Below are 55,885 nucleotides of genomic sequence, written 5' to 3'. Positions count from 1 at the left end.
ACGACCAGCAAAACCCCAACCGCCTGCACCTGAGCCAGAAGCTGCTTCGGAGCCAGAAGCTGCAGCAGAACCAGAGACTGCTCCTGAACAAGACGCGTCTTCAGACGCCAGCGCGAGTGATGCGACTGACACACAAGCGACTGACGACAACCCTGAGACAGGAGCCTGATCGATGGGGCGGCCGAGGGTTCTCTCCGGCGTTCAACCAACAGGGGCTCTTCATTTGGGCAACTGGTTGGGCGCCATTCGCAATTGGGTGGATTTGCAGCACGACAACGACACATTCTTTTGTGTCGTGGATCTGCATGCCGTCACCGTTCCGCACCAACCGGATCGCTTAGCGGAGGACACCCTCAGCACTGCAGCCCTCTACCTGGCCTGCGGTCTCGATCCAGCTCAATCCACCGTCTTTGTCCAAAGCCATGTCAAAGCTCACAGCGAGCTGTGCTGGCTTCTGAACTGCGTCACGCCCCTCAACTGGCTTGAGCGCATGATTCAGTTCAAGGAAAAGGCCGTGAAGCAAGGCGACAACGTGTCGGTAGGCCTTCTTGACTACCCAGTGCTGATGGCCGCCGACATCCTTCTGTATGACGCAGACCTTGTGCCTGTTGGCGAAGATCAGAAACAACATTTGGAATTGGCGCGCGACATCGCCCAACAACGCATCAACGCGCGCTTCGGCTCAGAGGATCAACCGCTACTGCAGGTGCCCAAGCCCTTGATCATGCGCGAAGGGGCGAGGGTGATGAGCCTCACGGATGGCCGCAACAAGATGAGCAAAAGCGATCCAAACGACAACAGTCGGATCACCCTGCTTGATCCACCTGCCCTGATCACCAAAAAAATTAAACGCGCCAAAACGGACCCTCAAATGGGTCTTGAGTTCAGCAACCCTGATCGACCGGAAACCGACAACCTCCTAGGCCTCTACGCGCTGCTGAGTGGCAAAGGCCGGACAGCCGCGGCCGCGGAATGTGCAGAGATGGGCTGGGGCACGTTCAAGCCCCTCCTGGCAGAGGCCGCCGTGAGTGCTCTTGAGCCGATCCAAAGCCGATACAACGAACTGATGGAAGATCGCGCCGAGCTGGAGAACGTGCTGAAACAAGGCCGTGACCGGGCTGAAGGCGTGGCCACAGCCACCGTGGATCGCGTACGCAAAGCCATGGGCTTCCTGGCGACTTAATGATTGAAGGGACCTTCGAAAAGATTATCTAATGTTTAAAGCTTGCTGAGAAGTCTTGACGCCAAACCCGAGAAATACCAGCAATAACCAGCCAAACCAGCGTGTCTCGCGAGTCTCACGCAGGGATTAATTAAGTGTTTCTGCTCATGCACAACCAGCACTCACTCGTCAAGACCGGTCCCAAGCGCCTCGCCAAAGGCTTCCCATCCTGACGAAGGTGGCGGTTCCATTACGGAACATCACCTTTTGCTGAGCTCCTTCAACAAGCTGCCTCTTGCCGTCTTACCTTCTGTCCGCCAAGCGAGCGGTGTTGGTGTTCTCAGCGTGGGGTTGCTATTGGGTCTCGGACACAGCCTTCATGCTGAACGCTCCAGCGAAAGGGTTGAACAAGCAGAAGAAGTGGCATCAGCACTTCAACAGGACGTCAAGACGGATCACAAAGCCACTCCTTATTCGATCACTCCGGAACGACGCGCCCTGCTCAACACCATTCGCTATGCGGAAGGGACCTGGAAGGACGGCAAAGACCTTGGCTATCGCACCCTCTATGGAGGCGGCCAGTTTCAGGATCTCTCCAAACATCCAGAGAAGGTGGTCGTGAAGCGTTACGTCAGCGCCGCTGCAGGGGCCTATCAGTTTTTGCCAACCACCTGGCAAGAGGTTTCAGGTCGTTTGAAATTGCCTAGTTTTTCTCCAGAACACCAAGACCAAGCGGCTCTTCATCTGGTCAAGAGACGCGGAGCCCTCAACGAGGTGGACCAGAAAGGCTTAACGGCTGAAGCCATGAATAGCCTCGCTCCTGAATGGGCTTCCTTTCCCACCCATTCGGGACGCAGTGCCTACGGTCAGCCCGTCAAAACACACGCTGAGCTAGCAAGTTTCTATTCAAAAAATCTGCAGAAGCTTCGTCAAGGCGCCTAGAGCGAGTTCTTCGCTTTCGCCTCCGAAACCCAGGCTGCGAGACCCCAAACCTCGATCACGAGCTGATGCCAAGGAGTCATCGACTCCATCGAGATGGCCATCGCCGCCGGAGTGGCATTCACAAGGGCTCTGGTGGCCGTAATGGCCCGAAGACCTTCATCAATGCGCACCCCCATCGCTTCGCGTTCGTCCGGAGTCATCACGGAATCCGGGCATGACGCTAGAAGCTCCTGGCCACGCTTGAACCAGTGGTTGAAGTCGTTGAGCAAAGAGTCCAACAAGGATTCGAGCAGAGCATCCGCGTCCTGATTCATTGCTTGTTCAACGCACCCCCATAGGATGGCGGGCCCTGAACAGGAAACGGTGAGCAGCGTCGCAGCAACCACTCCAGCCCCTACCGCGCCTGTGGTTCTGCCCAAGACCAGCGACAGCGAGAACCTGCTGAAGATTCGCCACTCGATGAGCCATGTGATGGCCATGGCGGTTCAGAAGATGTTTCCCCAAGCCCAAGTGACCATTGGTCCCTGGACTGAAACAGGCTTTTATTACGACTTCGATAATCCAGAACCCTTCACGGAAGCCGATCTCAAGGCGATCAAGAAGGAGATGGGAAAAATCATCGGCCGCAAGCTCCCGTTAGAGCGCATTGAAGTCAGTCGCGATGAGGCAGAACGTCGCATCAAGGCCCAAAACGAACCCTACAAACTGGAAATTCTCGAGCGCCTGGTCGAGCCAATCACGCTCTACACCCTGGGGGAACAGTGGTGGGATCTCTGTGCTGGCCCGCATGTGGCCAACACGAGCGAACTGAATCCAAAAGCCTTTGAGCTCGAAAGTGTGGCCGGTGCTTACTGGCGTGGTGACGAAACCAAGGCTCAGCTCCAACGTATTTACGGCACTGCATGGGAAACCGCCGAGCAACTGTCTGAGCACAGACGCCGCAAAGAAGAAGCACTCCGTCGGGATCACCGCCGCCTCGGCAAAGATCTCGATCTGTTCTCCATCGAAGACGAAGCGGGAGCCGGACTTGTGTTCTGGCATCCCCGGGGCGCACGCATGCGTCTGCTGATTGAAGACTTCTGGAAGCAAGCGCATTTCGAAGGGGATTACGAACTGCTGTACACGCCCCACGTCGCGGACATCAGTCTCTGGAAGACCTCAGGTCACCTCGACTTCTATGCGGAAAGCATGTTTGGCCCCATGGAGGTGGATGAGAGGCAATACCAGCTCAAACCGATGAACTGTCCGTTCCACGTTTTGACCTACGCCAGCAAACTGCGCAGCTACCGGGAACTTCCGATCCGATGGGCGGAACTCGGAACTGTTTACCGCTATGAGCGACCTGGGGTGATGCATGGGCTCATGCGAGTGCGTGGCTTCACGCAAGACGATGCACACGTTTTCTGCCTACCAGAACAGATCAGTGATGAGATTTTGCGCATCCTCAATCTCACAGAAAGAATTCTGTCGACATTCGATTTCAGCAACTACGAGATCAACCTTTCAACCAAACCAGACAAAGCCATTGGCGATGACGCTGTCTGGGAACTCGCCACCAAAGGCCTGATCGAAGCTCTTGAGCGCAAGGGCTGGGACTACAAAATTGATGAGGGTGGCGGAGCCTTTTACGGACCCAAAATCGACCTGAAAATCGAGGATGCGATTGGGCGGATGTGGCAGTGCTCCACCATCCAGCTCGATTTCAACCTGCCTGAGCGTTTCGCCCTTGACTACATCGCTGCTGATGGCAGCAAACAGCGCCCGATCATGATTCACCGGGCCATCTTCGGGTCACTGGAACGGTTTTTCGGAATCATGACCGAAAACTATGCGGGAGATTTCCCGTTTTGGCTCGCTCCAGAACAGATCCGGCTGCTTCCCGTCACCGATGAAGTTCTGGGTTACGCGGAAGAATTGCAAACCCAGCTCAAAGCAGCTGGAATTCGCGCCAGCATTGATCGCAGTGGAGACCGCCTCGGGAAGCTGATCCGTACGGGTGAGCAGATGAAAATCCCAGTGCTCGCTGTGATTGGAGCCAAAGAAGCTGAACAGGGCGCTGCCAGCCTGCGCAGCCGCCGCGATGGTGACTTGGGTGTGATCACCAAGGAGCGTTTGATCTCAACAGCACAATCGGCAAACCAAGAACGGCAGGCATCGCTCTCTTTCGCCGGCAGTGGGAGCATCGGGGAATGAGCGATCCAGCCATCACGGCTCTGGCCGACCTCAATCGATTGCGCACGGCCCCAGCGCTCAGTGCGCGCGAGCGCAAGGATCTCAAAAGCGAACTCATCGCTGCGATGCAGCCTTTCTCCTGGTTCACGGTTGGCGTCATGGCCTCCTCGTCCACGGAAGCCATGCGCTGTCTTCGCGACCTTGAACTGGCGATGGGATGGCCTGCCATGCGGCTCGAAGACGAGACGGGCATTGACAGCGGCGTTTTTCTCAAAGCCAACCAATCCACCGGTTTCATTCGCATCCGAGAGGAGGCGGGACTGGGAGAAGGCGTCTTGATCAGCGGACATCAAAGCGAGTTAGCACAAGTTGGCTCACAGTCAGGTCCGACCTGGGGGCCGCTGCCTCTGGACCTTTTTCGAGACTGAGCGTTCCAGACACGCATCAAGACTTGTCGATTTCGAGCACAGCCATCAGCCTTGAGCTGAGATGCGCCGACAGATCCAATGCAGGCAACCACCTACCTGGCCGGGGATCTCGGTGGCACCAAAACGCTCTTAGCGATCTACAGCGATCAAAACGGCAAGCTGAAACAAGAGCATGTCCAGCGTTACGTGTCGGCGGAATGGACGTCTCTCGACTCGATGCTCAAGCACTTCCTGCAAACGCGCCCAGACACCAACGGCACGCCTCAAACCAGTTGCTTTGCCGTCGCAGGTCCGGTTAAAAACCGTGCCGCTGAACTCACCAATTTGGGATGGAGCATCAGCCAGGAGTCGTTGCAACAATCGGCGGGTTTGGAGCGCGTTGAGCTCGTCAACGACTTCGCCGTTCTGATCTACGGCCTTCCGCATTTCAGCGACAGTCAGCAGATCACGCTTCAAGCCGGATCAGGATTGGATTCCGAAGACAGCCAAGCCGAGCAAGGTCCCGTCGCCATTCTTGGAGCGGGAACAGGCTTGGGGATGGCTCGGGGACTTCCGAGCAAGACAGGCTTGATTGCGTTACCCAGCGAGGGGGGGCACAGAGAGTTCGCTCCCCGTTGCAACGATGAATGGGCCCTTGTGCAATGGCTCAAGCGCGATCTCTCCCTCGAGCGAATCTCCGTGGAGAGAGTTGTCAGCGGAACCGGTTTGGGCCATGTCATGAACTGGATGCTCCAGCAGGCGGAGAACGCAACGCACCCGCTTCAAGAGAAAGCCAAGGCATGGAGATACAACACACCAGACCAACCCGGCTATCACGATCTCCCCGCTTCCACATGCCAATACGCCCAAGCCGGCGACCGCATCGCGAACGCGGCGATGACCCTATGGCTCAGTGCCTACGGAGCAGCGGCCGGGGACCTGGCACTCCAAGAGTTGTGCACGGGTGGGCTCTGGATCGGTGGGGGCACAGCCGAAAAAAACCAAGATGGTTTGAAGTCCATGCATTTTTTAAATGCCCTGCGCCAAAAAGGGCGGTTTCAGCCGTTTTTGGAAGGTTTAACGGTGCGAGCTGTCATCGATCCGGGAGCTGGTCTGTTTAGTGCTGCTTGCAGAGCACGAGAACTGGCTGAGTCGAGTGGGACACTGACCTGAGTGGAAACGCAGGGATGGCGCAGCCGCGTATCGGCCAAACAGTGGTGGTGGACGTTCCCGCTACCACCGCCAACATTGGTCCAGGATTCGACTGTCTAGGCGCTGCTCTGGATCTCAACAACCGTTTCACCATGCGTCGCATTGATGGCGATGGAGAGCGATTTGAACTGATCATCGAGGGACAGGAGGGGTCTCATCTACGGGGAGGACCAGACAACCTCGTGTATCGAGCCGCTCAGCGGGTCTGGAAAGCAGCCGGCCAGGAGCCCATCGCCATTGAGGCTCGCGTGCGTTTAGCCGTTCCTCCAGCCAGGGGGCTAGGCAGCAGCGCCACAGCCATCGTGGCGGGACTCGTGGGTGCCAATGCCTTGGTTGGAGAACCTCTCAGTCGAGAAAAACTGCTGGAGCTCGCCATTGATATCGAAGGACACCCCGACAACGTTGTGCCTTCGCTGCTGGGAGGACTGTGCATGACAGCCAAGGCTGCATCTCAACGCTGGCGCGTGGTGCGTTGCGAATGGATGCACAGCATCAAGGCAGTCGTTGCGATCCCCGCCATTCGTCTCAGCACCAGCGAAGCGAGACGGGCCATGCCCAAATCGGTTCCCATCGGGGATGCAGTCGTCAACCTTGGCGCCCTCACCCTGCTTCTGCAGGGCCTAAGGACCGGAAACGGCGATTTGATCTCAGACGGAATGCATGATCGGTTGCATGAGCCCTATCGCTGGAGGCTCATCAAAGGCGGGCAGGAAGTGAAAGAAGCTGCGCTAGCGGCTGGAGCCTGGGGATGTGCCATCAGCGGCGCTGGGCCGAGCATCTTGGCGCTTTGCGCAGAAGAGAGAGGGCCTGCCGTCAGTCATGCCATGGTGAAGGCTTGGGAAGCGGCGGGCGTCGCTAGTCGCGCTCCACTGCTTAACCTTCAGACGGCAGGGAGCCACTGGCAACCCAAAGACGCTGAGTAAAATTACTCAGCGCAGCCCCTGGGGCTGATAAGTTCAATCACAATCTTGCGAATGCCATGGACGCCAATTTGCCGCTGACGGCTGCGTCCCAGGCAGCGTTCCCCTGGCTCTCGCTCATCGTTTTGCTTCCTGCAGCGATGGCTCTATTGATGCCGTTGCTTCCAGGAGACGACGCGCAGCAATCTCCTTTGCCGCGAAATCTGGCCATCGGCGTCCTCCTCGTCGATCTCGTCCTGATGCTGGTGGTCTTTAGCCGGCATTTCGACCCCAGCGATAGCAGTCTCCAGCTCGTGGAACGTGTGAGCTGGGTTCCATCAATCGGTTTGGAATGGTCCCTCGGAGCCGATGGACTTTCAGCGCCACTGGTGGTGCTCAGCGGACTCGTCACGCTGTTATCCGTAGCCGCCAGCTGGAACGTTCAACACAAGACCAAGTTGTACTTCGGTCTTTTGCTGGTCCAGGCCTCAGCCCAAGGACTGGTCTTCCTCTCGCAAGATTTCCTGCTGTTCTTCCTCGCTTGGGAGCTGGAGCTCGTCCCTGTGTATCTCCTGATTGCGATCTGGGGCGGAAGCAATCGTCAATATGCAGCCACAAAATTCATCCTCTACACCGCTGTCGCATCCCTGCTGATCCTGATAAGCGGTCTTGCCTTAGCTCTCTCCGGAGACACGTTCACGCTCAACCTGACTGAACTTGCTGCGCGTTCTCCTGGTGGAACGTTTGGATTGCTCTGTTACCTCGGATTCTTGATTGGCTTTGGGGTGAAGTTACCGATGTTTCCGCTTCACACCTGGCTCCCCGACGCCCACGGAGAAGCCAATGCTCCGGTATCGATGTTGCTCGCTGGTGTGTTGTTGAAAATGGGCGGATATGCCCTGTTGCGCTTCAACGTTCAAATGCTTCCGGAAGCGCATCTTGTTCTTGCGCCAGCACTCATCGTTCTCGGCATCGTCAACATCATTTATGGAGCGTTGAATGCCTTCGCTCAAGACAATGTCAAACGGCGCATCGCCTGCAGCTCCGTTAGCCATATGGGCTTTGTGCTGCTTGGAATCGGTGCCGTGGATGCCCTCGGCCTGAGTGGTGCCATGCTCCAAATGATCAGTCACGGACTGATTGCCGCGGCCATGTTCTTCGTGACTGGCTGTTTTTACGAACGCACCAAAACCCTGTCTATCCCCAACATGGGCGGACTTGCCAAGGTGCTGCCAATCACCTTTGCCTTTTTTCTCGCCAGCTCCCTGGCGTCCCTTGCCCTTCCAGGCATGAGCGGATTCATCAGTGAAATCACTATTTTCTTGGGCGTCACCAATCAGGAAAATTTCACCACCTTGTTCCGCGTCACCACCGTGGCCATTGCCGCGATTGGTCTGGTGCTCACCCCGATGTATCTCCTCTCCATGTGCAGGCGCGTGTTCTTCGGGCCACGAATCCCGGCGTTGGCCTTCATCGATGACATGCGGCCTAGAGAACTGGTGATCGGGCTCACCCTGATGGTTCCCACATTGGTGATTGGCGTTTGGCCCCGTATCGCCATGGATTTCTACGAAGCAGCAACCGATGCTCTCGCCAGTGATCTCGGCACTCATAGCCTGATTGCACTCACGACCCTGCTGCCGGCGGGCTGACAGCGATGACCAAACCAGAACTCTTGCGCGGACATGGCTTACCGCGCTTCGAGGCCATCGATGCATCCCAGGTAAAAGCGCATATCCCAGCCCTGATCCAGGAATTGGAAGATCAGCTGAGCACGCTGGAATCCACTCTTCAGCAACGCTTGTCTGACAACACACCGCTGAGCTGGGATGAGGTGATGACACCCCTTCACCTGCTTGGGGAACGCTTGCGCTGGAGCTGGGGGGTGGTGAGTCATCTCAACGGCGTCTGCAACAGCCCTGAGCTGCGCGAAGCCCATGCGGCGCAGCAACCCGATGTCGTGCGTTTCAGCAACCGCGCTGGGCAGAGCCAAGTCATCCACCAAGCACTGGAAAGTCTTCAACAGAACCCAAGTCATCCATTGGACTCCACCCAAACCCGGATCCTTGATGCCGAGCTGTTGTCGATGCGCCATCGAGGAGTGGGTTTGAACGGAGCTGCCCAAAAGTCCTTCAATGAAGCCAGCGAACAACTCGCTTCCCTGTCCACCCGATTCAGCAATCACGTTCTCGATGCCACCCAAGGCTGGACCCTTTTGGTGCATGACGCTGACCAACTCAAGGGCATACCAGAACGGGCCCTGCAAGCATTGGCGGCTGCCGCCAAAGAGGCTGGAGATCAACATCGTGATGGCCAAGAGCCCAGTGCCTTGGAAGGGCCTTGGCGTCTTGGCCTCGATATGCCCCGGTACCTCCCAGTACTGACCCATGCCGACAACCGCAATCTGAGAGAGACGGTTTACAGGGCTCAGGTGAGTCGGGCCAGCTCCGGAGAACTCGACAACACTCCTCTCATCGAGGAAATCCTGGGCCTGAGGTCCCATCAAGCAGCACGCCTCGGCTATCAAAACTGGGCTGAGAAAAGCCTGGCCTCAAAAATGGCTGACAACGTCGAAGCCGTTGAAAGGCTTCTCGAAGAACTTCGCGTTGCCGCCCTGCCCGTCGCGGAACGAGAAATTGACGAATTGAGGGACTGTGCCCGTCGTCATGGCGCAACAGAAGCTGATGCTTTCAGCGCTTGGGATGTGAGCTACTGGGCAGAGAAACTTCGTCAAGAGCGATTCAATCTCAATCAAGAAGCGCTGCGTCCATGGTTCCCACTGCCACAAGTGCTCGATGGCCTGTTCCATCTTTGCGAACGTTTGTTCTCCATCCAGATTGAAGCTGCTGATGGCGAAGCACCGATCTGGCATCAGGATGTGCGCTTTTTCCGAGTGAGCGATCAAGAGGGAAAGCCACTCGCAGCCTTTTATCTCGATCCCTTCAGCCGACCCGCCAGCAAACGAGGTGGAGCCTGGATGGATGAATGTCTGAACCGGTCTCGCAATGCTGAAGGTGAGATCACTCACCCTGTGGCCTATCTGATTTGCAATCAGACCCCACCCGCCAGAGACATTCCAAGCCTGATGAGTTTTGAAGAGGTAGAGACCCTCTTCCATGAGTTTGGCCACGGCCTTCAACACATGCTCACCACGGTGGAGCATCCCCAAGCCGCAGGAATCAACAACGTGGAATGGGATGCGGTGGAACTTCCCAGTCAGTTCATGGAGAACTGGTGCCTTGATCGCCAAACCTTGATGGGAATGGCCCGTCATTGGAAAACAGGGGAGCCATTGCCTGAAGAGGACTACAACAAACTGCGCAACAGCCGCACCTTCATGCAGGGATGCGGAACGCTCCGCCAGGTTCATTTCGCCTTGACTGATCTACGTCTTCACAGCGTTTGGAGCCCCGAGCTTGGTCAATCCCCGGATGCCTTCAGACGGTCGATCGCAGAGACCACAACCGTGTTGCCACCGATTCCGGAAGACCGATTCCTTTGCGCCTTTGGCCATATTTTTGCTGGTGGCTACTCCGCTGGTTACTACTCCTACAAGTGGGCAGAGGTCTTAAGCGCCGATGCTTTTGCCGCTTTTGAGGAAGTGGGACTCGATCAGGAAGAGGACATTCAAGCCACCGGTCAACGCTTCCGAAACACGGTTTTGAGCCTCGGTGGCAGTCAAAGACCAGCGGATGTCTACAAGTCTTTCAGGGGGCGAACAGCCAGCACTGACGCATTAATTCGCCACTCCGGATTGGCGGCAGCCGGTCGTTGAGCTTGCAGACATGGAGCATGACCTGCTTGCGTTGAGTTCCAGCTGGAACCTCTCTCAATCGGCCCATGTGCGGCTGATATCGCTGGAAGAGGCCCTTGGACGCGGCAGTGTGAAACAGGTATCAGCCGTCAAATTGTTTTACGTTGATGCCTCTGCTCACCATGCTTCGGCAAAACGTAGGAGCTTTAAAAAAAATCAACGAAGCACCATGTTTAGTCAGGCAAGCCAGCGTTACCAGTCAATCAATACAAAGTGATTTGAGTAAGAGATCAAGCGATCTGGGATGTGACATCAACTGCTGATGCGTCCAGACGGGCACAGCTGTGCTCTTTCCGATTGGAAGCACGGCTTGCCACCCAGGGCACACCATGAGATCCCAACGGCAAAAGAAGCTGATGCACTCCACGGCCTGCAAGTCGGAATCATTCCCATTCAAAGAGCGCAGCAGGGGACTACCACGCTTCATATCTGCCAAACCAGCGAACAGCCAGGCGGGAACGCACTGGGCGGTGAGTGTTCCCTGTTGGGGGCTACCGACGCTAAGGAAACGATGCGTTCGCTTGGCACCTCCCAACTCTTGGAGCCAAGTCCGAGCAATCACCCCACCCATGGAAAAACCAAGAATGTCAATCGACGTCTCCACTCCCCACCGTTCTTGAATCAGGCCATCCAGCTGCTGAGCGAGCTGGCGAAGAGGGGTCGCACCAAAGCGATGGGGCAAGTGGGGAGACAACACCGGACGATCTTGACCTTCAAGACGACGCTCCAGACGAGAGAACAGCCGAGGCGTATCAAGAAGACCGTGCACTAAAACGAGAGGCCGGCTGGGAGCTTCAGATGGCATCAATGGCCCTGCTCCGCTGACCAGTTGCGCCGACGCTCCAGCGCGACAGCACCTGTAAAACCAGCAATCGGAGGCTGGCACTTCTGGAGGACCAGATGCATAGGCAAGGGACCATAAAGGCGTTCTAGAACCTCAAAGATCTCCTCACTGAAACGCTCAATGGTGAGGCAACACAAATCTCTGGCCAACTCCTGAAGTGCCAGCACTGCCAGGCTGTAATCAGCGGTCGCTCTGAGATCGTCCGACCTGGCCGATTCACTGAGATCTAAACCCAACGAGATGTCGAGCTGAAACCATTGACCATCCCGTCGTTCATGGTCCAGCACTCCGACATGAGCCCAGAGGCGGAGATCTCGGATATGGATCAAATCCATAGCTATCAGGTCGTAGCGGTTGGTAAATCGCGGTGGCTGAACTGTGCGCGCCCATCAGCAAAATCCGCAGCAAGGTGCCCATCACCACGCAATCGGTAGCGATAGGTCACCAACCCTTCCAACCCGACAGGCCCGCGCGGGGGCAAGGTCTGGGTGCTGATGCCAACTTCTGCGCCAAAGCCATAGCGGAAACCATCCGCAAAACGGGTTGAGCAATTGTGATAGACACCAGCGCTATCCACGGCCCGCAAGAACCGTTCTGCGGTGTCTTGATTGACCGTCGCAATCGCCTCCGTATGGCGTGAGCCATACCTCTGGATGTGTTCAAGGGCCTCGTCGAAATCCTTCACCACTCGCACAGCAAGCACGAGATCCAGATACTCTTCACGCCAATCTTCGCTGGTTGCAGCCTGCTCCACCCCAAAGCCTCGACTGGTCTCATCGCCGCGCAAGCAGACACCAGCATTTTTAAAGGCAGGAACAGCTTCTTTCAGAAAGCTCGGCGCAATTTGCTGATGCACCAGGAGCGTCTCGATCGCATTACAAGCCGCTGGATACTGGGTTTTGCTGTCGATCGCAATGCGCAAGGCCTGTGCGCAATCAACCTCTTTGTCCACATATAGATGGCAAACACCATCGGCATGGCCAAGAACCGGAATTCGGGTGTTGTCCTGAATGAAGCGAACCAGCTCGTTGCTACCCCGGGGAATAATCAAGTCCACAAGACCGTCGAGGCGAAGCAAAGCCAAGCTCTCCGCTCGGGTTGTGAGTAAATCCAACGCATCAGCAGACACCGATGTGCCAGCCAAGCCCTCTTTCAACGCCTGCATCACAGCTTGATTTGTGCACTTGGCCTCGCTACCACCCTTCAGGATTGCGCCATTGCCTGAGCGAATGGCAAGGGCAGCGATTTGGATCACCGCATCAGGCCTGGCCTCAAAAATCACCCCTAAAACCCCAAGGGGCACCGTGACGCGCTCCAACACCAACCCATCGGCAAGCTCGCGATGCAATTGCCTGGCCCCCAGAGGGTCATGCAGTGCCGACAATTGACGGACGCCATCAATGGCTCCAGCCAGTTTGCCCGCGTCCAATTTGAGACGAGCCACCAACGCAGGAGCCAAACCATCCGCGGAAGCCTGAGCGAGATCGTCCGCATTGGCAGCAACGATGTGATCGGCATGGCCCTCCAGGGAAGCGGCCATCGCCATCAGCGCGTGTTGTCGCTGTTGGTTGGAACTCTGACCCAAACCAACAGCGGCACGCCGAACGGCTGTAGCCAGGCGCAAAAGATCAGCTGATGGTTCTGGCACACCCTGACTGTTCATCGTCGCGCGCGTGTTCTTTGCTTCATCATCTCGTTTCGCGTCACGTCAAGCGTTGGATTGCTAATCGGGCTGCGCCAAGTCGGCCTGCACCGTTACCGAGCGCACAGACGTCAATGCGCAGACCTTGACGACTCATGGCCTGAACCCTTTGAGCAACCTCCTTGCGCACGGAAGGCAGGAAATGGGTCGCAGCGCCAGAAATCCCGCCACCCACCAGCACCAGTTCTGGCGTGAACATGTAAACCAACGAGCTGATCCCTACGCCAAGAGTGCTCCCATAACGGGACCACACCGCTTGGGCTTCCGCATCACCATTCGCGGCCAAAGCTGCCAATTCGGCTGGATCTCCATCCCACAACCTCCTCAAAGCCGAGATGCTGGCGAACTGTTCGAGACTGCCGCGATTGCCGCTGTTGCAGGGTGGCCCCTCGGGATCGAGACCGATCAGCCCCGGCTCGGCCGCGGCCCCATTGTGTCCCGTGAATAGCTGGCCGGACAGCATGACCCCTCCGCCCACACCAGTTCCGAGAGTGAGCATCACCACATCGGAATACCCCTTGGCCGCCCCCTTCCATGCCTCTCCGACCAATGCACAGTTGCCGTCGTTGGCGAGAGTGACCCGACGCTGGAGACGAGGCTCAAGCCAATCAGCAAGCGGAACCTCCTCCCAGCCAGGCAAGTTGATGCAAACCCTGGCCACACGGGCCTCCACATCCATCGGACCCGGCAACCCAATCCCAACGATCGAGGCGCGACGATCAGGATCCAAGGCTTCAATCGCCTCTACCAAGTCAACACAAACGGCACCTGGCGTAGCCGGCTGAGGGGTCTGCAGCTGCTGATCCTCAAGCAGATGACCATCGATTGAAAAGCGACCCAATTTAATGGCCGTTCCACCCAAATCGATTCCAATTACTTCAGGGGAATTCATCACTTAAAATCGGAAGAAAAGCTGCAATTGACTTTGCCAAGTACCTTGCGTATCAACAGAACCCGAGATGCTTAAATTTTGGTCTATTTGATAACTAAGGCTTCCCTGAGGAGGAATATCATTGCGATTAGGCGCAGCCAATACTGACAAGTCAAAACGATCAGAAACATTCACTCCAAAATCGGTCACAATTGCCATTTGTGGTGGAACGCGCCCTGACACTCGTTCGCCATCGTTATCAACTACAGGCGTAACATAAGTAGGATAAAGAGCAAATTGAAGCCTCTGATTAAAAGCATCAGTAAACGTTCCCAACAATGGTGAAAGCAAAGATTGACCAAGCACCGCGGCTAAAGCAGTCCCTGCACCTGCACCAGTAAGACCAGCTAACGAGTTACCGCCAATCAAACCAAGCAACTGGGTCTGCGACATTGGAGGAGAACCTCTGAGACGAATGTTATTAGAGAGAAGATTGGCTGGACCTTCAGCTTGAAGATTCACTTTCACTAAACGTAATTGACCTCCAGCACCAAGGGTACCTGTGCCATTGGTATCAAAAACAGTTGTGGTTGAGGGATTATTACCAACACCCAGATTAACGCTATCTGAGACCCTCGTCTCCATTGCAATGTCCACATAAGGGATCAGCCCCTGCGAAGGGGTGAAAACTGCCACGTTTGGAGCTTTGCGATCTAAGTTAAAGGTGCTGGTAAACATCCACACCCGCCCGGTAAGCAACTGAATCACACCTCTCAATTTAATATTTTGATCCAGAGGACCATTGAGGGAGACTGACCCTGCTGTAGTGAAATTGGCTAGATCAGGTAAATTAGTTACGGGCTGGACTTGAACTTTTAAATTAGGCCCAAACCGCACCCGAAAGTTGTCAAAAGAAATCAACGGCAAATTGGGTAGAGATGCCTTAAGGCTTTTATTTGGGTCTTCCTCAACATTGGGTCCGAGCAAAACAAGTGGGTCCTTAAAATTCCAATCTTCTTCAAGCAACGCATTCGCTGAAACGAAAGAGCTAGCAGGATCCACCTGGTTGGCCTTCTCAGCACTGTCCTTATTGCTCGATTTAGATCTTCGGAACAGAGATCGATTCGGAGTTATCGAACCTTCACTCAACTGAAGATTCCCTTGAAAATCGGGACTCACAAGTGCTCCACTCACGCGAAGATCAGCGGCAATTGCTACATCAGCACTGGGCAACTTGATTCGGGTCTTTTCAACGGTGATCGCCAAAGGGAAGGCTTCAGCTGCAGGCTTAAACAACGCCAGAGCACCACTGGCCTGAAGGATGCCAGAGGAACCAATTTTCCCCTTGAGTTCTTGTACCTCGAGACGATCGAAGTCGAAGACAACAGAAGTATTGACCTTGCTGACAATTTGGTCCTGAACAACAAATTTCCCGTCTTTCATCACGATGAATCCATTGGCCTCAGGGGCCAGAAGACTGCCTCCAATTAACAGTCTCAGATCAGTATCTCCCTGATTCCAAGCCACCACATCTCTCGAGAATCCTGCCAAGAAATGAAGCCCGTCACCATGACTTTCAATCCTGACGTCCAATGGTCGGTCGGGCGTCAGGGGAACTTGCCCAATCACCGTGAGAGGCTCCTTTGCCCCTTTTGCACGCAAAGCCAAATCAAGCTGCAACGTCTCGTTTGAAAGCAACACCTGGCCGCGATCGAGTGCAATCGGCTCCTGGCCGACGCGTGCCTTTTCCAGCACTAGCTCCGTTGTCAGGACTGGGGACCCCTCCCCCAAGCGATAGCTGCCCGTGAGGCCAAGAGCCCCTTGCAAAGCAGGAGGCACCGGTGCCACCAGTGCAAGCAGGCTGAAGGGAAGATGGGCCAAAGAGAAGCGGCCTTCTCCGCCATGAAGCGGCCCCTTGAGCTCAGCGACGAATGGTTTCACCTGCAGAGCAATGTCTTCATCTTCACCATCGATCCAAAGATGACCACGTGCATTGAGATCAAGATCAAGGCTCTTAAGGTTTGGCCCCTGAAGATCCATAACAGCATCAACTTGCCCCCTTAAATCTTCAGGGTGAAACGCTTCTTTCTGTCTCCGATCAAGACGGGCATCTGCAAGGGCCAATTGGGATTGCCTCAATGCCGTCAACTGGCCATCCAAAGATCCACCAAAGGTGTTCACCAGCAAGGTGCCTAGATCAGTGGCATCGCCTTGATGAGCAGGAAGAGATTGAGTTAGTTGAGGAAGGCTCAGCACACCGACCGTGAGCCATCGTGCACTGAGGCCACGGGCCTGAAGATTGGCTTTTAATCCAGCGTTCCGATAGCCATCCGCCTTAAACGTGATTTGTCCCGTATCGCGAGGCAACAGTTCGCCACTGATGTCGTACCGATCGTTTTTGTATTTGGCAGTGATTAAGACTTGGCGCAACTGAATGCCCAGCAATCCCGGTTGAGCGAGCTTCAGGTCGGCCGACATGCTCCAGGGCTGCAAACTCAAATCACCGGAACCACTCAAACGGCCATACACCCCTTCCCAACGCTGTTTTGGAGGCAACACCAACTCCAAACCATCCACACTCAGATCGTTCGCTGTCCAGCGATAGAGGGCAGGACTACCGCTGATCTGCAGCTCACCTTTCCTGCGCTGCAGGCGCACGGTTTCTGGCAGCCAATTGCGCCCGAGTTGAGCATCCAATGAGCCGGGAATCACGGCTCCAACGGAGGCCATCTGGAGCTGACCGCCACCACCAGGTCGGCCTTCAAAGCGGCCTTGCCAACGCTCAACAAGACGAATAGCTCCCGCACGAGGGCTTTGAACTTCGATCTGAAGATCAGGCTGTAACGACTGAAGAGGACCACGGACCTCCCCTTCGGCCGCAATCGTGCCATCCATCTCCGTCCCAATCAGAGAACCGATCCTGCTGAGCGGGTAGGCCTGTAAGCGCAGATTGGATTGCAACGCGCCAACTTGCAGCCCCCCTTTCCCGAGTTGAAGTGGCAGTACAGCATCAGCATTGAACTGAGGGCTCGTGAAGCGGTTCAGAGTCAACAAACCCTGCTCTGAAGACCAATCGGCCTTGAGCGACCAATGGTCAAGCAAGGGATTGCTCTCCTGGTTGAGCGCCAACTGAAGTTGAGGCGAGAGGCTGGGGCCAAACAGGCGCAACTCCCCCTTTAAAGGAGCCTTCGTGCCCAACAGCTCAGGAATCAAGGGCAGGCCCTTCCAGGCTTTCCCGACCACTTGCAGCTGCTTTGTCTTGACATCCAGCAGCGGAAACAAGGAACCCTGTGCCTTGATTGAGACACCGGATGCTTCTAGAGAAAGGTTGTCAAGCCTGGCTTTCCATGCTTTCGGGCGACGCCCATCTCCGCGCACCTGCAGATCAATGGCAACGGGTTCATCCAGGAGCTTGGCCTCTGGAAGTCTCCATCTTCCTGCAAATTTGAAACGGGGCTGAGACCAGTCACCATCAAGGCTTAGCGCCAACTGATTGTCCTGGTTTAGCTCGTTCAAGGTGGCGCTTAAATCAAAGCGCTTATTGAGGTGAACCCGACCGCCCAGGTCGGCCCTATAGGAGCCGTAACGCCACTGACTGCGTGGAATCGTGAGTTGATCTCCATCACAATTAAGACGCAATTGTTGCGATGCAAGTGCGTGCTGAAGCGGCTTGCCGCTAACGGTCAAGCCCACAACAGAGAGGCCACCCCCACAGCTGACTTGCCCTCGATTCGAATCAAAACTGAGATCACCACCCACCTGGCCCCCCAACTCGATGGGCTGCGCCATCGGCAGCAACCCTTGCAAGCGGTTAAGGCGAATCCGCTTCAATTGCGTGGTGAGCAGAAATTCAGGACGATCCCAGTGAGCACGCCCCTTTAGCTTCACCGTGCCTCGATCGGGCAGAGCGATTTGAAAGGCACCATCAGCCCATTTCTCATTGAGACGAAGACGCGCGGCTCCCGCCAAGGAGAGCTGAAGGTCAGAGGGCTCAACACGAATGTTGGCTGGATCGATGAGCCGCACACGAAGGTCGACGCGATGAAGGAACTCATCGCTTACCCGAGGGCCTGGCACCCAAAACTGTCCCTGTTGGTTGCGGTTGAGATTGAGATTGGTTCCCTTCAGTCGGGCGACGACCACCAGCCGCAAGTGGCGAATGCTGGAGAGGGGATCAATCCCCAGGGTGAGTTTCTGCACACGCAGGGTCGAGGCATCCTTCGTTCCAGGAAGAATCGTGATCGGTCCAATTCCGATTCCATCGAGCCCAAGTCCGCGATAAGGGCCAATCTCAATCGGATGTCCCAGAGGTACGGAAAATTGCTGTTCCAAGGAGGGACGCAAGCCATTGACGGCTCGTGCAATGAAGCGGTCAGCACTGAACCAAACAGCAGCAGCCACAACTGTGAGCCCCAGTCCAGAGATCACCACTCGTGGAGCCATCGCGCCTTTGCCTGTGCTCCGCATTGATGACCGTCATCCCAGCCAAGGTCGACGCAATATAGAGAGGAGATTTGTTCCTAACCAGCCCATGCCGCTTCCGGAATTATTGGAGGTATCCAGCAAATGGCTGGCCTGGAGTGGCCTGGGCCTCTCCGTTCTTACCGTGGTTGCCTTCGTAACCCGTTGGGGGCTGCGTTTTCGGCTTGTAGGCGTCAGTAGTTTCACGTTCTTGTTAGCCGTGAGCTGCTGGGCTTTTTCGATCAGTTATTCGCCCCCGGTGCGCATTGAAGGAGCTGTGCAGGTGCCGATTGTGTTTGATAACGGCACCGACCTCGTCGTGGCACAGGCTTCCAGTGGCTTTGCACAAGAAGCCATCACCCCCACCCTGAACCAAATCGCTGCGAACCTCCGCCCCGGAGGTCGCAACCTGGAGGTCCGTGTTCGACTTCGGCAACTTCAAACCGAGAGCGAGGGCAGCTCAAGACCCGTGGTGCTTGGGGAAACCAAACGGGACTTCAGCCAGGGATGAGCGCAACTGCCCCTCTCCGTGGATTACCGCAAGGTTTTCGCGATGAACAACGGGATCTAACACAAGCTGGCATTACCAACTGGGGACAGCTAAGCGATCTGACAGATCAAAAGCTGAGCCGTCTTGTCGCCACTGGACGATCCACAGCACGAAACCTCAAACGTCTCCGCGGCATCGCTGATTTGGTGTGTTGTTTGGAACTGGCGCCAGCCGACGCGGCCCTATTGATGCACGCAGGCTTTGCCACAGTCGCGGCAATCGCAGGCTCTTCCCCGCAGGACATTACGAACCGGACCGGGCGTTTGGAACGCCAGTTGGGGAGTGGCAGAGCTCCGGTTGTGGATCTGGCGATAGCCAAACAGTGGATCCTGCGAGCCAAAGCCAGGCAAACCACGAACTGACCGTTCAACGCAGCAACCCAGGTCTTACCCCTTTGAAATGGCTTTAGTCATTTAAGGAGGAACCATGCGTCCCCTCCATCAGGGTCTCGGCTGGACTTGGACTTTTTGCCTTCGGGCGATTAGGGGCCTATCACTTTCGTTGTTGATATCTGCTTCAGCAGGGTTTGCTCAATCAAGCCTTCTAGAGAGTGTCAAGCGAAACCCAGCGGAAGCCGAAGCGATGTGTCAGTCGTTCAAAGCCATGAACAGCAATGGCCAGTCCGCACTGGCACCCGAAGCGATCAATCAGCTGGCAAGTCAACGCAACCTCAGCACCAATAACGCTGAAATTTTGGCGACTTACGTGATCGGACTGCATTGCTCGGATGTTCGCTGATCGGATGTTTTCTGATCAGATTTTCACTGATCAGATGTGCGCTGATCAACAATTCATAGATGCGACTTTGATCACTCCTGATGGCGTGAATATGGTCGCGCGGATCTGGACACCTCAGGGGGCTGGTCCTTGGCCCACCCTGCTGATGAGACAACCCTATGGGCGGGCGATTGCTTCCACGGTGACCCTCCCCCACCCGCTCTGGTGGACCGACCAAGGGTTTGCAGTCGTCGTCCAAGACGTCCGCGGACAGGGCAGCTCTGAGGGAACATTTCAAGGATTCGGCCAAGAAGCTCTCGACACCGCAGCGACCCTCACATGGCTCCGCGAGCGGCCCGAATGCAACGGACGCATCGGCCTTTACGGACTGTCGTATCAAGGGCTGACCCAGCTGCTTGCACCAGCGGATTGCCAGGCTCCTGACTGCCTTGCGCCAGCCATGTGTGGCTTAGCTGAACGGGAGGATTGGAGTTGCGAAGGCGGCGCTCACTGGTGGCACCTCGGCCTTGGCTGGGGGTTGCAGCTGGCAGCCCTTCAGGCCAAGCGTCGCAACGATCCTGGCGCCTGGAACGAGATCTACAGCGCTTTGGTGGAAGGTCGCTATCTACGCGAAGGCGTCGAGCTCTTAGAGCAACATGACCCCCAGGGAATGGCTTTGCGCTGGTTGCGACAACCGGCAGATCAGGACGAGAGCTGGATTCTCCATCGCCCAGCGCAAACCTGGCTCCAGAAACCCATGCTGCTGATCGGCGGCTGGTGGGATCCTCATCTGCGGGGTCTCCTCGACCTTCTCCAAACGGCCCGATCCAGCGGCGGCAACCCCGAACTGCACATCGGACCCGCCACCCATCTGCAGTGGTGGCCGGAAACGACCCAGCTTCTGCTGGATTTTTTCAATCAACATCTCAAACATCCCCCAACCCCCAGCCAAGACAAAACAGCTGCGATCAGGCTTTGGGACCTAGGCGACGGGACCTGGTCAGGTCAGAGCGGAAACGAATGCAGCAAGGCCTGTTGGCATCTCCACAGCAATGGTTTGGCTTGCCTTGATCCCACCGATGGGCAATTGCTCGATACCACGCTGCCTGGATCAGGAACCTGCGTCATCGTTCATGACCCATGGCGACCAGCACCGGCTGTTGGTGGGCATTTGAGTCCCACGGCGGGGCCGTGCGATCGAAAAATGGTTGATCAACGCTCGGACGTGGCCGTCTTTAGCTCCGAACCGCTCAAAACATCTGTCCAGTTTTGCGGTCGCCCCCTTTTGAAACTCAAGGTATCCGTCGATCAGCCAGCCTTTGACCTCTGCGCGGCACTGTCAAGACTCCCTGCTGATCGCGATGAGGTGCAGCAGATCTCAACCGGTGTGTTGCGGGTTCGACGGGACTTTCACGCGCAATCCAGCCCCATCACCTTGGAACTGCAGCCTCTGCTCGTGAGCTTCCAGCCTGGAGATCGGTTGCGGCTCTCGCTTGCGGGCGCCGCATGGCCAGCCATCGCTGTCAATCCCGGTGACGGTAACCAACGCTTTGGCCCCCCCACGAGCGATTGCCGCGTCATCACCCTTTGCCTGCAGCTGGATGGAGCGACACTGCAAATGGCGCCACTGCTCCTTCCCCAAGCCGGATGAACTCCGGCAAACTAAGTTCATTGTTGCTCCACGTTCATGAAGCTCTCCTCCTGCCTTCTGGTCTGCGCTCTCGCGGCACCGATGCTGCAGGCGTTCCCCGTGCCAGCAGCACGAGGAGAACAGCTTTTAGCCCAGGGAGCGTTAGCGCCACGCACCCCGCTGAGTGCCAGTGAGGCCAGTGAAGCAGCAGATGCACTCCTGAAAGCGCTGCAAACCCGTAACGCCCAGGCTTTATTTGATCGCCTATCAACGCCACTGCAAAACGCAACCACCCTTGAAGCCGTCAAGGGGCGCTTGAACAAGGCTCATCGCATCAAATCGACCCGTGTTGTGGCGATTTATCCAGGGATCGATGACACCACCGTCGATGTCATTGCCCAAACCGAGGAAGGAAGCAAAGAACTGCTTCTCGTTCTCGACGATGAAGGCAAGCTCGTGGCCTGGAAATGGTTAGGGGAAACGCTGCCGATCGAGACAACCGCTCTGAAATTTGTGCGTGATCTCGACGCAAAACGCTGGATTGAGGCTCGCTACTACCTTTCGCTCGATTTTCAAAAGGAGATCTCCCCAGAAGATCTGGAACGCAAGTGGAGCAAATTAAGCCGCGTCCTGGGCGGCGTGAAGCGGATCAAAAATGCTGTCATCTCAAGCAAAGGAGCCGATCAACAACTTGTTTTGGTCACCATTGAATTTGGAACCGTGACCGACAACTTGTTCGTCATTTTCGATAGCCAAGGCCGAATCATCAATGTGGACTTCTCTGAGGATCTGGTCTGATCCCAAAAACTCAGCACATTCCATGCAGCCAAGGCGGGTTTTCCGCTTAAGCTCCCGGGCTAACGAAGACCATCCCCCTGCATGACCGGCGCTGTTCTCGACTGGATGGTTCAGGACAGCCAGAGGCTGGCTGAATGCCGACACGACCATCCCTTCTCTCTTTTGGGGCCCCAACAGCTGGAGTCGGGCCAATGGATCGTGAGAGCTTGGGTTCCCGAAGCTGAAACCGTTGAGTTGATCCTCAATGGCGAACGCCTATCGATGCAAACGCCTCATCACCCATGGGTTTTTGAGGCCGAATGCTCTCGGGATCCAGGCCATAACTACAAATTGCAGATCCGGCGTGGCGGGATCGAACACGAGCAATTCGATCCTTGGGCTTTTCGGCATGAGTGGATGGGCGAGATGGATCGCCACCTCTTTGCAGAGGGCAATCACCATCACATTTGGCGTCGGATGGGAGCCCACCGCTGCCAACAAGGTGGCATTGAAGGTGTGATGTTCTGCCTGTGGGCACCGAATGCACTCACCGTCAGCGTGATCGGAAATCTCAATTCATGGGATGGCCGCTACCACCCCATGCAGCAGAGACTGGGCGGCATATGGGAGTTGTTCGTTCCTGAGCTTGAGGAAGGACACTTTTACAAATATGAGATCCGCACCCAAGACGGCCACTGTTATCAGAAGGCTGACCCCTATGGCTTCCAGCATGAAGTCAGGCCTGATACCAGCTCGATCGTTAGTCATCTCGACGGATTTCAGTGGAGTGATGACGCCTGGATCAGTAGCCGAGATCGTCGGAACCCTCTCGATCAGCCGATCTCGGTCTATGAGATGCACCTTGGCAGCTGGATTCACGCCTCAGCAGACGATCCATTCATCGAAGCCGATGGAACGCCACGCCCACCGGTGCCTGCGGCCGATCTCAAGCCAGGTGCCCGTCTGCTCACCTACCCAGAGCTTGCCGATCGTCTGATTCCTTACGTCAAAGAGCAAGGGTTCAGCCACATCGAATTGATGCCCATCACAGAGCATCCCTTCGATGGTTCATGGGGGTACCAAGTCACCGGTTGGTACGCACCCACAAGCCGCTACGGCACTCCCGACGAATTTCGCGCCTTCGTCGATCGCTGCCATGCCGAGGGCATCGGAGTGATTATCGATTGGGTGCCTGGTCACTTCCCCAAAGACAGTCATGGGCTTGCCTTCTTCGATGGCTGCCACCTGTACGAACACGCCGACCCACGGATTGGCGAGCACAAGGAATGGGGGACCCTGATCTTCAATTACAGCCGCAATGAGGTTAGAAACTTCCTTGTTGCCAATCTCGTTTTCTGGTTTGACCAGTTTCATATCGATGGCATCCGGGTGGATGCGGTGGCATCGATGCTGTACCGAGATTATTTGCGGCCTGATGGTGAGTGGCTAGCGAACGAACACGGGGGTAGAGAAAACACGGAAGCGGTGCGCTTCCTCCAACAAGCTAATCATGTCCTGTTTGAGCATTTCCCCGGTGCTCTCTCGATCGCCGAAGAATCCACCACTTGGCCCATGGTGACTCAGCCCACAGAGAGCGGTGGCCTGGGCTTCAATCTCAAATGGAACATGGGTTGGATGCACGACATGCTCGATTACTTCGAGCTCGATCCTTGGTTCCGCCAGTTTCATCAAAACAACATCACGTTTTCGATCTGGTACACGTACACCGAAAACTTCATGCTTGCCCTCAGTCACGACGAAGTCGTGCATGGCAAGAGTCATCTTCTTCACAAGATGCCAGGTGATGACTGGCAGAAGTACGCCAACACACGGGCCTTGCTGGCCTACATGTGGACGCACCCAGGCAAGAAAACGATCTTCATGGGCATGGAGTTCGGCCAACGTGCGGAATGGAACGTGTGGGGGGATCTCCAGTGGGATTTGCTGAACTACGAGCCGCACGCGGGCGTGCACCGGATGGTGAGAGAACTGAATGCGCTCTACAAAAATGAGCCTGCTCTCTGGCAGGACGATTTTGATCAGTACGGCTTCCAGTGGATCGATTGCAATGACAATCGCCATTCAGTGATCAGTTTCATGCGCCGAGAAAGCACAAGCAGCTCCTGGCTTGTGGTGGTGGCCAACTTCACCCCCCAAAGCCATTCCCATTACAAGGTGGGAGTTCCCATCTCTGGCTTCTACGAAGAGATCTTCAATACGGATGCGGCCAAATACGGAGGCAGCAATTTGGGAAATCTTGGTGGCAAGCCCTCCGATGAATGGGGCATCCATGGTTACGACAACTCCCTGGATCTCTGTCTGCCACCACTCAGCCTGATGGTGTTTAAGCACGACCCCAAAAAAAGTTTGGCTGAAGTCACTGACAAAGAGAGTGCTTAGGTTCAGGTGATGTGACAAAACTGCCCGGATCGCCGTAAAACACAGCGTTTTGGTCAGTTTCGTCAGGTAGGTTGCCGCCTTGATCTGCACGCATTCATGAGCGAGACCCTGCCCCTACTGCTCCGTGCCGCCCTCGGAGAAGCGGTAGAGCGTCCTCCTGTCTGGATGATGCGCCAGGCAGGTCGCTACATGAAGGTCTATCGCGACCTTCGCGATCGCCACCCCAGCTTCCGTGAACGATCTGAGAACCCGGATCTCTCCTATGAGATTTCGATGCAGCCGTTCAAGGCGTTCCAGCCGGATGGGGTCATTCTGTTTTCAGACATTCTGACCCCTCTTCCTGGCATGGGGATCGAGTTCGACATTGTTGAGAGCAAAGGCCCTCAAATTGGTGATCCGATCAGGAGTCTCAGTCAAGTTGAAGCTCTGAGACATCTTCAACCTGAAGAAAGCATGCCGTTTGTGGGCGAAGTACTTGGACGCCTGCGCAGCAGTGTTGGCAATCAGGCTGCCGTCCTCGGTTTTGTAGGGGCACCCTGGACCCTTGCGGCCTACGTCGTGGAGGGCAAAAGCAGCAAGAACTATGCCGTCATCAAAAAGATGGCCTTTCAGGAGCCAGAACTCCTGCACAAACTTCTCGATCACTTCGCGACATCGATTGCCACCTACCTCCGCTATCAAATTGATTCCGGAGCCCAGGTCGTACAAATGTTTGACTCCTGGGCCGGGCAACTCAGCCCCGCCGATTACGACACGTTTGCTGCGCCTTATCAGAAAAAAGTTGTCGATCTCGTCAAACAAACGCATCCCGACACTCCCTTCATCCTTTACATCTCTGGAAGTGCCGGGGTCTTAGAGCGCATGGGTCGCACAGGTGTCGACATCATTTCTCTGGATTGGACGGTGGACATGGCTGAGGGACTCGCTCGCCTTCCTGACCACATCGGCGTACAGGGCAACGTTGATCCAGGATTGCTCTTCGGCACACCTGAGGCCATTCGAGATCGCATCGATGATTGCGTGCGCAAGGCCCGTGGCCGCCGCCACATCCTGAACCTGGGCCATGGGATTCTGCCTGGAACGCCTGAGGAGAACGGCCGCGCTTTCTTTGAAGCCGGCAAGACCGTCATGGATCGAATCGGGGGGGCTGATTGATCCAGGCACCCGAACGAATCCTGATTACCGGCGCAAGTGGTTGCGTCGGCCAGTACACAGCAGCTTGGCTACTGGAAAATTCCGATGCCGAGTTGCTGCTTTGGCTGCGTGATCCAGCCAAACTTTCGGCAATCTCAGCGAATCAACCGCGAGTACGCCTGTTAATCGGTGATCTTCGTGAAACAGACCGATTTGCCAGCGAACTCTCCACCGTGACCAGGGTGATTCATACGGCTACCGCCTGGGGAGATCCGGAACGTGCCCATCAGGTCAATGTTGTTGCCGTCAAGCGGATGCTGGCCCTGCTGAACCCAGCCGTCGTAGAGCAAATCATCTACTTCTCAACCGCCAGCATTCTCGATCGTTCATTGCAGCCGCTCCAGGAAGCCCTGGCCTACGGCACCGAATACATCCAAACCAAAGCGCAATGCTTGAGGGAGCTGGAACAACACCCCTTAGCTGAGCGCATTGTGGCCGTGTTCCCAACATTGGTCTTCGGCGGAAGGGTGGATGGGACAAGCCCTTTCCCCACGAGTTACCTCACGGAAGGCCTAGCAGAAGCCAGCAAATGGTTATGGCTGGCTCGCTGGCTGAGAGCCGATGCCAGCTTTCATTTCATCCATGCGGCTGACATTGCAGCCATTTGCGGAATCCTGGCAACCACGCCTCATCAACCGAATCCAGAGCCTGGCCAGGGACCGGTCCGCAGACTTGTGATGGGGCAACCATGGATCAGCGTGAACGACGCCGTTGCCACCCTCTGCCGCTGGAGAGGTGTTTCAAGAACTCCTGGGATTCCCCTTTGGAGCTGGCTGATTGAAGGCTTGATCAAGATCCTTCCGATCGAAATCAACGCATGGGATCGCTTTTCCATTCACCAGCGCCACTTCGTTCATGATCCCGTCACCCAGCCTGAACGCTTCGGAGGTCGCAGCCATGGGCCAGACCTTGAAACAGTTCTGATGGATTCAGGCCTTCCACACCGTGGAAGCATCTGAACAGCGTTAAACTGATCGCAGTGTTTATGAGCTCATGATCAGCCGTTTGCGTTCTCTCCTCTCAGCCGCGATTGCTTTCGCTCTCGTTCTCGGGTTAGGTGTTGGCACAGCCAACGCCGCCACTGTTGAAGTGAAGCTCGGTACAGATTCCGGAATGCTGGCTTTCGAGCCAAACACTCTGAATATCAAAACGGGTGACACAGTCAAGTTCGTCAACAACAAGTTGGCCCCCCATAACGCCGTGTTTGATGGCCATGACGAACTGAGCCACAGCGATCTAGCGTTTGCTCCAGGGGAGTCATGGGAAGAGACCTTCACTGAAGCTGGAACCTTCGACTTCTATTGCGAGCCACACCGTGGTGCCGGCATGGTTGGCAAAGTCATCGTTGAATGATCGTTTAGATCAGCAGTTGAACACAAGTCCGGTGCGCGTTTTAACAGATGCGCACCGGGCTCTTTTTTTGTCCCTCGTAATGGATAGGGTTTAAGAAAGTCACGCCGATGGTGATGCTTAATCCCATTTCCCTGTTTGCTTTGATGCTCTGCATCAGCCTCAACCTCTTGGGAGTCTCGCCTGCATTTGCGGCCAGCACTCCTGCCGTTGACCTCGATCATGGTGGCCAACTGTTTTCCGCCAATTGTGCTGCCTGTCATATGGGCGGTGGCAACGTGATCAGTGCCTCCAGAACCTTGAGTCAAAGTGATCTGCAAGCGCATCTAAATGAGTACGGCGACGATCACATCGAGGCCATCGAGCACCAAATTGAAAACGGAAAAAATGCGATGCCCTCATTTGTAGGGAAGTTGAGCGAGCAAGACATCATTGATGTAGCTGCCTACGTAGAACTGAAGGCTGAGAAGGGCTGGCAGCGATGAGCCGAGAGGGTTGGAAAGACTTTTTGCACGCTGCAGAACGAAGTCCTGCTCTTCAGCGTGAGCTCAATGCTTGCAAGGGAACAGAAGACATCATTCAGATTGGCAAGCGACTTGGTTTTGCCTTGTGCTTGGACGATCTCAACCATGACGCTCAAGCCGAAGCCATTGGCAAGTGGTTCGATCAAAGCAGAATCAACTAGTCAGACAACCCAAAACATCACAGCCTATAAATCTCACCTTTATGGTGGTATTTCTTTAGAGAGATGAGGACGTTGATCAAAGCAGATGCAATGACCAACGAACAGTTGGATCGTGTCATTGAGATGGCCTGGGAAGACCGAACACCCTTTGAAGCCATTGAATATCAGTTTGGTCTCATTGAGAAAGATGTGATCAGCTTGATGCGCCAGACTTTAAAACCAGGATCATTCAGAAGCTGGCGCAAACGTGTTTCTGGCCGTAAAACGAAACACGCAGCCACAAGCCATTCGGATCGCTTTCGAGCACCCTGTCATCGCTGAATCAAGGGCCAAATCAGCTCTCTGAGCCCTCTGATTTTTTAGTCGACCGTATTGCAATCTTGGCATCAGCCCAACGAGCGAAGAAATAAACACCAATAAACATTGGCGTGTAAGCGATCCACATATTGTCAAGAGCCAAACCGCTGTTGTTAATGAGAACCAATCCCCCATATCCCACAACAAAGTAAATTCCTGCTCTACGAAGAGCTCCAAGCTGCTTAGGATTCACAGTGAAAAATTTTCAACTTACCCACGTTAAGAGAAGAATCGTCTAGGTGCACACCATTGCCCTCCTCAACAGAGGCAAAAATAACAGGAAATCAAGAGCTTCTCAACCACAAAACCTGCGATAGCAACTGCCCATCACCAAAAAATCAATTCTCAAAATTACTTATTAATGCGCGCATAAGAGCCAGAAGCGACCACACTTTCGTTGTCATGCACATGGTTATATTCATAAACAATCAAGTCTGGACTAACTATTTTGCCAAGGAAAACGCCATCTTCATCAACATAAATCAAAGACTTTCCGTCCAAGCCTATGACACCAACAAATTTCTCGGAATGACGCGGAGACGTAATCACACCAGCAATTCTTCGGCCAACTTGCTCCTCAATGGAAGCAATGGCAGAAAACGTAGTAAAACGCTCTGCATGATGTGATGTCTTGCTGTAGCTCGTGCCATGGAGCAACGAAGCGCCTTCCGCCTCAACCCTCCAGTCACCAATCAGGTTAGGGATTTCAGGACTGACTGCTTTTGAATTAAAAGCATAAAAACAAGCTGTAGAAAGAACAGCCCCAGACAAAATGGAGAGCAACTTGATTCGCATCCTACTCAGTCAAAGACATCTTCTCTCTCATGTTAGGCGGAGAATCGCCAGCCCAACAAGCCCTATAGAATCGAAACACTTTATTAAGGCATTAATGGCAAAAAACAATCAAATATGAATCAACACTAAAAACGAAGGCAAAAATTCCGCAAGAAATGAGCGACCAACCAAAACAAGCAAAGCACTCGATCAACAACCAGGATCAAAAGAATGGGCTTAAGCGGCAGAAGCTAAACTTGCAGATATCCAACCAACTGACATCGTTAATAAATTCGATTAATGGAAACCACCTCTCGTCAAGACCTTCTCTCTTACAATAAATAGATGATTAACATCGAAAACAGGCCAAGCCCTAGCGAAATGACCTATGCCCAGGCATGGGAGGAATACCAAAACAATGGTGAAGCCTGGAGAACCGAGCATGATGAAGCCCTCCAGTCAGTGAGACTAGAGATGCCTGATGCCGGCTCTGGTGCACTTGTAGAAGCTGGATTGATCATGGCAGCTCGCCCAATCGGTCAACGCCAAGAAGCCCTGAGCCGATGGCACGAATTTTTCGAAAGCGACAAAAAAACGAATGCTTCAAATGGTTATCCATCCGGACACCCCAAATCAAGGGACTAAGACAACAGCGTCTTTTGACAACAAGAAGAATATATTGTCGCACTTTCTCTCATTGCTATCAACAAAAGATACCGCCTATTAACTTCCAAAGAACCGCACCCGTATAGCCGAAAAAAATTTAATTAATGCTGTGATTAATTTAATAATTTCGTCTTGAGACACCTTTCCTTTAGTGCTTGACGAACCTTGATATCACTGTCGAACAGCCTCCAACACGGCAAGATACAGATCCTCGTCAATCTCCCGGATGTCGTACTCCGTAGGCATGGCGCCGTGGTGATGTTCATGCACCACGGTCCAGCACTTGCGCTCCACATCACTCAGTTCGGCTCCATACACGGCATGGACACGCTCCACCAAAGCCTTGAGCAAAGCTGAATCTGTTGCCATCCCTATCTCCCATTCAACGTTGAGGATCGGCTGACCCTACAAGTGCAGGTCGGGATACCGCATGGTGGCGCAAAGACCGACCGAGCCGGATCGGTTCTCCGCTCTACAAATGCAAAAGATCCACATACGGTTCCAAGCAATAAAACGTAGAAATCGCCATGCAACCCACTGCTGAACTATTTACCGAAAAAGCTTGGTCCGCGATCATGTCAGCCCAGCAGCTGGCCCAAAACCGTCGGCATCAACACCTTGAAAGTGAGCACCTGTTGAGGGCTTTGTTGGACCAAGAAGGTTTGGCAGGCCGGATCCTCGATAAGGCTGGGGTGTCTCCACCCGCTCTGCAAACGGCTGTAGACACCTATCTCAGTCAGCAACCATCCCTCACCAACGCCCCCGACTCAGTCTTTCTAGGCAAAGGTCTCAATGCCCTGCTCGATCGCGCTGAAACACTGAAGCAAAGTTATGGCGATAGCTTTATTTCCATTGAGCATCTGCTGCTGGCCCTCGCCGACGATGGTCGCTGTGGCCGTCAGCTTCTTAGCCAAGCTGGCACCGATAGCTCTCGTTTAAAAACCGCCATTAATGCCGTGCGTGGCAGTCAGAAAGTGACCGACCAAAACCCTGAGGGAACCTACGAATCTCTCGAAAAATACGGTCGAGATCTCACGAGCGCTGCCCGAGACGGCAAGCTCGATCCAGTGATCGGTCGTGATGAAGAAATCCGCAGAACGATTCAAATCCTCAGCCGACGCACCAAAAACAACCCGGTCCTGATCGGTGAACCAGGGGTCGGCAAGACAGCGATTGTGGAAGGGCTTGCCCAACGCATCGTCAATGGGGATGTGCCTCAAGCCTTGCAAAATCGTCAGTTGATCGCCCTCGATATGGGAGCACTGATCGCTGGAGCCAAATATCGCGGTGAATTTGAGGAACGACTCAAAGCCGTGCTCAAGGAGGTCACCAACTCCGAGGGACAAATTGTGTTGTTCATCGACGAAATCCACACCGTGGTGGGTGCAGGTGCCACCGGTGGTGCCATGGACGCCAGCAACCTGTTGAAGCCCATGCTGGCCCGAGGTGAACTTCGCTGCATCGGAGCCACCACCCTGGACGAGCACAGGCAACACATTGAGAAAGACCCCGCTCTGGAGCGTCGCTTTCAGCAAGTCATGGTCGATCAACCCACGGTGGAAGACACCATTTCAATCTTGAGAGGACTGAAAGAGCGCTATGAGGTGCACCACGGAGTCCGCATTGCCGACAGCGCCCTTGTAGCTGCAGCCGTTTTGAGTAGTCGCTACATCGCTGATCGCTTTCTTCCAGACAAAGCGATCGACCTTGTGGATGAATCAGCCGCAAGGCTCAAGATGGAGATCACCTCCAAACCAGAAGAGATCGACGAGATCGATCGCAAAATCCTGCAGTTGGAAATGGAGAAGCTCTCGCTCGGACGGGAGTCGGATGCGGCCAGTCAAGAACGGCTGCAACGATTAGAACGAGAACTTGCTGAATTATCCGAACAGCAAAGCACCCTCAATGCTCAATGGCAGCAAGAAAAAGGTGCCATTGATGAGCTCTCGGCTCTGAAAGAAGACATCGAACGCGTGCAGCTGCAAGTGGAGCAGGCCAAACGCAGTTACGACCTCAATAAAGCAGCAGAGTTGGAATACGGAACGCTGGCTGGGCTTCAAAAACAACTACTAACCCAGGAACAGGCCCTGGCAGCAACCGATGACACAGCAGAAAAATCACTGCTGAGAGAAGAGGTCAGCGAAGACGACATCGCCGAGGTGATTGCGAAGTGGACAGGCATTCCCGTCGCCAAGCTTGTGCAGTCTGAGATGGAAAAACTGCTCAAACTCGAGGACCAACTGCATGAACGCGTTGTGGGGCAAGACCAGGCCGTCACGGCAGTAGCCGACGCCATCCAGCGATCCAGAGCCGGGCTCAGCGATCCAAATCAACCCATCGCTAGTTTTTTATTTTTGGGACCCACCGGTGTAGGCAAAACAGAGTTGTCAAAAGCCTTGGCAGCCCAATTGTTTGATAGCGAAGACGCCTTGGTGCGCATCGACATGTCGGAATACATGGAAAAACATACGGTGAGCCGATTAATCGGTGCACCTCCCGGATATGTGGGATATGAGGCTGGAGGACAGCTCACAGAAGCGATACGGCGCAGGCCATACGCGGTGATCTTGTTTGATGAAGTGGAAAAAGCTCATCCAGACGTCTTCAATGTGATGCTCCAAATCCTGGATGATGGGCGCGTCACGGACGGGCAAGGCCGCACTGTTGATTTCACCAATGCTGTGTTGATTCTCACCAGCAACATCGGCAGTCAATCCATCCTCGATTTAGGAGGTGATGACAACCAACACCAAGAAATGGAAAGCCGGGTCAATGATGCGCTCCGCAGCCACTTCCGCCCAGAATTTCTAAACCGAATTGACGACACGATCATTTTTCACAGTCTTCGTCGTGATGAATTGCGCCTCATTGTTACCCTACAAGTGGAGCGGTTACGACAACGCCTCAGCGAGCGCAAGCTGGGCCTCAACATCAGCGAAGAGGCGACCGACTGGTTAGCCAATGCCGGCTATGACCCGGTTTATGGTGCGAGGCCCCTCAAACGCGCCATTCAGCGCGAACTTGAAACACCAATTGCAAAAGCGATTCTCGCAGGTGCCTATGAGGAAGGAAGCAGCGTTCAAATCAAAGTGAAAGAAGAACAACTAAGCCTGCTCTGATAGCACGCTTAAGCTGTCAAATATGATCCTAAGAATTTAGAAGAGCAAAGATCAAACTCTAAAATTCTAAATTTTGCACCCCTTTTGATGGATTTATTACTAATCAATTCTCTATCAAAAGGGCAATCATCCAAGTATCATTCTTGAGCTGAACCTACTGCACAAAGCTCAATTAACACCATTCATGCCATGAGAGACATTAAATCGAAGCAAAAGGCTGACCCCCCGAATTCACAGGTTCAAACCAGTGAGGTACCGAATAATAAGTGGCTTCATTGCTGATATTTTCTCTGGCTTCTACTTTCCAACAGCAGGTTCGGCCCTGATCACGTTTTTTCAAGTGTTCATTGGCCCAGTCCCACAACAATTGTGCGGTATGTTCCATCCCTACATTTTGCATCACCCGAAGATCTAGAGCTCCCTGCTGATGAAGAGATTGCCACTGTTCGAGCAAGGGATCATCTTGGTTCACCAAAAAAGTGTGATCAAACTGATCCCTCAACTGTTTCTCTAAGGGACGCAAGCTTGAGAAATCCACCACAAAGCCACACGCATCAAGCTGCTTTGCAGCAAACCAAAACGTGAAGCTTCGGCTGTAGCCATGAACAAAATGACAATGGCCAGAGTGTTGCCATTGCCTATGACAACAGGGATACCCCTCGAAATGCTTGCTGCAGGTGAAGCCGGCGGGAGGCAGAAACATCAGCGCGGAAGAGGGAGCACACTGCGGGAGAATTGACCATGTCTACATCTACATGCACCGAGTCCCGATGCCAGCTGCTGATGTCGCCTTCATTGACGAACTCCGCTTCAACGACAAGGGGCTAATTCCTGCGATCGCTCAAGACTGGCTCGATGGGGCCATCCTCATGCAGGCCTGGATGAATCGTGCCGCCCTGGAGCTCACGTTGAGCACCGGTGAAGTGCACTACTGGAGTCGTTCTCGACAAGAGATGTGGCACAAAGGAGCGACCAGTGGTCACATCCAACGTCTCAAAGGCTTTCGCTACGACTGCGACGCCGATGTGCTCCTTCTCACCATCGAACAAGCCGGCGATGTGGCCTGTCACACAGGGGCACGCAGCTGTTTTTACGACGATGGTCCCGTGCCTAGCCAGGGAGGAGACGAGGCCGCAGCCCCTCCAGCCGATGCCTGCACCGAATTGATGCGAGTGATTGAAGACCGCCGCAATTGCCCAGAAGAAGGTAGTTACACCAATCGATTACTGGAAGGGGGGGACAATCGGATCCTCAAAAAAATCGGTGAAGAAAGCGCAGAATTTGTGATGGCATGCAAAGACAACAACGCCAGCGAAATCGCAGGGGAAGCCGCTGATTTAATTTTTCACCTCCAGGTTGCTTTGGCCCACCACAACGTCAGTTGGCGAGACGTCCAAGCCGTTCTGGCCAATCGCCGTGGGGCACCCAGGCGTTCTTAAGGCGGCCCTGGCATCGGCACACCAAAGTCACTCGGCTGCTGTCGCATCCACTGCAGGGTGAGCTGATCCCGCGGCGACAGCTTCAACACCGGGGAGGCTCCTTGCACAGGGGCCATCGCATCACTGGGAACCTGGCTATGGGCCCAAAGTCCGAAGGCGTGACCCAACTCATGAAGCGCGGTGGCCTGTTGAGACTCGGCTCTCAACTCAGGGGAAACCATCACGGTGACGTTCGGCTCAAGACGCCATACCCCCTGCCGTTGCACCTCCAACACCTGAAGCACACTTCTGCCATTGCTTGCTCGCCATCCATCAGCAAGACGTCGCCGGGGCGGCCTGCGTCGTTCGATCCGGACATGAGCCCGCTCAGAGTCTTCAACCCGGATGATCGGCAAAACCGCAGACCACTCATCGAGAGCGCGATCGATCGCGCCGAACCATCGCCGCTCCCAGCGATTGGGCTCAGCCCCTTTGGCTGGCTGAACCCAGACGCACCAGCGCGGCAGAACGGGGAATCCAGAATCGCTAATCGCCAATCTGGATCCATACCCTGGGGCATTCGTCAGATCATTACGTCGCAAAGGATCGGTCCTGATCTGCTGAGCCTGAACTGGAGGGCAGGGGTCAACTTGCATGCGTCAAATCAGGTCGCCGGAAGTCCAACTCCACGAGCCATCAGCGTTGCCAACAAGGGCACCAGGGCGAATCCAGCCAGCTCAATGTTGACAATCCAGCCCAGGCGGGTAGCCAGCGCCTCGGACACCTTGGGAAGTTCGCCTTTACGCAAGGGAATCGCCCAAAGGATGTAGGTCACCGTTGGGTACAAGGACAAGGCACCCACAGATAGGTACAAACCGACCTTCCACCAAAACAGGGGGTTCGTCGTATAGAACTCGCTGCCTTGCCCGAAATACAGGACACGAAAAATGCCACTGATCAGCAGTGCCAATGCGGCGATCCCATAGATGATGTCGGTGATCACCATGGCCGTGGCTGCCCGACGATCCGGATCCGGACGCAAGAGACGCCGCTCCACGACCAGAGCGGCGAAACAGAGCATGAAGCTCAGGTAGTGCACATAGGCCACACCAGCGCTTTTAGCAATCTCTGGAGTCAGCAAAGTGGCCAGCGGCATAACGAGGGATTCAGTGGGGCTGACCGTAGCTGCTGGCTAGCCACACTCGCCAGGGTCAGGCCCCTCTACCGGCCTCTGACTGACGCGCAACAAAAAGAAATCATGGAGCAATAATGAATAACGAAAAAAACATTAATTAGGGTGTAAACATAAATTCCGCAGTCTTTATTACGCAATCTGATTAAAAAGACTTCCGCCCTAAGTTCAAGAAAACCAGGAGTCACAGATGGTGAGTTCTCTGAGTGCTTTTCTCGGCGAAATCGGTCGGCATCAACTGCTGACACCTGAGCAGGAATTAACCCTGGGCCGCAAGGTTCAAGCCATGGCAGCTCTGACTGAGCGCTGCACAATGGCAGGTGGCGAAGGCGATGCATGCGTTTACAGCGACGAGGAGAAGCGCACGATCAAGCGAGGAGAAAAGGCGAAAAATCAAATGATTACGGCCAATTTAAGGTTGGTTGTCAATCTTGCGAAGCGTTATCAAGGCAAGGGACTGGACCTTCTTGACCTCATCCAAGAGGGCACGCTCGGGCTCACCAGAGCGGTGGAAAAATACGACCCCACACGAGGGCATCGTTTTTCTACCTACGCCTACTGGTGGATTCGTCAAGGTTTGAACCGCGCCCTGTCGACCCAAAGCAGAACCATTCGCATCCCTGTGAATGTCAATGAAAAACTAACGAAATTACGCGCAGCCAAAGCGCGTTTGATGCAGAGCAATGGTCTTGCCCCATCGGCGGAGCAATTGGCCGAGAGCATGAAATTACCGATCAGCGAAGTTGAAGACTTACTGGGCTGTGAACTTCGCAGCGTCACCGTGAGCCTTCAGGGTGTGGTGAAGTCGAAATCGGATCCATCTGAATTGGTGGATGTCTTACCCAGTGACGAAATCCCACCCATGGAGCGGGCCGAAATCGCCGAGCGGACGGACTCCGCTTGGAAGCTACTCGACAATTCGAACCTGACTCCCAAGGAGAGAACCATCGTCATGCTGCGGTTTGGGCTTGATGGAAGCCACGAGTGGCGCACCCTTGCCGAAGTTGCCCGACAGATGAACTGCAGCAGGGAGTATTGCCGCCAGGTGGTGCAAAGAGCTTTACGCAAACTGCGTAAAACCAGCATTCAACATGGCTTGGTGGAACCCGCCCACTGAAAATCCGGCGAATTCGGTGATAGTGGACGTGTCATGCCCAACCAACGCTGAATCGTTCATGACTGATGCCTCCTCTTTCACGGAACCCATTTTTGAAGCGGATGTGATTGACAGCTCCGTCATTGATGAGGGAGTTTTTCAACGTCTACTCAGGCGCGCAGGAAGAACGATTGCGGCCCCAGCCCTTGAAGCGCTGGAGATGGTGCTAGATGCGTCCACGCCGGCTCAAGCCAGGCTCACCATGCTGGCAGCCCTGACCTACCTGCTCATACCAACCGATCTCATCCCCGACTTCCTACCTGTCGCGGGATTTAGCGATGACCTGGTTGCCTTGACTGCCGTGATCGGTCTCTGCAGCAAACACATCACACCCGACATCCGTCTACGGGCACAACGCAGACTGGACCGATGGTTCCCCCTCGGTCGCTCATGAATTCCTGGTCTGCCGAGGTCGAGGAAGAACTGGCCATCGTCCTGAAGGATTGGCTGAAACAGCAGGGTCGAACTCAAGCCGACCTTCGCCGGAGCCTCCGGGCAACCTCAACGCGCATGCCCGCTCTGATGGAAGTGCTTGAGCGGGAGCACCGCCTCGGAGGACTTCCCCGTCTCGCGGCAAAGCTCTGCAGCATCGAAGCCGATTGGATCAACAATGCCCCGGCCCATGCCAGCGCTTCCGCAGGAGACTTAACGACGGACACAGATCCATTTGGCCAACTCGATCTTCTTCTGCGCGAAATCCGAGACGATCGCGGCAACTGAACGAGATCGCAGGCAAAGTGGTACCAGATGCCTTCCTGCCTTGCGTTTATCCGCTTCCCTCGTCTTCAGCGTCGGACTCATGGCTGGTGCTGGTCTCTTTGTTGTGGCTCCCCAAATCGCGCAGGCTCAATCAGAGACATGGCTGCTCGGACCCAACAGCCGCTCAGGGCAAGGCAGCACCGTGGTGCCTACCGATTGCGTGACGGGAGACGATGGATCGATTACCTGTAACACCAAGATCGAAAACCCCGCAGGAACCACCCCTGCCAAGCCTTACTACAACCCATTCACCAACTAACCAGCCGTGCCTCAGGCCCGTCGTAAGCGTCGATCCTTCATGCTGCTCGTCGACTCCGCAGAGCAACAAGTAGCCAAGCTGCTCACGGTTATCACATCCGTGGTGATTGTGGCGGCCCTGATCCAACTCACCATTCGGGTCAGTCTTGCGCTGATTTACACCGATCGAAATTCCTATTGGTTGGGTGATGGGCTCATCAAAATTCTTGGGGATCTGCTCACCGTCCTGATTGCCCTGGAAGTCCTTCAGAACGTCACGAGCTACCTGAGGAAACATGTCATTCAGATTGAACTGGTTCTGGTAACAGCTCTCACGGCTGTTGCGAGAAAAGTCATTGTTTTACCTGCAGGATCTGAAAATAAACCACAACTCCTCATTGGGCTGGGGATCGCTTCGATTGCCCTGGCAGGCTCCTACTGGCTGGTCAAACGCTCAAGCCCTCTCTATCCAGCGGCAAGAATGGAGGACTGGAACCCACAGGCCAATACAGAGCGAGCCATAGAGTCCCAGGACTTGGATCTGTCCGCTCCAGGCGGTGACGACGATGGGCTGGAATCAAGAGCTGATCACCCACGCTGAGGTCAAGACAGTCATCTGGATCCTTGAATTGCAACCTGGCACTGCCACGCATCAGGGTCAGCCACTCGTTTTCAGCCTGGTCGTACCAGAAGTCTTCGGGGCTAGAAGCCGCACAAGACTCGATCCGCATCAATCTCCAACCAGGACCTTGGCAAAGCATCCGCTCTTGCTCCTCTCCAGGCTGTAACTCCTGGCTAAGCAACAAGTTGTTCGCGGGCCGATCCATGGCCGCCTCCTCTCCATCGCCCCATCGCCGAGCGATCTCAAAACCCCAGGAACGGGCAAGCTCAACGACTGAGTTGTGATCATCACAAGCGGCGAGCTGCTGACGGCGCTCAGGATGCTCGTGCAGGGACTGAACCAAGCCATTCAGATGATTCACCTTCTGCAGGAATCGCTGAAGATCCTTTTCGGCCAACTGGAACGTCCGTGATTCTTCTAATCCTGCCAACAATCGAGACAGGCATCAGCACGGCAGCAAACAAGGCAGCAAACTATGGCTCTATGGCCATCTGTGAGCATGATTCGACTCCTCTCATCCATCCTGCTGGCCGTGCTGCTCTTGTGGCCATCAACTGCACTTGCCGTGGAGTCCGGAGCCTCGTTATTTCAAAATAATTGTGCTAGTTGCCACCCCAATGGCGAAAACATTATTCGTCGCGGGCGCACACTCAAGATCAAAGCTTTAACCAAGCGTGGAATTGATAGCAGTGAGGCCATCGCGCAAGTCGCCCGAGAAGGAATCGGACAAATGAGTGGTTACGCCGATGCCCTTGGTGAGGGCGGGGATGTGATTGTGGCCGAATGGGTTTGGCAACAAGCTCAAAATGCCTGGATCCAGGGATAAACATCTAGCTGAGTCCAAATTCCTTCGCGCCAATACACGTCTTGTTCGAGCAGGGCACAAACGCTGTCCTTGCTGTCTGATTCAAAAATCGCAAATACGTGCGTACTGCCCTCTGTGGGACCCAGCGTGATTAAGGTTCCCTGCTCTTTAAGCACTCGCAGTCCAGCAAGATGCTCGTCTCGAAAAGGCTCACGCTTTTGAAGTGCGCCCTCGCAATAGGTTCCCCATAGAACGAAGCGTGCCATTAGACCATCCACTTACAGGTTATTGTTGACAATAGGATGGCATCTTCGAGGCGCACAAATCACTTGTATTCAATGAATTGAAATTGAATTTACATTGAAATCGAACTGGATTTGAATTGGATTTTTATGGAATCGCTGTTTGCGATTGTGACGAGTGAATTGCGATTCGATTTAGTTGCAATGAAGAATTTCATCAACTAGTAAAATCATCATCCAGCAGCATCCCTGAGTTGCCTGCAAAACTCTCCAGCCTCTAATGCAACTTTCCCGGGCGCTGCAGCGGCGATTCGTTTAACAAGAGCACTGCCAACAATTGCACCATCAGCTCCCCATTGTTTTACTTGCAAAACTTGTTCAGGACCCGAAATCCCAAACCCGACAGCCACTGGACCGCTGTTGCAGGCCTTTAAATCGCTCACCAAAGAGGCCACACGATCTTGGAGCTTGACGCGCTCTCCAGTCACACCGGTCACACTCACCAAGTAAGTGAATCCACGGCTGGATTCAGCAATCCTCTGCATACGATTTTGTGGTGTTGTTGGTGCGACCAATAACACCAAATCCAATCCAAACGTTGCCGCCAAAGGCGACAATCTCTCGGCTTCCTCTAAGGGAAGATCGGGCACCACTAATCCTGCAGCGCCAGCAGCAGCAGCTTCCGCAAAAAAACGCTCTGGTCCCCGATTGAGGAGCGGGTTGGTGTAGGTAAACAGAATCACAGGCATGCTGAGCTGACCTTTCAAGCCAGCCAGCATCTCGATCACTTTCGCTGGCGTGGTTTTTTGCTCTAAAGCCCGATAGGCAGCAGCCTGAATCACAGGCCCATCAGCCAATGGATCCGTATAGGGGATGCCAAGCTCAACAATGTCAGCACCATTGGCTTGAAGGCTCAAAAGCACTTCAGCCGTTGTGCTCAAGTCTGGATCTCCTGCCATCAAGAATGGCATCAATGCCATGCGTTGTTCCTGAGCCGTTCGGGAGAAAACCGCTTCAATCCTCGAAAGTTGATCCGTCACAAAAAGCAGAGGGTCTGATTAACGGAGCCTACGGTTCTGAGGTCTGTTCCGATTCAGACTCATCCAAATTGAGAGAGGCCAGCAGGGCTTGCTGCTCATCCGGACTCAAGGCATCAAAACGTGCCTGAAGCTGATCGGTTGTGAGTTGGTCGTACTCCTTTCGGTAGCGGCGTCGCTGCTGCATATACGTCATCTGACCAGTCACAACCCTGAAGAGGTAGGAGCCTGTCCAGCCCACAACAATCACCACCAAGACGGCCTCAGCAGCGATTCCTGCTGAAAACCCCTCAAACCCTGCAGCCTTAAACAGCCAGAATCCAGCGCCTCCCGCGAGTAAGAGCCCCAGACCCAGCTTGAGAACACCAGCACGCGTCAAAGACTTAAACCTCTCCTTGACCGCTGAGGCGGAAATTGAGGAATGGTGCGAACAGAATCATTCCCGGAAAGAAAAAGAAAACCAGCCCGAAGACGAACAGGCGCTCAATCTTGCCCATCACGTGCCAGCGCCGATTCATCCAAAAGAAGAGTGCCAGTGGCATCACCACGAGGTAAAGGCCACCCAAGGCCAGATAGCCACCGATCACAAGCAGCGTGTCTAAGGAGACCGAAGACAGGAGATTCTCGATGGACACAGAAGACGACCTGGTTGGAGTCAATCTAAGATGTCGAGGCGGGCCTGCATGGCAAGCGGGGGCGTGGCGGAATCGGTAGACGCACGCGACTTAAAATCGTTTGGGATGAAAATCCTGTGGGGGTTCAAGTCCCCCCGCCCCCATCCGTCCAGGCGCGCACGTATTGGAGCCCACATTCCAATGTCCGCAATGGCAACCAGTGAGGCAACCATTGAGGGAGTCAATCGTGGATCCAGCAGCTTTTGGGGAAGCGAATGTGATCCTGATCCCTTAATCCCCAGCAGCCAGGTCAACAGACCAAGCCAGAGACTCGCCAGCATGAAAAAACACAGGGGCTTCTCCAGAGTCAAGTTCTCCTACAAGACCTTGAGGGAGAGTGAGCTGGTTCGGCACGGTCTGCGGCTGACGCACCAACGCAATGGTGTCTGTGTTGAGGGGCAATCCGTAAAAGCGCGGGCCAAATTCACTCGCAAAGGCCTCTAAGCGATCCAGTGCACCCTCCTGGTCAAACACAGCGGCATAGCTCTCCATGGCATGCATGGCGTTGAAGATTCCGGCACAACCACAGGCTGACTCCTTCCCCGCTCGGGGATGGGGTGCGGAATCCGTGCCAAGGAAAAAGCATGGAAGGCCACTCGTTGCCGCCTTAACCAAGGCACGACGATGACATTCTCTTTTGACGACAGGAAGACAGTAAAAATCACTTTTCAAGCCACCCACGAACATCGCATTGCGATTGAGATGGAGGTGATGCGGCGTAATCGTGGCAGCCAAACGCTGGTCGCCGCTTGCGACGTAATCCACGGCCTGCTCTGTGGTGATGTGCTCTAAAACAATCCGCAATCCAGGGTGACGCTGACGCAAGGGGATGAGATGTCGTTCAATAAAAACCGCCTCCCGGTCAAACACATCCACATCTGGATCGGTGACCTCTCCATGAATGAGCAAGGGCATGTCGATCGCCTCCATCCTTTCCAGCAGGGGCGCAATCAAAGCCAGATCGCTCACCCCAGCCGCTGAATTGGTGGTGGCATTGGCGGGGTAAAGCTTTGCAGCAGCAAACACCCCCTCCGCAAAACCTCGTTCCAGCTCTTCGGGATCAAGGTCATCCGTCAGATACGCAGTCATCAACGGTGTAAAAACCAGGCCGTCTGTCAGCGCGTTCTTAATCCTCTGGCGATACCGCTGCGCAGCTTCCACGGTCGTAATCGGTGGGCGCAGGTTAGGCATGACAACAGCCCTTGCGAACACTCTGGCCGTGGCAAACAGCACCGCTTCCAACATGGGCCCATCGCGGAGATGGACATGCCAATCATCCGGACGACGCAAGACCAGACGATCTGAGCAGGTCATCTAGGAAGAAAGCTCCTGAAGCTGAGGCAATTGATTGACGGCACGCAACAACACCTCATAACGACTGGCGCTGACGTGATCTTCGGGCAGAAGGTCAAGAAGCTTGAGTTTCTCCAAGCGCTTGCGTGTCGCCCCAGGGTGGACAACGACATACACCAAACGGCCTACTTCAATGGCTTCTTTGATCGCATTTTCAAGGGCCAGGGAGGCCGTTACACCGAGGTGAGACACTTCACTGAGATCAAACAACACAGCCTCACAAGCCTCAATCGCATTGTGCTCACGATTGATGGTTTTAGCGACACCAAAAATCATCGGCCCGGTTAGCTGAAAGAGCAAAAGTCGTCCAGATGCACGATCGAGCAGCGCTTGTTCATCAAGCGGCAGCGTCACATCATCATCGGTGGTACTAATTGTCTTCACCCCCTTGGACTGAAGGGCCGTCATCCGTTCAATCGTTAGAACATTGGCAACAAAAACTCCAATGAACACGGCCCAAATCAAATCGACGAGAACGGTGAGACCAATCACTCCATACGTAATGCATGCTGCTTTCATCGAAAGATGATGAGCGCGCATCAAAAAACTCCAATCGATAATGTCAAAACCAACCTTCAGGGCAATCCCGGCCAGCACAGCCAAGGGAATCAGCGAAGCCCAAGGTGCTGCCACCAAAATGACAAGCATCAAAATGATCGCTCTCACAATTCCCGACAGGGCAGAACGTCCGCCCGCCTGAATGTTGACAACCGTTCCCATCGTGGCGCCAGCGCCCGGGAGGCCACCAAATAAACCAGACACTAAATTACCTAGACCCTGACCGATGAGTTCCTTATTGGAGTCGTGTTCTGTGCGCGTAAGGCTGTCAGCCACAACAGAAGTGAGGAGGGCATCAATACAACCAAGCATTCCCAACACGGCCCCATTCACCACCATCAGCCGCAGCAAATCTGGAGTAATTCCAGAAAATGTAGGTGGCTGAAAACGAGGAAACTCAGCGGAAAACTCAGGAATTCGGCTTAAACCAGCATCCGAAAAGATGCTGAGAGATAACGCTGTTCCAACAACGAGGGCGAGAAGCTGGGGAGGACAAAAACGCTTCCAACTTTCAGGGGTAAACCAAAGAATCAGCAGCGTGATGAGTGCAAGTAAAAACTCCAGCGGTTGTGCACCGGAAATCAACTGAGGCAGACTGGATAAGGTGCCAATCACACCGCCCGTTGGACTGGTCTGACCCAAAAATGGGGCCAGCTGAAGGATGACAAGAATCACCCCAATTCCAGACATAAAGCCTGAAATCACGGTGTAAGGCATCATCGTGATGTATCGGCCTAATCGACAAAGTCCGAACAGGATCTGGAAGAGGCCTGCGAGCATCACCACCATGAAAGCCAGCGCCAGCGCTGTCGATCGGTCGGGGATTTGGCTGGTGAAATTGAGGATCACCGCTGTGAACACCACCGTCATCGGACCAGTGGGCTCAGAGATCAGCGTGGATGTCCCACCAAACAGGGCCGCCACCAGGCCAATAATCACTGCACCCCAAAGACCTGCAGCCGCACCAGCGCCAGAAGCCACGCCGAAAGCCAGCGCCATTGGAAGTGCCACCACAGCAGCCGTGAGCCCACCAAAGGCATCACCACGGATGTTGCGAGTGCTGATGTAATTAAGGAGCACCAGAGTCCCGTCTTTGAAGTTGGATAATGCTAAGTCTCTTCCTCTTTGCAGCCGTCAAGGCGAGCAAGGAAGATAGTTCTGAATCTGAAGAAGCACGGAGTCGATGCCTGACTTTCTGATCTCTACCCTCGAGCTCTTGGTGGGAATCGGACTTCTGTTCGGCGGGGGCGAGTTATTCGTCCAAGGTGCGGTCATTCTGGCTGTCATCCTCGGCGTCCCTCAGCTGGTCATTGGCCTGACGGTGGTTTCGCTTGGGACGAGCGCACCAGAATTTTTTGTCAGCATCAGTTCCGTGGTGCAAGGGGCTGATGCGCTGGCCGTCAGCAACGTGGTGGGGAGCAACATTTTCAATGTGTTGGTCGTGCTCGGCTGCAGCGCCCTCGTTCTGCCGCTGAAAGTGGAAAGCCGTCTGGTGAGAAGGGATGTCCCGCTCCTCCTTGCCGTTTCGGCGGCGGCTTGGGGGATGGCATCGGCGGGACGTGTGACCTGGCAATCAGGCGTTGCACTCCTGCTGGGTCTGGTGATTAACACCGTCTGGGAAATCCGCACAGCACGGGAGGAACCAGAGGAAATGGAACCTGCCGAACCAGAGATTGACCTCGAGACAGCTAAAGAGGGTTGGTTCAAGGCCGTGGTGCGCCTTGTCGTTGGCATTGTTGTTCTCGGATTTGGCGCCAATCTGCTTGTGAATGGAGCCAGTGGAGTTGCCGAGATCCTCAAGGTTCCTCAACCCATCATTGGTCTCACCATTGTTTCTGCAGGCACTTCCATGCCTGAACTGATCACTTCAGTGGTCGCAGCATTGAAAGGAAGAACGGATCTCGCGATCGGAAATGTTGTTGGCAGCTGTCTTCTCAATCTTCTTCTTGTCCTTGCTGGAGGAGCATTGGCGGCTGGATCAGACGGCCTAAGTGTGAGCCAGGATTTAATTCATGACGACATGCCAGTGATGATTCTGACAAGCCTGGCTTGCCTACCAATCTTCTGGACCAAAGGACGAATCAGCAGGCTTGAAGGGGGCTTACTGGTTGGCCTTTACTTCCTATACATCACTGACAACGTTCTTCCCCGCACAGGGCTCTCGTCATGGTCAGACGAATTTCGCCTCATCATGCTTTGCGTTGTACTGCCTGCTGTTGTCGTGCTCATCACGGTGCAGGCAGCTCGCTATTGGAGACAGCTCAAACGAGAGGGCGCATAACGTTCAACAATGGCTTCTGCTTCTCTTCCGTTATGGAGGGATGACTGCGGAGCAAAAGCTATCCATGCTTAAAGAGCACGATCGGCATGCCGATGATTGGGCTGCTGCTCCCCCCGCTCAACGACAAGAATCTCCCCTGGCTGGATGTGATTCATCCAATTGTGGTTCATTTCGTGATTGCGATGGCGCTGATCACGGTGGTCTTTGACCTGATTGGAGTGTTCACAGGGCGGCGCAACCTGTTTGAGGTGAGCTTCTGGAACTTGCTGGTAGCGACCGTGGCCATCTTCGTCGCCATCATCTTTGGACAGATCGAAGCCGGCCTAGCCACTCCTTATGGAGCTTCAAGAGACATTTTGAGTTACCACAGCACCCTTGGCTGGTCGCTTGCTGCGATTCTCAGCCTCCTGACAGGGTGGCGATATGTCGCAAGACAAAAAGACCCCACAGTGCTGCCACGAGGATTTCTGATCATTGATTCAGTATTAGCAATCCTGGTGTTTTGCCAGGTTTACCTTGGCGACAAACTTGTTTGGATTTATGGCCTCCATACGGTCCCGGTGGTCGAAGCCGTCCGTAGTGGAGCCCTGTCATGACTGTCATCAGCACCATACTCTCGCCGGTGAATGAAATCGCCGACAAACTTGGGGCGAATGATCTCCCCTACGCGATCCCGATTCATCCCAATTTGGTGCACTTCACCATTGGCTTGTTTGCTATCGGAATCGCCTTTGATTTTGCCGGAGCCTTTTACCCCCTAGAGAAAAGAGTTTTTCGTTTCTTAGCACTACCAGCCACACGAAGTGGGTTTCACGATGTTGGCTGGTACAACCTTCTCGCTTGCAGCGTGATCACCTTTTTCACCGTTGCGGCTGGCTTTTACGAAATGCTGCTTGCCGTTCCACTGCAAGGAGTTAGCAGCATCATTGGCCAAAACGCGATCGACACGATGCTGTGGCATGCGATCGGAGGGGTCGCCCTGCTTCTGATCATTGTGGTGATGACCATCTGGAGAGGGTTTCAACGATTTTTGTGGCGAAAAGACTTTGGTCGTCAGGTGAGCTGGCTCTATCTGGGATGCGGTGCTGTCGTGCTCCTCGTCATGGGCGTCCATGGAAGTCTTGGAGCCTGGCTTGCCAGTGAATTTGGTGTTCACATCACAGCCGATCAGCTCCTTGCTGCCGGGGCCGATCTCAATGAGGTCTTGCCATGACGAGCGCAACTCCCAAGAAGGGGCCAAATATTGGCGCCATTGTGATCATCACTGTCGCCGTCGCTATCAATCTGGTCATCTCGAAATTGATGGCGACTTGGTCTCTGAGTTGGTTCCCACCCCAAGCATCCAGTGCCGCACCTTACGTCGACAATCTGTTCGCACTGGAGACGGGGATCGGCTCATTCATCTTTTTTGGATGCACCGGCTTTATGGGCTGGGTGTTGTTATTCAACCGGGCTGGAAAGTACGACGAAAGTGATGGGGCACCGATCGAAGGCAACACCAAATTAGAAATCACCTGGACGATCATTCCCCTGGTGACGGTCTTCCTGATCGCCACTTATTCGATGAACGTCAATATGAAGCTTCAAACCCTCGGGCCGAAGCACAAATACGCCATCGGAACCGATCCAACTCTGCTGATGGAGGCAGATCCGATTGCTGAGGTGGGACCGATCGATGTCATTGCCCGTCAGTGGAGTTGGGAATTCGTTTACCCCGACGGAGTTCGCAGCTCTGAGCTACATCTCCCGATTGATCAGCGTGTGAATTTCCGAATGATTTCGGAAGACGTGATCCACAGTTTCTTCGTCCCGGCCTTCCGGCTCAAACAAGACATCATTCCCGGAAGCATTATTTCTTACAGCCTTACTCCAACAAAAGAAGGGCGATTCCGACTCCGAGACGCCATGTTCAGCGGTGCCTATTTCTCCCAGAACCAAACCGACGTGATTGTCGAAACCCCACAGGATTTCGCCGATTGGTTAAAGACAACGGCACAACAACCGCTCCAACAAGGTCTTGATCCAAGTCGCGCCCTCTATGACCGCCGCATCGCCCGTGGTGACAAGGGCTGGGCCACGGTGCCGCCCGCTCCAGCACCGATGGTGAACGACCCCGGTGATCCCTCCATTCCACACGACGCCTGAGACATGCCATGACGACGAACACCTACGACCTTCGCATTCTCAAGGCACCACATCCAGTTCCTGGAGCCCCTGACAACTGGAAGCGCTTCTTCAGTTTCAACACCGACGCAAAGGTGATTGGAATTCAATACATCGCCACGGCCCTTTTCTTCCTTTTAGTGGGTGGCCTATTGGCCATGATCGTGCGGGGCGAACTGATCACTCCTCCAGCCGATCTTGTGGACCCAACCGTCTACAACGGCCTCTACACCATGCACGGAACAGTGATGTTGTTCCTGTTTCTGTTTCCCATTCTCAACGGTTTCAACAATCTGTTGATCCCCACGATGATCGGGGCACCAGACATGGCATTTCCGAAGCTGAATGCCGCTGCTTTCTGGCTGGTGCCAGTGTTCTCCATCGTCTTGATGGGAAGTTTTTTCGCCCCTGGCGGACCCGCCTCATCGGGATGGTGGTCGTACCCACCGATGAGTTTGCAAAATCCACTCGGCCATTTCATCAATGGAGAGTTTCTCTGGATTCTTGCGGTGGCCCTGTCCGGCATCTCCTCGATCATGGGCGCCATCAATTTCGTAACGACCATCATCCGGATGAGAGCCCCAGGGATGGGCTTCTTCCGAATGCCGATTTTTGTTTGGACGGCATGGGCCGCCCAGACCATCCAGTTGATAGGACTGCCGGCTCTCACAGGTGGTGCCGTGATGCTGCTGTTTGACCTCAGTTTCGGTACAAGCTTTTTCAGGCCGGAAGGTGGCGGTGATCCAGTGTTGTTTCAGCACTTTTTCTGGTTCTATTCCCACCCGGCCGTTTACGTGCTGGTGTTGCCAGTGTTTGGAATTTTCTCTGAGCTCTTTCCGGTTTATGCACGCAAACCTTTATTTGGCTATCGCTTTGTAGCAATTGCCTCGTTCGGAATCACCTTTCTGAGCCTGATTGTGTGGGCTCACCACATGTTTTACACAGGCACACCGAACTGGATGCGTCACATCTTCATGTTCACAACGATGCTTATTGCCATCCCAACTGGAGTGAAGGTATTCGCCTGGTTGGGAACACTCTGGGCAGGCAATTTGCGCTTGAGCACACCAATGCTGTTCTGCATCGGCGGTCTCATAAATTTTATTTTCGCGGGAATTACTGGGGTGATGCTAGCCACCGTGCCCATTGATATTCATGTAGGCAACACCTACTTCGTTGTAGCCCACTTCCACTATGTCATCTTCAACACCATTGTTTTTGGTGTTTTCGCCGGTATTTACCACTGGTTCCCAAAATTCACAGGAAAGATGTATTACGAAGGCCTTGGGAAAGTCCATTTCGTTCTCACCTTCATCGGAGCCACGCTCAACTGGCTTCCACTTCACTGGGCCGGCTTGCTAGGCATGCCCCGTCGTGTGGCCTCCTACGACCCAGAATTCGCCATCTGGAACGTGATTGCAAGCATCGGCGCCTTCATGCTTGGCGTCGCCTCCATCCCCTTCATCCTGAACATGGTGAGTTCCTGGGCGCGCGGACCCAAGGCTCCTCCCAACCCTTGGCGAGCGATTGGTCTGGAATGGCTGCTGCCATCCCCGCCTCCGGCCGAAAACTTCGAAGACGACATTCCGACTGTGATTAGTGAGCCTTACGGCTATGGCTTAGGCAAGCCCTTAGTCGAAGACCAAGACTTCTATATCCGTCGCTCCATGGAGGCCTAAAGCCATGACCACAACCAATCCCGACTTACCCCTTAATCATCAACCCGGCCACATCAAACATGATGGGCACAACCTCACAGGTTTTATCATTTTCCTGTGTTCAGAAAGCATTATTTTCCTAGCATTTTTCACTGGATTTGCACTGCTCAAAATCACCGCACCAGAGTGGCTTCCTGAAGGCGTTGAAGGGCTGGAAACAAGCATGCCTTTGATCAACACAATTGTCCTGGTGAGTTCAAGCTTTGTAGCCTATTTTGCTGAACGGTATTTACATCAGAAAAACCTTTGGGGCTTTCGAGCTCTATGGCTTCTCACGATGGCGATGGGAACCTACTTCGTTTATGGGCAATATGTGGAGTGGTCCGAACTTCAGTTCGGACTTAGCAGTGGTGTTTTTGGCGGTACGTTTTTTCTGCTAACGGGATTCCATGGCCTGCATGTGATTACAGGCATTCTATTAATGGGAATCATGCTGCTTCGATCCTTTAGGCCAAACAATTACGAGAAAGGCGATATGGGTGTCACTTCAGTGAGCTTGTTTTGGCATTTTGTGGATGTTATTTGGATCATTCTTTTCCTCCTAATTTACGTCTGGCAACGCACCACCTAATCCGTCTGAGTTTTTAGATCTGCCTTCATTTTCCCCATCATGATCATCGACGACCGCCATTACGACGTCATCATTATCGGCAGTGGTGCCGGTGGTGGAACGCTTGCCGGTGCCCTTAGCAGGCAGGGGCATTCCGTGCTGATGCTCGAGCGCGGCGAGGCCATGGCGCTCGAAGATCAAAACGTGGCCGATGTGGATCTGTTCCGGAAAGATCGTTACCACCCCAAAAGTGAACGCTGGTTTGGCCCCGACGGGGATCCGTTCGCACCACAAACCACCTATTCCCTCGGCGGCAACACCAAAATCTGGGGCGCCGTCCTGGAACGCATGCGCGAACAGGATTTTGGGGAAGTCCCGTTGCAAGAAGGGATTTCACCGTCCTGGCCAATCTATTACGACCAGCTCTCCCCTTATTACTCAGCCGCTGAAAAGCTGTACCGGGTCCACGGTCGCTCTGGCGTTGACCCAACCGAACCAAGCCGCTCTTCCCCTTTTGACCATGAGCCAAAACCCCTGGTTCCCTTTCTTGAGCCCCTGCGAGAAGCGCTCAAACGCCAGGGATGCCAGCCCTATGACCTACCGCTGAGCTGGTCCAATAGCCAGGAAGATCCGAGTGGAGATTCCCAGCTGTATGGCCTCGATAATGCCGATCCTTCTCACCTAAAGATCCGAACGCAAGCCACGGTCAAGCGTTTGCACGTGAATCCGAGCGGCAGCTCCGTCAAGGGAGTGGAAGCCGATGTAGCTGGAGAAACATGGCTGTTCAAAGCCGATCTCATCGTGCTTGCCGCAGGTGCCATCAACACTCCGGCCATCCTGCTGCGATCGCAGTCCAGCCATCACCCCCGCGGCCTCAGCAATGGGTCCGATCAAGTTGGTCGCAACTTGATGAATCTGCAACTCACCTCCATCCTGCAGCTCGCGAGCGAACGCAACGACGGACGCTATGCGCGGTCGCTCGGAATCAATGACTACTACTGGGGTGACAAAAACGTCTCCTTCCCCCTCGGCCACGTCCAAGCCGCGGGAGGCGTTCTTCAAGACGCCCTGTTTGCAGAGTCACCGCCGGTGTTGTCCCTTGTCACCAAGATGATTCCCGACTTCGGACTGGAGCGACTGGCGTCCCGCTCGGTGGCTTGGTGGGCCATGTCTGAAGTCTTGCCCGACACCCACAACAAGGTGTGGCTCAATAACGATCAGATCCGCATCAACTACATCCACAACAACCGCGAAGCCCATGACCGACTGGTCTATCGCTGGATTGACACTCTCAAAGCCATCGAAGCCGACCCACTCACGCGCGTCGTCAATCCAGCCCCAACCCACCCCCGGGGCGAAGCACCCTTAAGCGTGGTGGGCTACGCATGCGGCACCTGTTGCATGGGCAGCGATCCAGCGGCCTCTGTGGTCGATGCCACAGGGAAATGCCATGAACTCGACAATCTCTACATTGCCGACACGAGCTTGTTCCCAAGCTGTCCCAGCGTTGGGCCGGGTCTGACGACGATCGCCTTAGCCCTGCGCTTAGCTGACACTCTCAGCGAGCGCATGAGCTGACCCAACCCAAGGGATTGAGGGATCAGGCCATCGTCACAAACTCCTCTGAAACCGTCGGATGCAAGGCCATCGTGCGGTCGAAATCAGCCTTGGTCGCGCCCATCCCGACAGCGATTGCAGCCATCTGGATGATTTCAGCTGCATGCTCTCCAACCATGTGACATCCGAGCACCCTCCCGCTGCTCGCCTCCAAGACCAGCTTCAACAAACAACGGGGACCGTGTTTTGGCAAAGCCTGAGCCATGGAGCGAAAACGGGCGCGATGAACCACAATCCGATCCGCACCGAGCTTGGCGATCGCCTCCTCTTCCGATAGGCCCACCGTGGCCAGCTCCGGCTGGCTAAAGACAGCACTCGCCACTAAGTCGTAATTCACCTGTCGAGCCTTGCTTCCAAACACACTGTCTGCAAAGGCACGACCCTCATCCACAGCAACGGGGGTCAAGCAAATGCGATCCGTCACATCTCCCACGGCAAAAATGTGGGAGAGATTGGTGGCTTGATCTGCATTGACCGGGATCCGACGGCCCTCCACCACCACGCCAGCAGCCTCGAGCCCTAGGCCTGAAAGGAATGGTTGACGCCCAGTCGCCAACAAAACCCCGCCACAGGGAAGCCGATCCCCACTTTTGGTGACAACGGTCAAATCGTTCGGTCGGCCCTCAATCGCAGCGAGGCCTTCTCCAAAGCGCAGATCGATGCCCTTCTCCTGCATGCCCTCCTGCACAACGCCTGAAAGCTCGCTGTCGAAACCTCGTAAAAGCTGTTCACCCCGCACCAGCTGGGTCACCCCAACGCCGAGGCCTCGCAGGATGCCCGCAAATTCACAAGCAATAAATCCGGCGCCAACCACCACCACCTTGTCCGGAAAACGCTCCTGCAGAAACATGTCATCGCTCACCCAAGCGAGCTCCGCCCCTAGGACCTCCGGCCGAACAGGGCGCCCACCCACGGAAATCATCACGCGCTTGGCCTGCAGCACCTGATCGATCTCGCCCTCACACAGCCTCGAAACGCCAATGCGATGGGGATCGAGAAATCGCCCCCAGCCTTTGATCAGCTCCACCCCCGCTTTGGCCAAAAACTCGATGTGAAGCGCATTCAGGCGATCCACTTCGTGACGAACATTGCTCAGAAGCACAGACGTATCAAACGTTGCCCCCTCCACACTCACGCCATAACTGGATGCCCCATCGAGTTGTTCGGAGAGAAGAGAGCCGTACACCAAAAGCTTTTTCGGCACACAGCCACGAATGACACAGGTGCCGCCAACGCGATCTCCCTCCACAATCGCCACCTTGGCTCCATAACGGGCCGCCCGTTTGGCAGCCGCCAGACCTCCAGACCCAGCACCGAGAACCACAAGATCAAAGATTGGTTCCATGGAGCGCACTGTTTTCTCACATCTTGCCCGCAGGCTTCGGCGCAGGAACACCACAACAATCGAAGCCCAGTCAGCTCACAGATGATGAGCGACTCAATTCAGAACTCAACCTCGGCATAGTGGGATGCATGCAGCGTTGAGATCTGCCCTCTGCATCTTCCTGAATACGCCCCGATACCTGACCACACCAAAGGGTTCAAACTCTTTGAGGTGGCCGTTGCTGACCTTCAACCCACACAGATGTGTGTGGGGATGGCTGAGGTATGGAATCGGCAACGCGATTTCCGTGAGGAAAGTTCCGAGGAGCGTCGTCGCTATCTCAATCGCAAGCCAGTCCCTCTGGTGCGCAATCAGCTTGGACATCTCTGGATGGTGGATCGTCATCACCGCCTCCGAGCCTTGCTCGAAATGGTTCCCAGCATCAAGACGTTCGGCTACGTGATCGACGAGCTGCCCCATAAAACCAGGGAGGAGGCGCTTCAAGCCCTGCATCAAAAGGGGTGGCTTTATCTTCACGACGGACGCGGCAATGGCCCTTGGCCGGCGCACGACCTGCCCGCCACCTTGCTTGGCCTCCAGGATGATCCTTACCGCAGCCTGGTTTGGAAACTCAAGCAGGAGGGAGTGATCAAGCCTCAGCCCTTAATTCCATATCACGAATTCCGTTGGGGGCTTTGGTTGCGAACACGGCCCATGCCTCCCTTTAGCTCTCAACATTTGGATCCCGCCCTGCCTGCAGCACGCCGGCTTGCTCGCTCATCGGCTGCATCCCATCTAGCGGGCTGGAAGGGTGGTGATCCCTAACGCCTGCGGCGAGAGTCAATTTGCAATAGATCCTTCACCCGTTGAACCTGACTCGCGAGTTGAGGGTCGGTCGCCAGCTTTTTTTCTACTTGCTCAATGGCATAAATCACGGTGGTGTGATCCTTGCCTCCGAAGGTGTCGCCAATTCTCGGCAAGCTCAAATCTGTCCCTTGCCGCATCAAGAACATCCCCACCTGACGCGCCTGACTCACCGCCCGACGCCGGCTGCTGCTGCGCATGTCATCCGCCGTGACGTCGAACACCTCCGACACCTTTTCGATCACTTGCTGCGGTGTGACATCAACGCCCTGCCCGCTGGGATCGAGCATCGGCGCCACCGATTCCACGGTCATCGGGATGCCTGTGATCGAGGAAAACGCAACAGCCCGAGTGAGCGCTCCCTCAAGCTCGCGAATGTTGGAGGTGAAGCGTCCAGAAATGTATTGGATTAAATCTCTAGGGAGAGCAACGCGCTCTTGCTCTGCTTTTTTCTGAAGAATCGCCATTCGCGTTTCCAGATCAGGGGCCTGGATATCAGCAATTAATCCCATCGAGAACCGAGAGATCAATCTCTCCTGCAGCCGGGGGATCTGGCTGGGTGGCCTATCGCTGGCAATCACAATCTGTCTCCCTGCATCATGCAAAGCATTGAATGTGTGAAAGAACTCTTCTTGGGTGTATTCCTTCCCCTCAATGAATTGAATGTCATCCACCAAGATGAGATCCGCAGCCCGATAACGGTCTCGGAAAGCCTGCATGCCGTCCTTACGAATCGCAGTGATCAAATCATTGGTGAACGTTTCGGTCGACACATAAAACACCCGTGCTTCCGGATCAATCTCCAGGCGGTAGTGCCCGATTGCCTGCATGAGATGGGTCTTCCCTAGGCCCACGCCACCACAGATGAACAGCGGATTGAATTCACGACCTGGGGCCTCAGCGACGGCCAAAGCAGCGGCATGGGCCATCCGGCTGTTCGGTCCCACCACAAATCGATTGAACACGTAGCGCATGTTCAAGCCGGGGAGCCGTCGAGGAGGGCGGCTGCTCGGCGGCGCAGCCACTGCTGCAGCCGTTGAGGCCGGCGGCTGGCTGGACGCCGACGCTTCCGACACAGGAGTGCCCCCAGAGCCCGCGTCTTCATCGTCTTGAGCGAGCACGATCACCTCGATCGGATGACCAGTGATCTCCTGCGCCACTTCAGCGATCGTGCTGGCGTAGTTCTTGCGCAGCCAATTGCTGGCGAAACTATTGGGAGCCTGCAGGGTGAGCGTTCGATCCTGAAAGGAACTGCAGCGCGCAGGACGAATCCACGTTTCAAAGGTGGGCTTACTGAGATTGCTCTGAAGGGCGTGCTGCACCTTGTTCCACAGCTCACTGCCCGTCAGAACCACATCCCACCTTCTGCGAATGCCGAATCTACGCGCTTCATGCCGAGTGGCCCGTCTTTAATGAGACCAGTTTCAACACGTTTCTGTTCATGGCAGCTGCCGTCTCCCGCACCCTGGCACGATCCCTGCCCTGGATCGGGATCGGATTGGTCAGCTTGGCCATGGGAGGGTGTAGTTCGTCCTGGCGTCAACGCCTTGGCTTAGAGCCTGAAGCGAAGGCACCCGCAACCGTGCCCGAAGTCAGTGATGGGCCTCGTTCGGCCCCTCTACAACCAGGCCGTAACGTCATTGTCCAAGCCGTCGAAAGAGTGGGTCCGTCGGTCGTACGCATCGACACGGTGAAACGCGTCTCGAATCCCTTGGGCAGCCTGTTTGGAGCGGGCCCAACCACCCAAAAACAAGCCGGTCAAGGTTCAGGATTCATCACACGCTCTGATGGTCTGATCTTCACGAATGCGCACGTGGTGGAGGGCGCTGACAAAGTGGCGGTCACCTTGCCTGACGGTCGCAGCTTCAATGGACGCGTTCTTGGCGGCGACCCCTTAACGGATGTGGCTGTGGTGCGGGTTGTGGCTGAAAAGCTGCCCGTCGCCCCTCTTGGCAACTCGAACGACCTCAAACCTGGTGAATGGGCGATCGCGATCGGCAATCCTCTCGGGCTCAACAACACGGTCACAGCGGGGATCATCAGTGCTGTGGATCGGACCAACGCCGTAGGGGAAGGTCAGCGTGTCCCCTACATCCAAACCGACGCTGCTGTGAATCCAGGGAACAGCGGGGGGCCCCTCATTAATGCCGCAGGGCAAGTGATCGGCATCAACACAGCCATTCGCCAAGCCCCAGGCGCGGGACTGAGTTTTGCCATCCCAATCAACCTGGCCAAGCGCATTGCCCAACAGATCATCAGCACCGGTCAGGCCTCTCACCCCTTTATCGGTGTACGACTGCAGAGCCTGACCCCCCAGTTAGCCAAGGAAATCAACGCCACTAGCAACCTGTGCAAAGTCCCAGAACTCAACGGCGTGCTTGTGATTGAAGTGGTGGAGGGCAGCCCTGCAGCCAAGGCTGGAATTAAACCTTGTGATCTCATCCGAGATGTGAATGGCTCCGCTGTCAACGACCCCTCGGAAGTGCAGCTTGCCGTTGACCGAGGACAGGTGGGTCAGGCCATGCCGCTGATTGTGGAACGAGATGGAGAACAGCAAACCCTGGAGGTCATCCCAGAGGAGCTGCCACGACAAGGATGAGTCGATCCCCC

The 55,885-nt window shown here is 54.8% G+C and carries 61 protein-coding genes, 1 tRNA gene and 1 pseudogene (2 of these 63 only partly in view); 43 read left to right on the top strand and 20 right to left on the bottom strand.

Annotation, left to right across the window (positions count from 1 at the left end):
• The 3 genes from DXY38_RS10645 to DXY38_RS10635 form a co-directional block, all read left to right on the top strand.
• On the top strand, positions 1–169 hold the end of the coding sequence (locus tag DXY38_RS10645) for a hypothetical protein (RefSeq protein ID WP_115071614.1). The gene continues 350 nt to the left of window position 1, outside the view; only the last 169 of its 519 coding nucleotides appear in the window; its start codon lies beyond the left edge, outside the window; it ends in the stop codon at positions 167–169.
• 3 nt (positions 170–172) lie between these two features.
• Positions 173–1,183 carry a tryptophan--tRNA ligase gene (gene trpS, locus DXY38_RS10640; RefSeq protein ID WP_115071613.1) on the top strand — a complete coding sequence of 337 codons (1,011 nt, stop codon included), beginning with the start codon at positions 173–175 and terminating at the stop codon, positions 1,181–1,183.
• A gap of 246 nt (positions 1,184–1,429) precedes the next feature.
• Positions 1,430–2,104: a glycoside hydrolase family 104 protein gene (locus tag DXY38_RS10635; protein WP_115071612.1), complete on the top strand. Its 675-nt coding sequence runs from the start codon at positions 1,430–1,432 to the stop codon at positions 2,102–2,104.
• Here DXY38_RS10635 and DXY38_RS10630 read toward each other — a convergent pair.
• Complete coding sequence (locus DXY38_RS10630; protein ID WP_115071611.1) at positions 2,101–2,418, bottom strand: DUF2605 domain-containing protein; 318 nt, start codon at positions 2,416–2,418, stop codon at positions 2,101–2,103. The two genes, DXY38_RS10635 and DXY38_RS10630, sit on opposite strands and share 4 nt — an antisense overlap.
• Positions 2,419–2,443: 25 nt before the next feature.
• Between DXY38_RS10630 and thrS the strand changes: the two genes are divergently transcribed.
• The 7 genes from thrS (at position 2,444) to DXY38_RS10595 (ending at position 10,825) form a co-directional block, all read left to right on the top strand.
• The gene (gene thrS, locus DXY38_RS10625) at positions 2,444–4,297 is read left to right on the top strand and encodes a threonine--tRNA ligase (protein WP_115071610.1); all 1,854 of its coding nucleotides are present in this window, start codon (positions 2,444–2,446) and stop codon (positions 4,295–4,297) included.
• Positions 4,294–4,704, top strand: coding sequence for a DUF1824 family protein (locus DXY38_RS10620; protein WP_115071609.1), 411 nt, complete (start codon positions 4,294–4,296; stop codon positions 4,702–4,704). The genes thrS and DXY38_RS10620 overlap by 4 nt, the downstream gene beginning before the upstream one ends.
• Before the next feature lie 78 nt (positions 4,705–4,782).
• The gene (locus DXY38_RS10615) at positions 4,783–5,856 is read left to right on the top strand and encodes a glucokinase (RefSeq protein ID WP_115071608.1); all 1,074 of its coding nucleotides are present in this window, start codon (positions 4,783–4,785) and stop codon (positions 5,854–5,856) included.
• A gap of 14 nt (positions 5,857–5,870) precedes the next feature.
• Entirely contained in the window at positions 5,871–6,818 is a 948-nt protein-coding gene (gene thrB / locus DXY38_RS10610) for a homoserine kinase (RefSeq protein ID WP_115071607.1), read from the top strand.
• Positions 6,819–6,874: 56 nt separating this feature from the next.
• Positions 6,875–8,446 carry an NAD(P)H-quinone oxidoreductase subunit 4 gene (locus DXY38_RS10605; RefSeq protein ID WP_115071606.1) on the top strand — a complete coding sequence of 524 codons (1,572 nt, stop codon included), beginning with the start codon at positions 6,875–6,877 and terminating at the stop codon, positions 8,444–8,446.
• A 5-nt stretch (positions 8,447–8,451) separates the two neighbouring features.
• A complete protein-coding gene (locus tag DXY38_RS10600; protein ID WP_115071605.1) occupies positions 8,452–10,569 on the top strand; it encodes a M3 family metallopeptidase in 2,118 nt (705 codons plus the stop codon).
• Between the two features lie 10 nt (positions 10,570–10,579).
• Positions 10,580–10,825: a hypothetical protein gene (locus tag DXY38_RS10595; protein ID WP_115071604.1), complete on the top strand. Its 246-nt coding sequence runs from the start codon at positions 10,580–10,582 to the stop codon at positions 10,823–10,825.
• Here the strand turns inward: DXY38_RS10595 and DXY38_RS10590 are convergent.
• From DXY38_RS10590 to DXY38_RS10570, 5 genes are read right to left on the bottom strand one after another with little or no spacing between them, the layout of a single operon-like run.
• Positions 10,808–11,413, bottom strand: coding sequence for a triacylglycerol lipase (locus DXY38_RS10590; RefSeq protein WP_115071603.1), 606 nt, complete (start codon positions 11,411–11,413; stop codon positions 10,808–10,810). The genes DXY38_RS10595 and DXY38_RS10590 overlap by 18 nt on opposite strands.
• On the bottom strand, positions 11,413–11,787 hold the full coding sequence (locus DXY38_RS10585; protein ID WP_115071602.1) for a dihydroneopterin aldolase: 375 nt from the start codon (positions 11,785–11,787) through the stop codon (positions 11,413–11,415). Before DXY38_RS10585 ends, DXY38_RS10590 begins: the two co-directional genes overlap by 1 nt.
• 5 nt (positions 11,788–11,792) lie before the next feature.
• A complete protein-coding gene (locus DXY38_RS10580; RefSeq protein ID WP_115071601.1) occupies positions 11,793–13,115 on the bottom strand; it encodes a glutamate-5-semialdehyde dehydrogenase in 1,323 nt (440 codons plus the stop codon).
• Positions 13,116–13,155: 40 nt separating this feature from the next.
• Entirely contained in the window at positions 13,156–14,046 is an 891-nt protein-coding gene (locus tag DXY38_RS10575) for an ROK family protein (protein WP_115071639.1), read from the bottom strand.
• A 3-nt stretch (positions 14,047–14,049) separates the two neighbouring features.
• A complete protein-coding gene (locus DXY38_RS10570; protein ID WP_115071600.1) occupies positions 14,050–18,492 on the bottom strand; it encodes a translocation/assembly module TamB domain-containing protein in 4,443 nt (1,480 codons plus the stop codon).
• Between the two features lie 64 nt (positions 18,493–18,556).
• Between DXY38_RS10570 and DXY38_RS10565 the strand changes: the two genes are divergently transcribed.
• From DXY38_RS10565 to DXY38_RS10510, 12 genes are all read left to right on the top strand, one after another.
• Positions 18,557–18,997, top strand: coding sequence for a Ycf51 family protein (locus DXY38_RS10565; RefSeq protein ID WP_115071599.1), 441 nt, complete (start codon positions 18,557–18,559; stop codon positions 18,995–18,997).
• A complete protein-coding gene (locus DXY38_RS10560) occupies positions 18,994–19,398 on the top strand; it encodes a DUF4332 domain-containing protein (RefSeq protein WP_006853231.1) in 405 nt (134 codons plus the stop codon). The genes DXY38_RS10565 and DXY38_RS10560 overlap by 4 nt, the downstream gene beginning before the upstream one ends.
• A 64-nt stretch (positions 19,399–19,462) precedes the next feature.
• Complete coding sequence (locus DXY38_RS10555; RefSeq protein ID WP_115071598.1) at positions 19,463–19,774, top strand: hypothetical protein; 312 nt, start codon at positions 19,463–19,465, stop codon at positions 19,772–19,774.
• A gap of 34 nt (positions 19,775–19,808) precedes the next feature.
• The gene (locus tag DXY38_RS10550; RefSeq protein ID WP_170952924.1) at positions 19,809–21,404 is read left to right on the top strand and encodes a CocE/NonD family hydrolase; all 1,596 of its coding nucleotides are present in this window, start codon (positions 19,809–19,811) and stop codon (positions 21,402–21,404) included.
• 36 nt (positions 21,405–21,440) lie between these two features.
• The gene (locus DXY38_RS10545; RefSeq protein ID WP_115071596.1) at positions 21,441–22,181 is read left to right on the top strand and encodes a DUF3887 domain-containing protein; all 741 of its coding nucleotides are present in this window, start codon (positions 21,441–21,443) and stop codon (positions 22,179–22,181) included.
• A gap of 81 nt (positions 22,182–22,262) precedes the next feature.
• Positions 22,263–24,560, top strand: coding sequence for a 1,4-alpha-glucan branching protein GlgB (gene glgB / locus DXY38_RS10540; RefSeq protein ID WP_115071595.1), 2,298 nt, complete (start codon positions 22,263–22,265; stop codon positions 24,558–24,560).
• Between the two features lie 96 nt (positions 24,561–24,656).
• Positions 24,657–25,715 carry a uroporphyrinogen decarboxylase gene (gene hemE, locus DXY38_RS10535; protein WP_115071594.1) on the top strand — a complete coding sequence of 353 codons (1,059 nt, stop codon included), beginning with the start codon at positions 24,657–24,659 and terminating at the stop codon, positions 25,713–25,715.
• Positions 25,712–26,713: an NAD(P)-dependent oxidoreductase gene (locus DXY38_RS10530; RefSeq protein WP_115071593.1), complete on the top strand. Its 1,002-nt coding sequence runs from the start codon at positions 25,712–25,714 to the stop codon at positions 26,711–26,713. The genes hemE and DXY38_RS10530 overlap by 4 nt, the downstream gene beginning before the upstream one ends.
• A 34-nt stretch (positions 26,714–26,747) precedes the next feature.
• A complete protein-coding gene (gene petE, locus DXY38_RS10525) occupies positions 26,748–27,107 on the top strand; it encodes a plastocyanin (protein WP_006853238.1) in 360 nt (119 codons plus the stop codon).
• A 113-nt stretch (positions 27,108–27,220) separates the two neighbouring features.
• The gene (locus DXY38_RS10520; protein ID WP_038013829.1) at positions 27,221–27,589 is read left to right on the top strand and encodes a c-type cytochrome; all 369 of its coding nucleotides are present in this window, start codon (positions 27,221–27,223) and stop codon (positions 27,587–27,589) included.
• On the top strand, positions 27,586–27,789 hold the full coding sequence (locus DXY38_RS10515; protein ID WP_115071592.1) for a Nif11-like leader peptide family natural product precursor: 204 nt from the start codon (positions 27,586–27,588) through the stop codon (positions 27,787–27,789). Before DXY38_RS10520 ends, DXY38_RS10515 begins: the two co-directional genes overlap by 4 nt.
• A 90-nt stretch (positions 27,790–27,879) precedes the next feature.
• Positions 27,880–28,110 carry a TIGR03643 family protein gene (locus tag DXY38_RS10510; protein WP_115071591.1) on the top strand — a complete coding sequence of 77 codons (231 nt, stop codon included), beginning with the start codon at positions 27,880–27,882 and terminating at the stop codon, positions 28,108–28,110.
• 387 nt (positions 28,111–28,497) lie between these two features.
• Here DXY38_RS10510 and DXY38_RS10500 read toward each other — a convergent pair whose 3' ends face one another.
• Entirely contained in the window at positions 28,498–28,941 is a 444-nt protein-coding gene (locus tag DXY38_RS10500; RefSeq protein ID WP_115071589.1) for a hypothetical protein, read from the bottom strand.
• 324 nt (positions 28,942–29,265) lie between these two features.
• Here DXY38_RS10500 and DXY38_RS10495 point away from each other — a divergent pair, with 324 nt between their 5' ends.
• The gene (locus tag DXY38_RS10495) at positions 29,266–29,565 is read left to right on the top strand and encodes a hypothetical protein (protein WP_115071588.1); all 300 of its coding nucleotides are present in this window, start codon (positions 29,266–29,268) and stop codon (positions 29,563–29,565) included.
• A gap of 192 nt (positions 29,566–29,757) precedes the next feature.
• Here the strand turns inward: DXY38_RS10495 and DXY38_RS10490 are convergent, their stop codons facing one another.
• Positions 29,758–29,955, bottom strand: a complete 198-nt coding sequence (locus DXY38_RS10490; RefSeq protein WP_115071587.1) for a hypothetical protein — start codon at positions 29,953–29,955, stop codon at positions 29,758–29,760.
• A 158-nt stretch (positions 29,956–30,113) separates the two neighbouring features.
• Between DXY38_RS10490 and clpB the strand changes: the two genes are divergently transcribed.
• Positions 30,114–32,705 (top strand): ATP-dependent chaperone ClpB, encoded by a 2,592-nt coding sequence (gene clpB / locus DXY38_RS10485; RefSeq protein ID WP_115071586.1) that lies wholly within the window; start codon positions 30,114–30,116, stop codon positions 32,703–32,705.
• A gap of 199 nt (positions 32,706–32,904) precedes the next feature.
• On the opposite strand, the gene DXY38_RS10480 is transcribed toward clpB, so the two are convergent.
• On the bottom strand, positions 32,905–33,408 hold the full coding sequence (locus DXY38_RS10480; protein ID WP_115071585.1) for a 6-carboxytetrahydropterin synthase: 504 nt from the start codon (positions 33,406–33,408) through the stop codon (positions 32,905–32,907).
• A 67-nt stretch (positions 33,409–33,475) separates the two neighbouring features.
• On the opposite strand from DXY38_RS10480, the gene hisIE reads away from it, so the two are divergent.
• Complete coding sequence (gene hisIE, locus DXY38_RS10475; RefSeq protein WP_115071584.1) at positions 33,476–34,144, top strand: bifunctional phosphoribosyl-AMP cyclohydrolase/phosphoribosyl-ATP diphosphatase HisIE; 669 nt, start codon at positions 33,476–33,478, stop codon at positions 34,142–34,144.
• Here hisIE and DXY38_RS10470 read toward each other — a convergent pair.
• Together DXY38_RS10470 and DXY38_RS10465 are read right to left on the bottom strand one after the other, a co-directional pair.
• The gene (locus DXY38_RS10470) at positions 34,141–34,779 is read right to left on the bottom strand and encodes a matrixin family metalloprotease (protein WP_115071583.1); all 639 of its coding nucleotides are present in this window, start codon (positions 34,777–34,779) and stop codon (positions 34,141–34,143) included. The genes hisIE and DXY38_RS10470 overlap by 4 nt on opposite strands.
• A gap of 8 nt (positions 34,780–34,787) precedes the next feature.
• Complete coding sequence (locus DXY38_RS10465; RefSeq protein WP_006853302.1) at positions 34,788–35,279, bottom strand: DUF2214 family protein; 492 nt, start codon at positions 35,277–35,279, stop codon at positions 34,788–34,790.
• 226 nt (positions 35,280–35,505) lie between these two features.
• Between DXY38_RS10465 and DXY38_RS10460 the strand changes: the two genes are divergently transcribed.
• Genes DXY38_RS10460 through DXY38_RS10440 form a run of 5 tightly spaced genes read left to right on the top strand, consistent with a single transcriptional unit; the run spans position 35,506 to position 38,068 of the window.
• A complete protein-coding gene (locus DXY38_RS10460) occupies positions 35,506–36,432 on the top strand; it encodes an RNA polymerase sigma factor RpoD/SigA (protein WP_006853303.1) in 927 nt (308 codons plus the stop codon).
• 58 nt (positions 36,433–36,490) lie between these two features.
• Positions 36,491–36,865 (top strand): YkvA family protein, encoded by a 375-nt coding sequence (locus DXY38_RS10455; RefSeq protein ID WP_115071582.1) that lies wholly within the window; start codon positions 36,491–36,493, stop codon positions 36,863–36,865.
• A complete protein-coding gene (locus DXY38_RS10450) occupies positions 36,862–37,191 on the top strand; it encodes a hypothetical protein (protein WP_115071581.1) in 330 nt (109 codons plus the stop codon). Before DXY38_RS10455 ends, DXY38_RS10450 begins: the two co-directional genes overlap by 4 nt.
• Positions 37,192–37,231: 40 nt before the next feature.
• Positions 37,232–37,489 carry a hypothetical protein gene (locus tag DXY38_RS10445; RefSeq protein ID WP_006853306.1) on the top strand — a complete coding sequence of 86 codons (258 nt, stop codon included), beginning with the start codon at positions 37,232–37,234 and terminating at the stop codon, positions 37,487–37,489.
• Between the two features lie 6 nt (positions 37,490–37,495).
• Positions 37,496–38,068: a phosphate-starvation-inducible PsiE family protein gene (locus tag DXY38_RS10440; protein WP_371411007.1), complete on the top strand. Its 573-nt coding sequence runs from the start codon at positions 37,496–37,498 to the stop codon at positions 38,066–38,068.
• Here DXY38_RS10440 and DXY38_RS10435 read toward each other — a convergent pair.
• Positions 38,031–38,432 (bottom strand): annotated as a pseudogene (locus DXY38_RS10435) (Nif11 domain/cupin domain-containing protein); the annotation flags it as partial. The gene DXY38_RS10440 and the pseudogene DXY38_RS10435 sit on opposite strands and share 38 nt — an antisense overlap.
• On the opposite strand from DXY38_RS10435, the gene DXY38_RS14095 reads away from it, so the two are divergent.
• Together DXY38_RS14095 and DXY38_RS10430 are read left to right on the top strand one after the other, a co-directional pair.
• Complete coding sequence (locus DXY38_RS14095) at positions 38,370–38,501, top strand: hypothetical protein (RefSeq protein WP_256359571.1); 132 nt, start codon at positions 38,370–38,372, stop codon at positions 38,499–38,501. The pseudogene DXY38_RS10435 and the gene DXY38_RS14095 sit on opposite strands and share 63 nt — an antisense overlap.
• A gap of 87 nt (positions 38,502–38,588) precedes the next feature.
• Positions 38,589–38,915: a c-type cytochrome gene (locus DXY38_RS10430; RefSeq protein ID WP_115071637.1), complete on the top strand. Its 327-nt coding sequence runs from the start codon at positions 38,589–38,591 to the stop codon at positions 38,913–38,915.
• On the opposite strand, the gene DXY38_RS10425 is transcribed toward DXY38_RS10430, so the two are convergent.
• The 4 genes from DXY38_RS10425 to DXY38_RS10410 all read right to left on the bottom strand — a co-directional run bounded on the left by DXY38_RS10425 (position 38,891) and on the right by DXY38_RS10410 (position 40,808).
• A complete protein-coding gene (locus DXY38_RS10425; protein WP_006853310.1) occupies positions 38,891–39,160 on the bottom strand; it encodes a YciI family protein in 270 nt (89 codons plus the stop codon). The genes DXY38_RS10430 and DXY38_RS10425 overlap by 25 nt on opposite strands.
• Positions 39,161–39,369: 209 nt before the next feature.
• Positions 39,370–40,176 (bottom strand): tryptophan synthase subunit alpha, encoded by an 807-nt coding sequence (gene trpA / locus DXY38_RS10420; RefSeq protein WP_038013421.1) that lies wholly within the window; start codon positions 40,174–40,176, stop codon positions 39,370–39,372.
• Between the two features lie 28 nt (positions 40,177–40,204).
• Positions 40,205–40,552: a DUF3007 family protein gene (locus DXY38_RS10415; protein WP_006853312.1), complete on the bottom strand. Its 348-nt coding sequence runs from the start codon at positions 40,550–40,552 to the stop codon at positions 40,205–40,207.
• Positions 40,553–40,556: 4 nt separating this feature from the next.
• Positions 40,557–40,808: an NAD(P)H-quinone oxidoreductase subunit L gene (locus tag DXY38_RS10410; RefSeq protein WP_006853313.1), complete on the bottom strand. Its 252-nt coding sequence runs from the start codon at positions 40,806–40,808 to the stop codon at positions 40,557–40,559.
• Positions 40,809–40,865: 57 nt separating this feature from the next.
• Between DXY38_RS10410 and DXY38_RS10405 the strand changes: the two genes are divergently transcribed.
• A tRNA-Leu gene (locus tag DXY38_RS10405) sits at positions 40,866–40,951 on the top strand.
• 127 nt (positions 40,952–41,078) lie between these two features.
• Here DXY38_RS10405 and pyrC read toward each other — a convergent pair.
• Both pyrC and DXY38_RS10395 read right to left on the bottom strand, forming a co-directional pair.
• On the bottom strand, positions 41,079–42,161 hold the full coding sequence (pyrC, locus tag DXY38_RS10400; protein WP_115071580.1) for a dihydroorotase: 1,083 nt from the start codon (positions 42,159–42,161) through the stop codon (positions 41,079–41,081).
• Positions 42,162–43,838 carry a SulP family inorganic anion transporter gene (locus DXY38_RS10395; RefSeq protein WP_115071579.1) on the bottom strand — a complete coding sequence of 559 codons (1,677 nt, stop codon included), beginning with the start codon at positions 43,836–43,838 and terminating at the stop codon, positions 42,162–42,164.
• A 103-nt stretch (positions 43,839–43,941) separates the two neighbouring features.
• On the opposite strand from DXY38_RS10395, the gene DXY38_RS10390 reads away from it, so the two are divergent.
• The 7 genes from DXY38_RS10390 to DXY38_RS10360 all read left to right on the top strand — a co-directional run bounded on the left by DXY38_RS10390 (position 43,942) and on the right by DXY38_RS10360 (position 51,048).
• Positions 43,942–45,039, top strand: a complete 1,098-nt coding sequence (locus DXY38_RS10390) for a calcium/sodium antiporter (RefSeq protein WP_115071578.1) — start codon at positions 43,942–43,944, stop codon at positions 45,037–45,039.
• Between the two features lie 86 nt (positions 45,040–45,125).
• On the top strand, positions 45,126–45,635 hold the full coding sequence (locus DXY38_RS10385; protein ID WP_115071577.1) for a DUF2231 domain-containing protein: 510 nt from the start codon (positions 45,126–45,128) through the stop codon (positions 45,633–45,635).
• Entirely contained in the window at positions 45,632–46,252 is a 621-nt protein-coding gene (locus DXY38_RS10380) for a DUF2231 domain-containing protein (protein WP_115071576.1), read from the top strand. The genes DXY38_RS10385 and DXY38_RS10380 overlap by 4 nt, the downstream gene beginning before the upstream one ends.
• The gene (locus DXY38_RS10375) at positions 46,249–47,184 is read left to right on the top strand and encodes a cytochrome c oxidase subunit II (protein ID WP_115071575.1); all 936 of its coding nucleotides are present in this window, start codon (positions 46,249–46,251) and stop codon (positions 47,182–47,184) included. The genes DXY38_RS10380 and DXY38_RS10375 overlap by 4 nt, the downstream gene beginning before the upstream one ends.
• A gap of 8 nt (positions 47,185–47,192) precedes the next feature.
• Positions 47,193–48,881, top strand: a complete 1,689-nt coding sequence (locus DXY38_RS10370; protein ID WP_006853320.1) for a cbb3-type cytochrome c oxidase subunit I — start codon at positions 47,193–47,195, stop codon at positions 48,879–48,881.
• A gap of 4 nt (positions 48,882–48,885) precedes the next feature.
• Complete coding sequence (locus tag DXY38_RS10365) at positions 48,886–49,491, top strand: heme-copper oxidase subunit III (protein ID WP_115071574.1); 606 nt, start codon at positions 48,886–48,888, stop codon at positions 49,489–49,491.
• Between the two features lie 39 nt (positions 49,492–49,530).
• Positions 49,531–51,048, top strand: coding sequence for a GMC oxidoreductase (locus tag DXY38_RS10360; RefSeq protein ID WP_115071573.1), 1,518 nt, complete (start codon positions 49,531–49,533; stop codon positions 51,046–51,048).
• A gap of 22 nt (positions 51,049–51,070) precedes the next feature.
• Here the strand turns inward: DXY38_RS10360 and gorA are convergent, their stop codons facing one another.
• Complete coding sequence (gene gorA, locus DXY38_RS10355; protein WP_115071636.1) at positions 51,071–52,432, bottom strand: glutathione-disulfide reductase; 1,362 nt, start codon at positions 52,430–52,432, stop codon at positions 51,071–51,073.
• A gap of 210 nt (positions 52,433–52,642) precedes the next feature.
• Between gorA and DXY38_RS10350 the strand changes: the two genes are divergently transcribed.
• Positions 52,643–53,236, top strand: coding sequence for a ParB-like protein (locus DXY38_RS10350; protein WP_256359570.1), 594 nt, complete (start codon positions 52,643–52,645; stop codon positions 53,234–53,236).
• Here DXY38_RS10350 and dnaA read toward each other — a convergent pair.
• Positions 53,233–54,630, bottom strand: coding sequence for a chromosomal replication initiator protein DnaA (gene dnaA, locus DXY38_RS10345; RefSeq protein WP_115071571.1), 1,398 nt, complete (start codon positions 54,628–54,630; stop codon positions 53,233–53,235). The two genes, DXY38_RS10350 and dnaA, sit on opposite strands and share 4 nt — an antisense overlap.
• 86 nt (positions 54,631–54,716) lie before the next feature.
• On the opposite strand from dnaA, the gene DXY38_RS10340 reads away from it, so the two are divergent.
• Together DXY38_RS10340 and DXY38_RS10335 are read left to right on the top strand one after the other, a co-directional pair.
• Positions 54,717–55,874 carry a trypsin-like peptidase domain-containing protein gene (locus DXY38_RS10340; RefSeq protein ID WP_115071570.1) on the top strand — a complete coding sequence of 386 codons (1,158 nt, stop codon included), beginning with the start codon at positions 54,717–54,719 and terminating at the stop codon, positions 55,872–55,874.
• On the top strand, positions 55,871–55,885 hold the start of the coding sequence (locus tag DXY38_RS10335; RefSeq protein ID WP_115071569.1) for a TIGR04282 family arsenosugar biosynthesis glycosyltransferase. It continues 624 nt past the right edge of the window; the window shows 15 of its 639 coding nt (coding positions 1–15); its start codon is at positions 55,871–55,873; its stop codon lies off the right edge, out of view. Before DXY38_RS10340 ends, DXY38_RS10335 begins: the two co-directional genes overlap by 4 nt.

The organism is Synechococcus sp. UW179B (assembly GCF_900474245.1).
GTDB lineage: Bacteria > Cyanobacteriota > Cyanobacteriia > PCC-6307 > Cyanobiaceae > Synechococcus_C.
Note: the sequence above shows the minus strand (reverse complement) of the source record. Positions and strands in the feature narration are given on the sequence as shown.

Bases quoted from the DNA above. Each gene is read 5' to 3' on its own strand.
- DXY38_RS10470 (WP_115071583.1), bottom strand. From the start codon at position 34,779: ATGCAAGTTGACCCCTGCCCTCCAGTTCAGGCTCAGCAGATCAGGACC.
- DXY38_RS10465 (WP_006853302.1), bottom strand. From the start codon at position 35,279: ATGCCGCTGGCCACTTTGCTGACTCCAGAGATTGCTAAAAGCGCTGGT.
- DXY38_RS10425 (WP_006853310.1), bottom strand. From the start codon at position 39,160: ATGGCACGCTTCGTTCTATGGGGAACCTATTGCGAGGGCGCACTTCAA.
- DXY38_RS10575 (WP_115071639.1), bottom strand. From the start codon at position 14,046: ATGAATTCCCCTGAAGTAATTGGAATCGATTTGGGTGGAACGGCCATT.
- DXY38_RS10455 (WP_115071582.1), top strand. From the start codon at position 36,491: ATGACTGATGCCTCCTCTTTCACGGAACCCATTTTTGAAGCGGATGTG.
- DXY38_RS10360 (WP_115071573.1), top strand. From the start codon at position 49,531: ATGATCATCGACGACCGCCATTACGACGTCATCATTATCGGCAGTGGT.
- DXY38_RS10560 (WP_006853231.1), top strand. From the start codon at position 18,994: ATGAGCGCAACTGCCCCTCTCCGTGGATTACCGCAAGGTTTTCGCGAT.
- DXY38_RS10545 (WP_115071596.1), top strand. From the start codon at position 21,441: ATGAAGCTCTCCTCCTGCCTTCTGGTCTGCGCTCTCGCGGCACCGATG.
- DXY38_RS10385 (WP_115071577.1), top strand. From the start codon at position 45,126: ATGCCGATGATTGGGCTGCTGCTCCCCCCGCTCAACGACAAGAATCTC.
- gorA (WP_115071636.1), bottom strand. From the start codon at position 52,432: ATGGAACCAATCTTTGATCTTGTGGTTCTCGGTGCTGGGTCTGGAGGT.
- DXY38_RS10605 (WP_115071606.1), top strand. From the start codon at position 6,875: ATGGACGCCAATTTGCCGCTGACGGCTGCGTCCCAGGCAGCGTTCCCC.
- clpB (WP_115071586.1), top strand. From the start codon at position 30,114: ATGCAACCCACTGCTGAACTATTTACCGAAAAAGCTTGGTCCGCGATC.
- DXY38_RS10620 (WP_115071609.1), top strand. From the start codon at position 4,294: ATGAGCGATCCAGCCATCACGGCTCTGGCCGACCTCAATCGATTGCGC.
- petE (WP_006853238.1), top strand. From the start codon at position 26,748: ATGATCAGCCGTTTGCGTTCTCTCCTCTCAGCCGCGATTGCTTTCGCT.
- DXY38_RS10380 (WP_115071576.1), top strand. From the start codon at position 45,632: ATGACTGTCATCAGCACCATACTCTCGCCGGTGAATGAAATCGCCGAC.
- DXY38_RS10555 (WP_115071598.1), top strand. From the start codon at position 19,463: ATGCGTCCCCTCCATCAGGGTCTCGGCTGGACTTGGACTTTTTGCCTT.
- DXY38_RS10550 (WP_170952924.1), top strand. From the start codon at position 19,809: ATGTGCGCTGATCAACAATTCATAGATGCGACTTTGATCACTCCTGAT.
- DXY38_RS10365 (WP_115071574.1), top strand. From the start codon at position 48,886: ATGACCACAACCAATCCCGACTTACCCCTTAATCATCAACCCGGCCAC.
- thrB (WP_115071607.1), top strand. From the start codon at position 5,871: ATGGCGCAGCCGCGTATCGGCCAAACAGTGGTGGTGGACGTTCCCGCT.
- glgB (WP_115071595.1), top strand. From the start codon at position 22,263: ATGACCGGCGCTGTTCTCGACTGGATGGTTCAGGACAGCCAGAGGCTG.
- DXY38_RS10390 (WP_115071578.1), top strand. From the start codon at position 43,942: ATGCCTGACTTTCTGATCTCTACCCTCGAGCTCTTGGTGGGAATCGGA.
- DXY38_RS10450 (WP_115071581.1), top strand. From the start codon at position 36,862: ATGAATTCCTGGTCTGCCGAGGTCGAGGAAGAACTGGCCATCGTCCTG.
- DXY38_RS10520 (WP_038013829.1), top strand. From the start codon at position 27,221: ATGCTTAATCCCATTTCCCTGTTTGCTTTGATGCTCTGCATCAGCCTC.
- DXY38_RS10510 (WP_115071591.1), top strand. From the start codon at position 27,880: ATGACCAACGAACAGTTGGATCGTGTCATTGAGATGGCCTGGGAAGAC.
- DXY38_RS10630 (WP_115071611.1), bottom strand. From the start codon at position 2,418: ATGAATCAGGACGCGGATGCTCTGCTCGAATCCTTGTTGGACTCTTTG.
- DXY38_RS10490 (WP_115071587.1), bottom strand. From the start codon at position 29,955: ATGGCAACAGATTCAGCTTTGCTCAAGGCTTTGGTGGAGCGTGTCCAT.
- DXY38_RS10370 (WP_006853320.1), top strand. From the start codon at position 47,193: ATGACGACGAACACCTACGACCTTCGCATTCTCAAGGCACCACATCCA.
- DXY38_RS10615 (WP_115071608.1), top strand. From the start codon at position 4,783: ATGCAGGCAACCACCTACCTGGCCGGGGATCTCGGTGGCACCAAAACG.
- DXY38_RS10340 (WP_115071570.1), top strand. From the start codon at position 54,717: ATGGCAGCTGCCGTCTCCCGCACCCTGGCACGATCCCTGCCCTGGATC.
- DXY38_RS10480 (WP_115071585.1), bottom strand. From the start codon at position 33,408: ATGTTTCTGCCTCCCGCCGGCTTCACCTGCAGCAAGCATTTCGAGGGG.
- DXY38_RS10600 (WP_115071605.1), top strand. From the start codon at position 8,452: ATGACCAAACCAGAACTCTTGCGCGGACATGGCTTACCGCGCTTCGAG.
- DXY38_RS10570 (WP_115071600.1), bottom strand. From the start codon at position 18,492: ATGCGGAGCACAGGCAAAGGCGCGATGGCTCCACGAGTGGTGATCTCT.
- DXY38_RS10565 (WP_115071599.1), top strand. From the start codon at position 18,557: ATGCCGCTTCCGGAATTATTGGAGGTATCCAGCAAATGGCTGGCCTGG.
- DXY38_RS10500 (WP_115071589.1), bottom strand. From the start codon at position 28,941: ATGCGAATCAAGTTGCTCTCCATTTTGTCTGGGGCTGTTCTTTCTACA.
- pyrC (WP_115071580.1), bottom strand. From the start codon at position 42,161: ATGACCTGCTCAGATCGTCTGGTCTTGCGTCGTCCGGATGATTGGCAT.
- thrS (WP_115071610.1), top strand. From the start codon at position 2,444: ATGGCGGGCCCTGAACAGGAAACGGTGAGCAGCGTCGCAGCAACCACT.
- hemE (WP_115071594.1), top strand. From the start codon at position 24,657: ATGAGCGAGACCCTGCCCCTACTGCTCCGTGCCGCCCTCGGAGAAGCG.
- trpS (WP_115071613.1), top strand. From the start codon at position 173: ATGGGGCGGCCGAGGGTTCTCTCCGGCGTTCAACCAACAGGGGCTCTT.
- DXY38_RS10460 (WP_006853303.1), top strand. From the start codon at position 35,506: ATGGTGAGTTCTCTGAGTGCTTTTCTCGGCGAAATCGGTCGGCATCAA.
- DXY38_RS10515 (WP_115071592.1), top strand. From the start codon at position 27,586: ATGAGCCGAGAGGGTTGGAAAGACTTTTTGCACGCTGCAGAACGAAGT.
- DXY38_RS10580 (WP_115071601.1), bottom strand. From the start codon at position 13,115: ATGAACAGTCAGGGTGTGCCAGAACCATCAGCTGATCTTTTGCGCCTG.
- DXY38_RS10375 (WP_115071575.1), top strand. From the start codon at position 46,249: ATGACGAGCGCAACTCCCAAGAAGGGGCCAAATATTGGCGCCATTGTG.
- DXY38_RS10590 (WP_115071603.1), bottom strand. From the start codon at position 11,413: ATGCCATCTGAAGCTCCCAGCCGGCCTCTCGTTTTAGTGCACGGTCTT.
- DXY38_RS10595 (WP_115071604.1), top strand. From the start codon at position 10,580: ATGGAGCATGACCTGCTTGCGTTGAGTTCCAGCTGGAACCTCTCTCAA.
- DXY38_RS10585 (WP_115071602.1), bottom strand. From the start codon at position 11,787: ATGGATTTGATCCATATCCGAGATCTCCGCCTCTGGGCTCATGTCGGA.
- DXY38_RS10495 (WP_115071588.1), top strand. From the start codon at position 29,266: ATGATTAACATCGAAAACAGGCCAAGCCCTAGCGAAATGACCTATGCC.
- hisIE (WP_115071584.1), top strand. From the start codon at position 33,476: ATGCCAGCTGCTGATGTCGCCTTCATTGACGAACTCCGCTTCAACGAC.
- DXY38_RS10430 (WP_115071637.1), top strand. From the start codon at position 38,589: ATGATTCGACTCCTCTCATCCATCCTGCTGGCCGTGCTGCTCTTGTGG.